The organism is Sphingobium lactosutens DS20, from assembly GCF_000445105.1.
GTDB lineage: Bacteria > Pseudomonadota > Alphaproteobacteria > Sphingomonadales > Sphingomonadaceae > Sphingobium > Sphingobium lactosutens.
Genome location: NZ_ATDP01000034.1, coordinates 1 through 56,712, shown reverse-complemented (window position 1 = coordinate 56,712; position 56,712 = coordinate 1). Strand labels below are relative to the sequence as shown.

Below are 56,712 nucleotides of genomic sequence, written 5' to 3'. Positions count from 1 at the left end.
GAGTGTCGAGCGGCTCGACAAGCTCCTGCCGAAAGCTGACGTCTATCAGCGCATGCTGGGTGCGCGCCCGTTGATCCCCGACACGGTGGCCGATGCACTGGCGCGCGGTGGCGCGCTTGCGCCCATGCTCGAACGGCTCGGCACCGCGACCGCGCTCGACCACTCGATCGTGGAGCAGCTTGCCGGAGTCGAGGAGCTCATTGCCGGCACGAATGCCGGGCGCCTTTCTCGCACCGCGCTTTCGGCGCAGTTCCCGGACCTCGTGCCTGAGCTGCGCTTCCCCACTGCGGCCGAGATCGCCGCAGTGGACCTTGCTGGCGTCGCGGGGGTCGGTGATGCGGCAGGGGAGTGGGCGCGGGCGACCGCCACCCAGATGGCGGGCATCGAAACCCCGTGGGTTCGTGATGACCGCCCCGAGCTTTCAATCGAGGGTTATGCCGCTTTCAAGGGCATGACCGAGATTGTGGCGCGCACCAGTCCTGCCGCCCCTCGAGCCACCCAGCTGGTGCGCGCCGAGCTTGGCGATTACCGGCGCGAGGATGAGGCCGACGAGGCGGTCGACGACGCGATGCTGGCGTCAGGCCTGCGCATCGCGCGGGGCTTCGACATGCGCCTGGCGAGCCTACCGATGGCGCTGGTGGGGCATATCTTCGTGCCCTTCGGCATGGTTCCGGAAGCGCCGCCCGAAGCCGATCCTGACGAACTCGACGCGGTCATTTCCTTGATGTTTCGCCAGCTCGAGCGCCGGCTGCGCGCCTTTATTGATCGGTCCATGAAGGCCGGGGTGGGGGAGAAGTGGATTCGCCAGCGCGTCCACAAGAATATTCGAGAGGAGTGGGAACGGCGGCGCCAGGCCGATGTGGACGCCCAGCGTGCGCCTGGAGAGCTTTTCGACTATGCCGATTTCGGCGATTATCGCGGCATCATCGAGCATGGCGAAAATTGGCGCGACGTGTTTCAGCCGATCTTCAAGGTCAAAACGGCCATCGCCGAAACGCTGAGCCGGCTGAGCGTCATCCGTAATCCGGTTGCACATGTGCGGCCGCTGACGGTCGAGGATCTGCTCACACTGCGCGTCGAGGGGCGCCGGCTGTATGTCTGGATGGGCGAGCCGGTGCCATGACGCGGGCGCCACGGGCATGAACGACAGCATTACCTTATTGGATGGCGGCCGGGGCCTCGCCGCGGACGACCTTGTGGTGCGCGAGGTCCGCAGCCTTGCCGGGCCTTGCGCGACAATCAATGATGACATGATTTCCGCGGCTATCCGGGGCTGGTCCGCGAACACGCGGCGCGCCTTTCGCGCCGACCTTGCCGTCTGGTCGCGCTGGTGCCGCCAGCATCGGGTGAGGGCAGGGGAGGCGGACGGGGCACTGGTGGCATCCTGGATCCGCGCGCTCGCCGGCATTGACGCCTCGACTGAGCCGCCGCGGGCTGTCGCCACGATCGAGCGATACCTTGTCAGCGTTGGCTGGGCCTATCGCATGGCAGGGCTTGATGATCCAACCGCAGCGCCGCTTGTCCGTCTTGAAAAGAAGGCGGCCCGAAAGGCGCTTGGGGTGCGGCAGCGGCAGGCGCGCGCGATCCGCTTCAAAGGAGACATTTCTGATCTGGACAGTCCGCCGGCCGGCGTCTGTCTTGCCCATCTGGTGAAGGCATGCCGGCGCGACGAACTGGGGCTTCGCGATGAGGCGTTTCTGCGCGTCGCCTATGATACCGGTATGCGACGCTCCGAGCTGGTTGCGATCGATTGTTCTCACGTGGAGGGTCCGGACGGCGACGGCGCCGGCACGCTCTTCATACCGTCGTCCAAAACCGACCAGGCAGGGGAGGGGGCCTATGCCTATCTTTCCGCGCTTACAATGGTAGCGATCGCGCGGTGGCGCGAAAAGGGCCGGATCCGCACCGGGCCGCTCTTTCGGAGGGTCGAGACCCATTTCGACGGGTCGGTGGCAGCGATCGGCCAGCGGCGTCTGCACCCCAACAGCGTGACGCTGATTTACCGCCGGCTGATCCGCGCCGCCTGGGAGCGCAAGCTCTTGGGATCCATGTCGGAAGCGGAATTGGAACGCTGGGTATCCGCAGTCTCGTCGCACTCGATCCGAGTGGGCGTGGCGCAGGACAACTTCGCGGCCGGCGAAAGCTTGCCAGCGATCATGCAGGCTTACCGCTGGCGCGACCCCAAGACCGTCATGCGCTACGGTGCCAAACTGGCTGCGAAAAGCGGAGCGAGCGCGCGCATGGCTGCCCGGCTGACCAAGCCCTAGCCGATCAAGCCGCCGCGGCGACTTCCCGCTTCCATTTTGTAAGGGCACGCACGGGCTTCTCCGAGCGCGGGGTGAAATCGGCAAGCATGAGCGCTTCGGCCTCGCCCCGATTGCCATTGACCGCCTGCTGGAGAACGGCGCCGGCGGACTGATGGAATTCGGCGTGAAGGCGGCGCACGACCTGGTACGGTAGGCCTGCGCGTGTGGCGAGCGTAATCTGGTCGCTGTAGAGCCATTTGCCGAAGGTGCACTGGTCGTCGCAACCCGCGACGTGGGCGTCACCTCAAGGTTTGTGCGCCAGACAACGATTTGGCAGACATAATGCGAACATCGGCTAATTAGCGAGCTTGAGGCGCGACATGGGATCGTTGAGCTGGCGGAATTCACCGCCAGGCGGACGCTCCGCCTGCCCTCAAAGGCAGCCGCCGGGCAGGCTACGCCGCGGGGTACGATGCTACTGACATGGCCAAGCCTTCGCTAACGAGCGTTCAGCTCCGGCCACCATATGAACACTCATAAAATAGCTATTCTGCTCCGCCCAGCGTAAATATGCCGCGCGCAGCGCCGATCGGTCATAGCGTGGAGCGCGGCATTCCGCTTTTCGCGCGACGATCATCATGTCGAGCACGCCTTGGAGGTAAGCGCCGCATCGCGGCTCATTCGCTTGACAGCTTACGAACAACGCCGAGCCCGTCGCCGACGCGGGTTCGGTTTGGCCGATCGCACTATCAGGCAGGGCGGCCAAAGCGGCGCATAACAATATCCATCGCCTTGGCCGCATTTTCGTCTCCTATTCCGCAGTATCATTTCGGAAGGGGCGCACGGCCCTCGACGGCCGGCGCCCCGTGCTGATCCATCATTCGCGGCCGAGCACCTGGCCTTCGGGCGTGACGAACAGTTCGATCGTCTTTCCGTCGCTGTTCTTGCCCTTGATTTCATAGAGCGTGCTTCCGTCCGCCTTTCGGGTGACTTGCTCCGCTTTGCTTATTGACGCGAGTTGCGCGCGTGCCGCGTTCATCGCGGCCTCGGGCACCTGAGCAAGCGGGATGTCTCGTTCGCTGTGCTTGCCGATTATCCGGTTTTCGTTCGCCTCGTGGTTTTGCGCGATCGCCACGCCCGCGATCGCCAGCGCGGCCGCGCCCACGCCTGCGACAACAGTGAGAGTTCGTTTGCTAGCCATGTTCCATTCCACTTCCTGCATAAGGGCCGTGGGGTCGGGCGGGCGGCGGTTACGGCCCAATGAGCCGTCGTCCGAGTTCAACTCCTCTGATTGTTCATCCTGTCGAGCGCCGCGCGCAGCCCACGGGCGAGCTTGGCTGCGTCGTCGTTGGCCCAGAAGTGCATGAAGAACAGCCGCGGCTCGTCGTTTAGCATATGATTATGCAGCGCCGTGACCTCGATCCCGTTCGTCCGCAGCACGCGCAGGACCGGATCGACCTCGTTTGCGACAAGTACGAAATCGCCGGTGATGGCGGCTCGGCCGTCCCCGGTTGGCTGAAAGTTGATCGCGGTCGCCGTGCCCATCGTCGGCGGAGTCTCCATATCGCCGTCCATCAGCCGCTCGGCGCGCGGAAAGCTGTATTGGAGGATGCCACCGGCCGTCTTGCCCTCACCGCCCATCAACCGGTTGAGCGCGGCCACATCGAGGTCGAGCCGCGATGCGGCTGCGCTGGCCGAAGGCGATTGCGGCGCGGCGAGCGGGGTCCGACTGGCTGATAGCGCTTGCCGGAGCGCGGCCGCGAGCTTCACCGGGTCGCCGTGGCCGGCAATGTGCATGTACATGGTCGCAGGCGAAGAGCGGAGCAGGTGATTGTGGAGCGCGGTGATCGTAAAACCGCTTGCGAGCAGGCGGCTCAAAACGGGGTTCACCTCGTCGTGGGTCAGCACGAGATCGCCCATCACCATCGCCTCGTCGCCCATCGGCTGAAACGCCGCCCAAGAGCCGAGCGCGAGGGAGGGCTTGATCGTCACCCCATCCAGCGTGACGCTCAGGTCCGAACGCGGGAAGCTGTAGCGGTGAACGCCCCCCGGCTGTTCGGCCCCCGCTCGTCCTATCGCCCGGTCGACAGCCGACCAGTCCGGCGCTGCCCATGCCGGGCTTGCCAGCAGGAGGCTGGCGAATCCCAAGGCGATGGTCTTTTTCAGCATAATTGATCCTTCATCAGCGCACTCGACACGGAAAGCCTCACGTCATGCGAGCGCGCCGCCGGCGAGCCGCGACATTGCGCTCCGGTTTCTTTCTTCGGGATAAGCAGTCCTATGCTCATGAGGCTTGTGATGCAACCCTTACACTTGTAGGCTAGTGACGATACAACTATGACAAACACACAAGCTTCCCCTTGGTTGCTCCTGATCCCGCAGCTTCCGGCTAAGCCTGCCTATTTGCGGGTGAAGGTCTGGCGGCGTTTGCAGGCGATCGGGGCCGCGCCGCTCAAGAACGCCGTCCATGCGCTCCCCAATCGCGAGGACACGCGCGCGCTGTTCGAAGAACTGCATCGCGAGATCACCGAAAATGGCGGCGAGGCGCTGATCCTCGAAGCGCGCCTTGTCGGCGGCATGGGCGATGCGGAGCTGCGCGGAGTGTTCGACGCTGCGCGTGACGCCGACTATGAGGAGTTGGCACGCGAGGCGCGCGCGCTGTGTGAGGGCGAGTATGTCGCGGCGGCGGATGTGGGCCGCCTGCGCAAACGCCTGAACGAGGTCGCCGCGATCGACTTTTTCGGTGCGCATGGTCGGCAGGCGGCACAGGCCGCCATCACCGAGGCGGACCGCCGCTCTCACCAACATCCCGATGTGAGCGGCCCCGGTGCGCCCGAGCTGACCCCGGCGGAGCTAAAGCGCCGCGTTTGGGTGACGCGCCGCCATGTCCATGTCGATCGCATCGCGTCCGCCTGGCTCATTCGCCGCTTCATCGACCCCGAGGCGAGCTTCAAGTTCGTCGAGGGCAAAGGATATGTGCCGGAGCCTGACGAACTGAGGTTCGACATGGCGGACGCTGAGTTCACCCACGAAGGCGACCGCTGCTCCTTCGAGACCTTGGTGTTCCTCACCGGTCTCGAGACCGACCCCGCGCTGCGGGCGCTCGGCGAAATTGTTCACGACCTTGATATTGCCGATGCTCGGTTCGAGCGCCCGGAAACTCCGGGAGTGAGCGCGCTTATCGCCGGCATCTGTGCCGGCACCGACGACGACGAGGAGCGGATCGCGCGCGGATCGACCGCGCTCGACGGATTCTATGCTCACTTCACCCGGCGAAAAGAGGACTAAAGATGGAGGCCAGCGCACGCGCTGAAATCGCAGTCGAGACGCTGCACGAGCACGGCATCAGCTTTGGCGAGGCGGTGCGCGTCTGGATCAGGGTCGCGCTGCTCAGCTTCGGCGGACCGGCGGGCCAGATAGCGGTGATGCATCGCATCCTGGTCGAGGAGAAGCGCTGGATCGGCGAGGAGCGGTTCCTCCACGCGCTCAACTATTGCATGCTGCTGCCCGGCCCTGAAGCGCAACAGCTAGCTGTCTATATTGGCTGGTTGCTCCATAAGACCAAGGGCGGCCTGGTCGCGGGCGCGCTATTCGTGCTGCCCGGCTTCCTCGCGATTTTAGGGCTCAGCTATGTCTATGTGCTGCTCGGCGAAGTGGCGCTGGTCGAGGGATTGTTCTTCGGATTGAAGGCCGCCGTGCTGGCGGTGGTGCTACAGGCGGTGGTCCGGGTGGGTTCGCGTGCCTTGAAGAACAACGTCATGCGCGGTTTTGCCGCGCTGGCGTTCGTCGCGATCTTCGTGCTCGACGTGCCCTTCCCGCTGATCGTGCTTGCCGCCGCGCTGATCGGCTTCTTCGGTGGCCGCGCTGGTTACGCCGCATTCAAGGGCGGCGGCGGACATGGTCCCGCCGGCGCTGAGATAATCCACGACCGCGACACCGCTCTTGGCGAGGGCCTTCCCGACCATGCCCGGCCGAACCTCTCTTGGTCGCTGCGCATCTCCGGCGTCCTGCTGCTGCTCTGGCTCGGGCCGGTCGCAGCGCTGCTGTTCGCGTTCGGCCCCGACGACGTGTTCAGCCGCATCGCCACCTTCTTCAGCCAGATGGCGGTGGTGACCTTCGGCGGCGCCTATGCGGTGCTCGCCTATGTCGCGCAGGAGGCAGTCGAGACCTATGGCTGGCTCCAGCCCGGCGAGATGCTCGACGGGCTCGGCATGGCCGAGACCACGCCCGGGCCGCTGATCATGGTGACGCAGTTCGTCGGCTTCCTCGCGGCCTTCCGCGAAGCGACCGGGCTGCCGCCGCTCGTCGCCGCGACCTTCGGCGCAATCCTCACCACCTGGGTTACCTTCCTGCCATGCTTCCTGTGGATCTTCGCCGGCGCGCCATTCATCGAGCGGCTGCGCGGCAACCGCGCATTGTCGGCCGCGCTTTCGGCGATCACCGCCGCAGTGGTCGGCGTGATCCTCAATCTGGCGGTCTGGTTTGGTATCCACACTCTGTTCGAGCAAGTCCGCGAAGTGCCGTTCGCAGCCGGCACCATCGATCTCCCAGTCCTAACGTCCGTCAACTGGCCGGCGCTGGCGCTCGCGGTGGGTGCGATACTCGCCATGTTCCGGTTCAAGGCCGGCATGCTGCCGGTGCTCGGCGTCTGCTCGGTCCTCGGGGCCGCATATGTAATGATCATCTGAAGGAGTGACGCGTGACGATCGACCATCTTTCCCGACGCAGTGCAATCGCAACTCTTGGCATCGGAGCCGCCGCCATGACTATCAACGAAGCCTCTGCGCAGACGCCGGCCGCAGCGCCGGCGGCTGTCCCCGCCTTTGCCGGAAATCATCAGGTCAAGCCGCTCAGGTTCAATCCCGCCAGGCTTCACGGCCTCTCCGAAAGGCTGATCACATCGCACCACGAGAACAATTATGCGGGCTCGGTCAAGGCCCTGAATATGATCGAGACACGACTTGCCGCCGCGCTCGCTGACACGGACCTGCCGCCGGTGGTCTATGGCGGATTGAAGCGCGAGGAGCTGCACCGCACCGGCTCGGTCGTGCTCCATGAGGTCTATTTCGACGGGCTCGGCGGCAACGGCCAGGCAGCCGGTTCCATCCGCGACGCGCTGGGCGCGGCGTTCGGCTCGTTCGACCGCTGGGAAGCCGACTTCCGCCGTACCGGGATGAGCCTTGCCGGCGGATCGGGCTGGTGCGTGCTCGTCTACAATCTCCACACGCGCTCGCTGCACAACCATTGGGCGTGGGATCATATGCACGGTGCGATTGCCGGCGTGCCGCTGCTCGCGCTCGATATGTACGAGCACAGTTTCCACATGGATTACGGCACCGCCGCCGCCAAATATGTCGACGCCTTCTTCCGCAACATCGACTGGGAAGTGGTCGACCGGCGCTATGCCGCGGCTTTGCGCGGCGGCGGCTGAACCCGACCGCCGTGGCTTAACACCCACTGCTGCGCGACACCTGAGTTCGCGACCACAAAGGGGACAGGTCCGATGGGGAGATGCAACAATGACATCCGGCCCGAACATCGCTCTTCTTTGGCGTGGGCAAGCAGCCGAGTGGACGCATCGCTTTCATGAAGCCCGGCAGTGGCCGATAATGCAGGCCTTGCGGGCGCTCGGGGCGACCGCAAGGCCTGTACTGTACAGGGACGAGGCGGTTCGCGAGATTCGGGACGAGCTGCTGTCGTGCGACGCAGTGCTGGTCTGGGTGAATCCGTTGGACATTTCAGGCGACCGCTCGCAGCTCGATCCAATGCTGCGCGAAGTCGCGGGGTGCGGCGTTGTCGTCAGCGCGCATCCTGACGTGATCGCCAAAATCGGCGTCAAGGAAGTGCTCTACACAACGCGATCCATGGAATGGGGCAGCGATGTCGATCGATACGTGGACGCTGAAGGCCTTCGCGCTCGTTTCCCCGAACATCTTGCCGCAGGCCCGCGCGTGCTGAAGCCGAACTACGGCAACGGCGGCAGGAATGTATGGCGTGTCCAACTAGACGAAGCGGGAAACGCTCCGGCTTTGAAAACGTCGGTGAAAGTTCAAGAGGCCCGCCAAGGAAGCAAATCGGAGCGCATCAGCCTAGCCGAGTGCTTGGAAAGGTGGGTGCCGTTTCTAAACGACGGCGGCGTGCTGATCGATCAGGCTTATCAGCCGCAGTCGTCCGAGGGCATGGTCCGCTGCTACGTGTGCGGGCACCGAGTGGTTGGCTTTGGGCACAACCTGATCACTGCGCTGATGACGCCAACGGCCATTGATACAACGTCGTCAACCCCACAGCCGATGGGCCGCGCCATGTTCGGACCGGAGGTGACGCGCTTCGCAGCCTTACGGAAAGCGATGGAGGATCGCTGGATTCCAGAGATGCAAAGGTTGCTGTCGATCGTCGACCACGATCTTCCGCTTCTTTGGGACGCCGACTTCCTATTTCGCCCTGGTGAAGCCATCAGCGATGGCTCCTATGCGCTTTGCGAGATCAATGCTAGTTCGGTTGCACCATTTCCGCCAAGCGCCGTCCAGCCAGTCGCCGCAGCGGCAATCGGTCGCGCTCTTGCCATTCGTTTGACGAAGGAGACCTCCAATCCTCATTGATATGATTCAAGCAATTCAAGAGACGTGACATTGGTCGTATCAATCAGACAAGCCTAAGGGTGAGCGAGGCTGGGTGAAACCGGCTCAGGTGGCAGCGCGGAGATACTGGTAGAGGGTTTCGCGACTGATCCCCAGGTCACGGGCGATGACGGCCTTGCGCTCGCCGTCATCAACACGGCGGTGCAGCTCGGCGACCATTTCGTCGGAGAGGGAACGTTTCCGCCCGCGATAAGCACCGCGTTGTCTGGCGACCGCAATGCCTTCGCGCTGCCGCTCCCGGATCAGGGCGCGCTCGAATTCGGCGAACGCACCCATGACCGAGAGCATCAGGTTGGCCATCGGGGAATCCTCGCCCGAGAAGGCCAGGCTTTCCTTCACGAACTCGATCCGGACGCCTCTTTTGGTGAGGGACTGAACCAGTTTGCGCAGATCGTCGAGATTACGCGCCAATCGATCCATGCTGTGGACCACGACGGTGTCACCCTCGCGGGCGAAGGCGAGCATGGCATCGAGTTCGGGGCGGTTGATGTCCTTGCCCGATGCCTTGTCGGTGAAAATCCGGTCGAGCGACTGCCCGTCCAACTGGCGATCGACATTCTGATCGAATGTGCTCACCCGGACGTAACCGATCCTCTGGCCTTTCATCGCCGCCTCCGGTCAAAATGTCAGGTTGAATTCTATGACACGGCGGAACATGCGTCAATAAATGCTTGCCATAACCCTATCCTGACAGAAACCGCCGCTGCATCCTGACGTCCGGTTAGGCTATACTCCAGATTGACGCTAGCCTGTCGCTCTCGACTCGGGATGGAGGCAGGATGGCGCGGCGGCGATTATTGACCGGAGAAGAAAGGCGTCGCCTGTTCGATATCCCCCATGACGAAACCGCGATCGTCGGCCACTATACCCTTGCCGCCGAGGATCTCGAACTGGTCGGTCGCCGCTATCGCCCTGCCAACCGCCTCGGTCTGGCAACGCAGATCGCGCTTATGCGGCATCCCGGCTTCGGTTTGCAGCCCGACGTCGACGTCCCCGATGCGGTCCTTCACTATCTCGCCGCCCAGCTCTTCGTCGATGTTGATGCGTTCGCCGACTATGGCCAGCGCGCGCAAACACGTAACGATCATGCCGACATTGCGGCACGGCATCTGGGGCTACACCCTTTTCGGCGAGGGGATATACCGCTCGCGCTCGATCTCGCCGCAAGAGCTGCGGAGCGGACCGATCGGGGCGAACCTATTGTCCGCGCATTGATGGAGGGGCTGAAGCAGGAACGCTTCATTCTTCCATCGGCAGACACGCTCGAACGTGCGGGCCTCGCCGGCAGGGCACGCGCCCGCAAAGCCGCGGCGGCGCTCATTGTCGAAAGCCTGGGTCATGCCGAACTGGCGCGGATCGATGATCTGATCGTCAACAACAGCGACTTCGGCATGACGCCGCTGGCCTGGCTGCGCAATTTCGAGGAAGCGCCCACCACGGCGAACATCAACGGGCTGCTGGAACGGCTACGCTATGTGCGCGGAATCGGCATCGACCCGGCGATCGGCGCGAAAATCCCCGACTTCCGGTTCGCGCAGTTCATGCGCGAAGGTGGCGTTGCGCCGGCGTTCCTGCTCTCCGATTATAGCCTTAACAGGCGCCGCGCGACGCTGATCGCGGCGGTCATCGACCTCGATGCCAGGCTCGCCGATGGTGCGATCCAGATGTTCGACAGGCTTGTCGGAAGCCTGTTCACACGGGCGCGGCGCGGGCGGGAAAGGCGCTATCAGGACAGCATCCGCTCGGTCGGCGAACTTATGCGGCTGTTCGGCGCGACGATCGCCGCGCTGGGAGAGGCGGTCGAACATGGCGGTAATCCGCTCGAACTGATCGACGAAGCGGTAGGCTGGCACAGACTGGTCGCAGCCAAATCGCAGGTCGATGCGCTGGCCGAGCTGGCGGGCGAAGATGCGCTTGTCGCGGCGACTGGTCGCTATGCGACGCTGCGGCGGTTCAGCCCGGCTTTCCTCGATACATTCACGTTCAAGGCATCGGGGAGCGGATCGCAACTGATCAAGGCCATCGAGGTCATCCGCGATACCAATGCCCGCAAGGCCCGCAGCCTGCCCGAGGGCGTTCCGCTCCCATTCGCCAACCGGCAGTGGAAGCGCCTCATCACCGAAGGTGGCCAGGTCGATCGCCGGCGATACGAGACGGCCATCATGGCCACGCTGCGCGATCGGTTGCGCGCCGGCGACATATGGGTCGAAGGAACCCGCAATTATCGCCGCTTCGACACCTATTTGCTGAGTCGACGCGATGCCGATAAGGTGGCCGACAGCCTGCCATTCCAGACCGATGCGGCCGCCTATCTGGAGGAGCGGGCAAGGACGCTCGACTGGCGGCTGCGCCGTTTCGCCAAGCAACTCAAGGCGAACAGGCTCGCGGGCGTGGCGCTCGAACGCGACCGGCTCAAGCTGCAACCCATGCCGGCGATCACTCCACCCGAGGCGGAGGCTCTCGATCGCAGGCTCGACGCCTTGCTTCCGCGCGTGCGGATCACCGAACTCCTGGTCGAGGTGGCCGAGCGCACCGGGTTCCTGAGCGCATTTCGCGATCTTCGGTCCGGCAAGGAGCATGACAACCCGCACGCGATCCTCGCCGCCATTCTCGCTGATGGATCGAATCTGGGTCTAGAGCGCATGGCCAACGCCAGCGACGGGGTGAGCTACGCCCAGCTTGCCTGGACCCACAACTGGTATTTGTCGCCCGAAAACTATCAGGCCGCGTTGGGGATGATCGTTGCCGCGCACCATGATCTTCCTTTCACGCGCCATTGGGGAGCCGGCACTAGTTCATCCTCCGATGGGCAGTTCTTCCGCTCGGGCCGCAACCGATCGGCGGCGGCCGACATCAATGCGAAATATGGCAGCGAGCCGGGCCTGAAGATCTACTCCCACCTGTCCGATCATTTTGCCTCGTTCGGATCGCGGATCATGTCGGCCACCGCCGGCGAGGCCCCCTACGTGCTGGATGGCCTGATGCTCGGCGCCGGCGCGCTACCGCTGCATGAGCATTACACTGATACCGGCGGCGCGACGGACCATGTCTTTGCCCTTTGCCATCTTCTCGGCTTCCGGTTCGTGCCCCGTCTGCGCGACATCGCCGACCGGAAACTCGGCTCGATCGCCGCGCCTTCGACCTACAAAGGCATCGAAAGCCTCATGGGCCGCACGATCAAGACGGCGGCGATCGAAGCCGATTGGGATGACATCGTCAGGATCGTCGCCTCCATTAAGGAAGGAGCCGTTGCGCCCTCCGCGATCCTGCGCAAGCTGGCCGCCTACAAGCGCCAGAACAGGCTGGATTTTGCGCTGGCCGAACTCGGCCGCATCGAGCGGACGCTATTTGCGCTCGACTGGCTTGAACAGCCCGACTTGCGTCGCGCCTGCCAGGCCGGCCTCAATAAAGGCGAAGCACGTCATACCCTTGCCGCCGCGATCTACACCAACCGACAGGGGCGGTTCACCGATCGCTCGATCGAGAATCAGGAATATCGGGCATCGGGCCTCAATCTGCTGATCGCGGCGATTTCTTACTGGAACACCGTCTATATGGACAGGGCCGCCCAGCATCTCCAATCATCCGGCGGCACCTTCGATGATGCGCTGCTTGCCCATCTCTCGCCGATGGGCTGGGTGCATATCAGTTTGACCGGCGACTATCTGTGGCAAAGGGCAAACCGGCTCTCCCCTGGCGAGTTCCGCACCCTCAACGATCCCATGGCCCGCCTCAAACTCGTGGCATAGCCAGTGTTCTCATTATGTCCGCCAAATCGTTGTCTGGCGCACAAACCTTGAGGTGACGCCACGTGCGGGGTGATCTCGGACTTGCCGACCGCGGCATCGCCCTGCCGGGCAATCCAGGGGCTGACCTCCTCGGATGTCCTGCTGTCGAGCCGAGTGACCGTGCAGCCCTGCTCGGCGAGCAATCGGTGCGCCGCCTCGCCCATCGCTGCGCCTGACCGGCTCAGCGCATTGATCACGAGCAATGCGCGCGTTGGACGAGACGCCAAGACCATTCCTTTCGAGATGAGCGGCGCCTGCATGCGGACGAGGCAAGGCCAGGAAAAAGGCGCCGGCGGGAAGGCAGGGGGGGACGTCCCCGCCGGCAAGGTTGTTCAGGCCGGGTGCGCGGCCTGGTCCCTCGTCTTCCATAGCGACCAGCCGATGCCGGCCGCCAGGATCGCGAAGGTGACCGAAAGCGAAGCCACGGGCGGGATCTTCGCCAGGCCCAGCGCGTCGGCGACGAAGATCTTCGAGCCAATGAACACAAGCAGGATCGCCAGCGCGTATTTGAGATAGTGGAACCGGTCGACCATCGCGGCGAGCGCGAAATAGAGCGCCCTGAGGCCGAGAATGGCGAAGATGTTCGAGGTGTAGACGATGAACGGATCGGTCGTGATGGCGAAGATCGCCGGGACGCTGTCGACGGCAAAGACCACGTCGACGATTTCGACCATCAGCAGGGCCAGCATGAGCGGGGTCATGAACCAGGCCTGCTTGCCGGTGGCGGGGTCTGCCTGCTTCACCCAGAAATGCTCACCATGCAGGCGGTCGGTCACGCGGAAATGCCGGCGCACGAACTTGAGCACGGGATTGGCCGCGACGTCATATTCCTTGTCGGCGAAGAGCCACATCTTGACGCCGGTGAAGATCAAGAAGGCCGCGAAGACATAGAGCACCCAGCTGAACTGCTCAACCAGCGTTGCTCCGACACCGATCATGATCGCGCGCAGGACGATGACGCCGAGGATGCCCCAGAACAGTACGCGATGCTGGTAGAGGCGCGGCACGGCGAAATAGGTGAAGATCATGGCGATGACGAAGACGTTGTCCATCGCCAGGCTTTTCTCGACCACGAAGCCGGTCAGATAGTTCATGCCCGCGGTTGCGCCCATGTACCACCAGACCCAGCCGCCGAAGGCGAGGCCGAGCAGGATGTAGGCCGCGGACGTCACCAGGCTTTCGGTGACGCCGATTTCCTTCGACTTGCGGTGCACGATGCCGAGATCGACCGCGAGCATGACGATGACGATTCCCAGGAAGCTCAGCCAGAGCCACAGCGGCTTGCCGAGCCAATCAACAAACAGGAAATCCATGTGTCTCTCCTTTCACGGCCGGCAAGCGGCCGCGTTTGTCCCTCCGACATCGCAGACGGTCAGTCTGCCAGCGGGGCCCGGCGGGAAGAGTGACGGCGGCCGCGCGGTGCGGCGCGCCGCCGATCAGTCGAAGAGCTCTTCGAGAAAGCTCTTTCGGCGCTTCTGATAAGGCGGGTGGTAACCGCCTTGATGGGGCGGACCGCTCCAGCCGGGCGACGTCTGGGCAGCCGCGGCTGGTGGGGCGGGCGGGGCCGCACTGCGCTCGATGATCTTGTCGAGCTCGCCGCGGTCGAGCCACACGCCCCGGCAGGAGGGGCAATAGTCGATTTCGATGCCTGAGCGCTCCGACATCTGGAGCGCGGTTCTGCACGAAGGGCAAAGCATGATCAGTTCTCCTGGCGCTGGCCGAAGAAGGTCAGCAGCAGTTGGAAAAGGTTGACGAGATTAAGGTAGAGCGAGAGCGCGCTCATCACGGCGAGCTTCTCGGCGGCTTGCGTGCCGCCATAGGCGAGATAGTCGGACTTGGCCCGCTGGGTGTCGAACGCGGTGAGCGCGGTGAACACGATCACCCCGACGATGCTGAGCACGAGCTGCAAGATGCTCGAGGCGAGGAAGAGGTTGACCAGGCTCGCGATGACGACGCCGACCAGACCCATCAGCAGGAAAGTCGACCATTTCGAAAGGTCCCGGCCGGTCGTGTAGCCCCATAGGCTCATCGCGAGGAACATCGAAGCGGCGATGAAGAAGGTCGTCGCGATGCTCTGCCCGGTGAAAACCAGGAAGATGCTCGCCATGGAGATGCCCATGACCGCGGCGAACGCAAAGAACGCCGTTCGAGCCGAAGCCGTGCTCATGCGCTCGATGCGGAAGGAGAAGAAGAGGACAAAGGCCAGCGGCGCGAACATCGCCGCCCATTTGAGCGGCGTATTGAAGATCGGCTCATAGATGGCCGGGCTCGAGGCGACGCCGAGTGCGACCGCGCCGGTGATGGCGAGGCCGAGGCCCATGTTGCGGTAGATGCCCAGCATGTGCCGGCGCAGGCCGGCATCAAAGGTTGTCGTCGCCGCGCTCGCGGCATGCGCGTTCGCAGATGGGTAGGATCTGTACCGCTCCATCTTCACACTCTCCTCGGTGTTCGCGCGAGGGCAGCGAGCCGATCCTTCAGGGCCAGCTTGAGCTTCTTCAGGCGCATGATTTCGAAAGGGTTGGGGACCGTATGGCGCTGCTCGGCGCGAAGCGCTTCATCGATCCGCTTGTGCATCTCGTGCAGACGGAAGGCACGCCAGTTCATTGTATATCTCCTCTAGTCACAAACCATGGGTTCGATCGGAGAGCTGACGGCATTTCGGCGATGATAGGGCCCGCTTGCATGCCATCGGAACGTCCGATGTGGTCCGACATCGCACGACAGGACTTCTCGCCGCTGCCGTGCCAGAGGGGCCCGGGCCACGTCTTGTATCTAGCGAAGGGGCGGTGTTCTCGCCAATCGATCTCTCCCCCTCTCGGCGATAGGATCAGCCTATCGGCTTACGCGCCTACGATTGCCAGCGCCTCGCATCGCACGCATTCCGCGATACTGGCATAGGCGTCGGCAAAGGCGGCGCCGTGCCGCCAGGCCGCGGCGATGCTGCGGGTCGGTTCCCAGTCCTTGACCTCCAGCACTTTGACTCCGGCGCTGCCGCCCACTTCCGAGCGAATATAGAGATCCGGAAGAATGGTGAGCGCGAGGCCCGTCGCCGCCATTTGCCGCAGGCTGTCAAGGCTGGTGCCCTCGTAATCGCGCAGCAGCTCCATTTCGAGTTCCATGCAGAAGCCAGCGACCTGCCGATGGAGATGGTGCGCTGAATGAAGGCTCAGCACTTGCGCGCCCTTGAGGTCGCTTCTGCGAAGGACCGGCCGCTGCGCAAGGGGGTGGTCGGGCGCGGCCACAAGCCGGAGCCGTTCGCGAAAGAGCGGCTCGACTATCGCCCCTTCGCCGGCGATCGGCAGCGGACCGAGCAACATGTCGAGCTGACCGCGCGCCAGCTCGAGCGCCTGTTCATCCGGAATGCCCTCGCGGATATAGAGCCGCAAGCCCGGCTGTTGGCGGTGCAGCGCCAGGATCACGTTCGACATGAGATAGGGCCCTAAGGTGGGCGTGACGCCGAAGCGGATCGTGCCGGCGTTACCTTCCTGCGCGCGCCTGGCGAGCTCGCGCATGTCTTCCACGGCCACCAGCACGCATCGCGCGCGTTCGGCAAGCTCGCGGCCGATGGGCGTGAGTTCGACACTGCCCTGATTGCGTTCGACAAGAACGGTTCCGAGGCGCTGCTCGAGCGCGCGCAGCTGCTGGCTGAGCGAGGGCTGAGAGACGTGACTGGCCTGCGCGGCTCGACCGAAGTGGCGCAGGTCCGCGAGGGCGACGAGATATTCGAGCTGGCGGAGTGTCGGCATGACAGGACGATAGAGTGAAACTATCGCCTGGCTCAATCCTGATTGGCGCTGTCTCTTCTCGTCAGCTAGGTCCCCGCTTCCAGTTCCACTGGAACTTCTCGGGCTGCTTCGCCGCGCGACACGGTGAGCTTGACGACATTGCCGACCTTGCGGTCGTCGAGCTTCGCCAGGAGCGCGCCGAGGCTGTCGACATCTTCTCCGTCGATCGCGGTTATGCGGTCTCCCGGCACGATGCCGCCTGGTGTCGCCGTAATGCCGACAAGGCCTGCGCGGGCCGCGGGCGATCCGGGGCGAACGCTTAGGACGTAGACCCCCTCCAGTCCGGTGATCGCTTGCAGGCGTTCGTTCACCTGCTCGTCCGCTTCGATGCCGAGAGCCGGCCGAACATAGCGGCCGCTTTTGATAAGTTGCGGGACAACGCGCATGACGGTGGCGACCGGGACCGCGAAACCGATGCCTGCCGACGCGCCTGACGGGCTGAAAATCGCCGTGTTGATCCCGATCAGGCGTCCGCTCGAGTCGAGCAGTGGGCCGCCCGAGTTGCCGGGGTTGATGGCGGCGTCGGTCTGGATGAGATGTTCGATGCTGGGTCCGCCGCGCTCGCTTGGCAGCGATCGGTCGAGCGCAGAAATGATGCCGGTGGTGAGCGTCCAGTCGAGCCCGAACGGATTGCCGATGGCAAAGACCTTCTGTCCGACCTTCAGATCCTCGCTGGTACCGATGGGAACGGGTGCCGGGCGGCGCAGCGCAACGCCGATCTTGAGCAGCGCAAGATCGTGGCTCGGGCTGGCGCCTACCAGCGAGGCGCGGAACTTGCGACCGTCGGCAAGTTGGACCGTCGCCTCCGAGGCGCCCTGGATCACGTGGAAGTTGGTGACGACGTGCCCGGCGCCGTCCCAGATGAAGCCGGACCCTGTGCCGCGCGGGACGGAGAATACATTGCGCGACCAGGCGTCCTCCACCAGCTGGGATGTCGAGATATAGACGACCGATCCGCGGGCCTTTTCGAACAGGGCTATGGTCGCCTTTTCATCGCCGGCAAGGTCGCCCCGCGCCGTTACAAGCCGGGATGCGGGATCCGCTGGAGCCATCGGCTGGAGGACGCGCCACAACAGGATCAGCGCGGCGGCGCAGGCAGTGACGAGAAGGCAGTGGCCGATAAAGCCGAGTTTCGCTGTTTTAGGGCTCATTCCTGAAGACACGTTGCGGCTGTGGGAGTTGCGTCAAGTATCTCAGATCCCGATTGTTGCAGGCGAGCTGCCGCGAGGCTCGCGACTTGCGGATGGTGGCGGGGTGGGTGGCATGCTCCTGCTATGAGCGCACGTTCCGCGCCGCTCGGACGATCGACGTCCATGATACGCTTGATCGTCGTAACGTCTGTGCCGTGACCTTGACCCCATGGTGAAGCAGCGTTCGCTATCGGCCCACTGCCGCGTACTTGTGAAATCGTGAGGTGTGGGTCAGAGGATCTGCGACGTAGATCTCGGCTTCGGAGACAGGAGAAAGGACGATCATGATCGGCAAGTTTCTGGGTGCGATTGCGGGCGAACGAGCGGCCAAGCACGTGCGGGGGCTCGGGGGCCCCGGCGGAGCGCTCCTTGGCGCTGGCGCAGCCGCGCTGATACGGCGTCTGGGTCCGCTCGGCCTCGTTGCGGTCGCTGTCGGCGGATATGCGCTGAAACGGCACCTCGACGCCAAAAGCGCCGAACAGCCGGCAGAGGGCAGGACAACGAGATGCCTGCCGATGAAGCCGGTCAGCCCGGTCAACCGTAAACTCTATATCGCGCCTCTGGCGGCCCAGAGATCAGGCGCAGCCAGTGACTCCTGTTCCCGGTCCGCGAGAGCGATAACTTTCGTAAAAGCCTCATGCTGAGACAGCCAGACCTTGCCTGAGAGGCCGTCGAGCAGATGCGAGCGCTCGAGCGCGTCCATGACCGGGCCTTTGACTTCCGACAGGTGCAGGCGAACACCGGCATCGGCAAGACGCCGATTGATCATCTCGAGGCTCTCGAGTGCGGAGGCATCGATGGCGTTGACCGCCGAGCACATCAAGATGAGGTGTCGCACTTCACGTTTTTCGGCGATTTGTTCGAGAATAAACTGCTCCAGCCACCGAGCGTTGAGATAGGTCAGGCTCTCATCGATGCGGATCGTGAGCACCCGGGGGTCTGTGAAAACCCTATGGCGCGCGACATTGCGAAAATGCTCGGTTTCAGGAACGCGGCCGACGATAGCGGCGTGCGGTCGTGATGCCCGCCAGAGATAGAGCGCCAGGCTGAGACCGACGCCGGCGATGATCCCCGCCTCGACCCCGATGGCCAGCGTCAGAAGGATCGTCGCCAGCATCGCTGCGAAATCGGGTTTGGAATAGCGCCAGATCTCGACCGGTTTCCTGAGGTCCACCAGACTGAGAACGGCGACGATGATCGTCGCGGCGAGCGTGGCAATCGGAAGCGCGGCGAGGAGCGGCGTCAGGAAGAGGGCCGCGATGAGAATGCCGGCGGCAGTGTAAACGCCGGCGGCCGGCGTTTGCGCTCCGGCGTCGAAATTGACGACCGAGCGTGCGAAGCCGCCCGTCACCGGATAGCCGCCGGTGAACGCGGCCGCGACATTGGCGGCGCCCAGGCCGATCAGTTCCTGGTCCGGATCGATCTTCTGGCGCCGCTTGGCGGCGAGTGTCTGGGATACCGATACGCTCTCGACGAAGCCGATCACCGAGAGAAGAAGCGCGGGAACCGCGAGCTGCCGCCAGAGCTGCGCGTCGAACAAGGGCAGCGTGAGGGGCGGAAGGCTCTGGGGAATCTGGCCGACCACCCGGACGCCGTTGTCCTCGAGTTCCAGCGCGAGGACGGCGAGCGTTGAAGCCGCGACAGCCGCGATCGGACCGGTCTTGGCGAGAAGATCGGCGACGCGAGGCGCGATGCCGAGGCGGATCAGCAGAGGCTTTGCTCCGCTGCGCACCCAGAACAGGAAAGCGCAGGCGCTGACGCCGATTGCGAGCGTGGGCGGATGGATCGAGGCGAGATCGCTAGCAAGCCCGGCAATAAGCTCGGGCAAGGTGGCGCCCCCGCCGTCGACGCCGAGCAGCGACTTCATCTGACTTGCTGCAATGAGAATGCCGCTCGCGGTGATGAAGCCCGAGACGACTGGATGCGAGAGAAGGCTGGCGAGGAACCCCAGTCTGAGAAGGCCCATCGCCAGCAAGATCAGTCCGGATAGCAGCGCAAGTATGAGCGCGGCTGCGATGAAGCGCTGGCTTCCCGGCGCTGCGATCGCGCTGGCGGCGGTCAGCGTCATCAAGGAGATTACGGCGACCGGCCCCACCGCCAGAGTTCGGCTCGTGCCGAAGGCGGCATAGGCGAGGAGGGGCGCGACCGAGGCGTAAAGCCCGATTTCGGGTGGGAGCCCCGCGAGCATTGCATAGGCGAGGCTCTGGGGGATGAGCATGATCGTGACGATCGCCGCCGCGGTCATGTCGCTTGCGAGCGTGGCCCGGTCATAGCCGCGTGCCCAGGCGAGCGCCGGCAGGTAATGCGCAAGCTTCGCCATCACGCGCCGATCGGCTGCGGCCTGACCATCCATTCCCGGCCTTTGAGCATCCCATGCCAGTAGACCGGGGGCAGGATCGTGTCCTTGAGGAGCCAGGAGAGCCGCGAGGGGCGGGTGCCGTCGATCAGCCATCCTGGGAAGCTCGGCAGGAGCTTGCCTCCATAGCCGAACTCGGCGAGCACGATTTTGCCGGCCTCGACCGTCAGGGGGCAGCTGCCATAGCCATTATAGGCCGCGGCCGGCGGCCGGCCGTCGAGCGCTGCGAGGGCGTTGACGGCGACGACCGGCGCCTGGGCCCGGGCGGCCGCTGCGGTCTTCGCGTTCGACGCCGAGCAGGCGTCCCCGAGGGCAAAGATGTTCGAGTAGTGCGGGTGACGCAGCGTCGTCTCGTCGACTTCGACAAAGCCCGACGCCGCGGCGAGCGGGCTTTCGCGGATGAAGTCGGGCGCGACCTGCGGTGGGACGACATGGATCATGTCGAAGCGCTCGGCCGCGCGCTGCGTGCCTTTGCCGTCGGCTCGTTCAAATACCGCCGTCTGTCGGGGTCCGTCGATCTCGACCAGCCTCGAGCCGAAATGCAGATTTATGCCGTAGCGCTCGACATAGTCCATGAGCGCTGGGACATAATCGGGCACTCCGAACAGGACGCCGCCTGCTGTGTGGAAATGCACGTCGGCGGCGCCGAGCACGCCGGCTTTTTCCCAGCGATGGCAGGAGAGGTACATAGCCTTTTGCGGGGCGCCGGCGCATTTGATCGGCATCACAGGCTGAGTGAACAGCGCCCTGCCGCCCTTGAAAGCTTTGACGAGACGGTGCGTATAGGGTGCCAGGTCGTAGCGGTAGTTCGAAGTGACGCCATTACGGCCGAGCGTTGCGGCAAGACCGGGGATGGCGTCCCAGTCGAGCTTGATGCCGGGACAGACGATCAGGACCTTGTAGCTGAGCCGCCGGCCGTCCTGCAGCATCACCTGATTGGCATCGGGCTGAAAGCTGCGCGCCGCTGCCTTGACCCAGTGCGCGCCTTTTGGAATCAGCCGCGCTTCCTCGCGCCGGGTGACCGCGGCGTCGAACACGCCGGCCCCGACCATTGTCCAGCCAGGCTGATAATAATGGTCTTCATTGGGCTCGACGACCGCGAGGTGCAGATGGTCCCGCCGCTTCAGGATGCTGGCGGCAGCAGCTATTCCCGCGCTACCTCCGCCAACCACCACGATGTCGTAGTCCTCTTCCGCCGCTCGCTGCCCGGCCCGCCCCGCCATTTCCGCGAGCTTTTCCGACCGTGCTCCCGAGCGGCAGTAGGCGAGGACGGGCGCCGGAAGCCTGTCGAGCGCCTTGGCCATGGCCTCGGCATCCGCCTCGGTCAGCGCGCCGGCGACGGCGGGAACATGGACGAAGGCCAAGCCGGCGCTTGCCGCGGCCTGCTCGATACTGCGCGCGGGCGGCTGGCCGGGTGCTTCACCGTCCGGGCGATTGCAGATGATCGAGCGGAACCCCGCTGCGGCTATGTCGGCGATATCCGCCGGAGTGAGCTGCGGGGCGACGCTGAGCGTCGGAGAAAGCTGCTTGATGGTCATGCGGACGTTTCCCAAAAGGCGTGCTTACCGCGATGTCAGGCGATGCAGCGCCATGCCCGCGAGCATGGCGAGCAGGAACGGCGCGGCTGCTGCCGGCGCGAGCGCGAGATTGGCCACGGCGGGGCCCGGGCACAGGCCGGCGATACCCCAGCCCACACCGAAGAGAATGGAGCCGATCGCCAGCCGGCGATCGATGCGGCCAGTATCGGGGAGGTTGAAGGTTGTTGCCGCGAAGGGCCGGGCCATGCGGCTCTGGACCCTCCAGGCGACGGCCATCGGCACGATGGCGCCGGCCATGACGAAGGCAAGCGTCGGGTCCCAGGGGCCGAGCAGGTCGAGAAATGCCCGCACGCGCATCGGGTCGGTCATACCCGAGACAGCCAGGCCCGCGCCGAACAGCGTGCCGCAGAGGAGGGCGATGAGCGCGCGCATCAGAGCGTTCCTGTCAGGCGCATCGCCGCCACGGTCGCGAAGCCGCTAGCCATGAAAAGCGCCGTGGCGACGAGCGAGCGGCGCGAGAGCCGGGAGAGGCCGCATACGCCATGGCCGCTGGTGCAGCCTGAGCCGAGCCGCGTGCCATATCCGACGATCAAGCCGGCGACCAGCAAGAGGGGTGTTGTAGGGAAATGCGCCGGAGCCACTTCCGCGGTCGCTGCGAGAAGCCACGCGCCAAGGGGAAGGCCGAGGACAAAGGCGGTCGCCTCGGCCCAAGGCGGCCCGGCGTCGGACAGCTTCAGAGCGCGGGCCGCGAGGCCGCTTACGCCCGCGATCCGACCCAGCGCCAGCAGCATGACGGCTGCGGCCAAGCCGATCATCAGGCCGCCGACAAATCCCGCCAGCGGCTGCGCATGGGAGAAGGCCGGAATCATAGCTGATTCACCGGGAGCTTGAGATAGCTGACGCCATTCCCCTCGGGGGGCGGCAGATGCCCCGCGCGCATGTTCACCTGCACGGAGGGAAGGATCAGCCGAGGCACGGGGAGCGTACGGTCGCGGCTCTCGCGCATTGCGACAAATTCGTCTTCGGTAATCCCGTCATGCGCGTGAATGTTCGCGCGCCGCTGCTCGGCGACGGTCGTTTCCCAGACATAGTGCCCGCGGTCCTCGGGCAGGTAGTCATGGCACATGAAAAGGCGGGTCTGCGGCGGCAGCTCGAGCAGGCGCCGAAGCGAGCGGAACAGGGTGCGCGCGTCACCCCCCGGAAAGTCCGCCCGAGCCGTCCCATAGTCGGGCATGAACATCGTGTCGCCGACGAACACGGCGTCGCCGATCACATAAGCGACGCAGGCTGGTGTGTGGCCCGGGACATGGAGAACCGTCACCGAGAGCTCGCCGATCAAGAAGGTGTCACCGTCTTTCCACAGCTGGTCGAAATCGGACCCGTCCCGCTGGAAGTCGCTGCCGGCGTTGAAGAGCTTTCCGAAAGTCTCCTGCACCGTGCAGATGTGCGCGCCGATCGCGATTTTGCCGCCGAGCTTCTGTTGGAGATAGGGGGCCGCCGAGAGATGGTCAGCATGGGCGTGGGTCTCCAGGTGCCAGTCCACGTGCAGCCCGGCCTCTTGCACATGCGCGATTACCCGGTCGGCTGCTTCATGCGACGTGCGTCCCGACGCGGAATCGAAGGTCAGCACGCTGTCGATCACGGCGGCGCGAAGCGTCGCCGGATCATGGACGACGTAAGTGACCGTGAAGGTCGGCTCGTCGAAGAACGCCGCGATGACGGGAACGCCCGCTTGCGCAGCGGTGATCTGCGTTGCGGCATGGGCAAGAGCGGGGTCGGTCATGCGACTCTCCTTGATTTCAAAGTTACAATAATCATGTATGTAACCGATCATAGATCGTCAACGGCTTGCTTCGTCGGGCGGGCATCTGCAGGAGGACCTCATGATTGAAGCAGCTGCCAGCATGCCGTCGGCGATCCGGATCGGGGATGCCGCGCCGGATTTTCAGGCGCGCTCGACAAGGGGCGAATTCCAGCTTTCCAAGCTCCGCGGCCATTGGGTGCTGCTGTTTTCGCATCCGGCCGATTTCACGCCGGTCTGCAGCACCGAATTCGTGGCGCTGGCGCGCCGGCAAGCCGAGTTCGAGGCGCTGGGATGCAAGCTTGTCGGCGTGTCGGTCGATAGTCTCTACGCGCATATCGCCTGGGTGCGGGCGTTGAAGGACCTCTTCGAGGTCGAGATCGGTTTCCCGATCATCGAGGATCCCAGCATGGCGGTGGGCCGCGCCTACGGCATGATCGGCGAGAACGCGGCCGACAGCATGGCGATGCGCTCGACCTTCTTCATCGATCCTCAGGGGGTGGTCCGTGCCACAACCGCGTATCCGCATAATGTCGGCCGCTCCGTCGACGAACTCCTGCGGCTCTTGCGCGCTCTCAAGTGCGTCGATGAGAAGGACGTGCTTACGCCCGAGGGCTGGACAGAGGGTGAGGCCGCGCTCCTGCCGGTCGACGATCAGACGAGCGGCGCGCGCGACTGGTTCTGCCGTTTCGAGCCGCAGCCATGACTCCACTCTTCGAAAACAAGGATGCTGCATCGGCCGCAGCCGAAAAGCTCAAGGTCTTCGCCCAGCCGCAACGGCTCATGATCCTCTCCTGTTTGCTTCTCGGTGAGCGGAATGTGGGCGAGATTGCTCAGGCGACGGGGATCGGGCAGCCGGCGCTGAGCCAGCAGCTGGCCGAATTGCGCCGGGCAGAGCTGGTGAAGGCGCGCAAGGCGGCAAAGCAGGTGTGGTACATGCTTGCCGATGAAAGCGTCGAGCAGTGCGTCAGCAATATCGAAGCCATGCTCGGCGGCGCCGCGCCGACAATCCGGTCCGGTCAACAGCAAGGCAACAGCGCTGCTCCCCACGGCGTGGCGAGCTTCGCTCGAATCCTTTAGCGAGCTGCCAGGTGATCCAACCTCGCAAGTGCTGAGGAAAGACCAGACATCGTTCCGCCAGGAGCTGTTTATCCTACAGGCCCGGCATTCAAGAGCCAAGGCGATGAACTTTCTTGCGCGGACCTCCATATTCTCTGACACCCATATTCACGGCTAAAGTGTCGGTCGCCAAGATATAGCTCACGGCATTGCTTCTGAACATGAAGTTCCTGCAGACAGATATTGGACCGCTACGGGCAACCTACTGCCACTCGTCTTCGGCATGCACTTACGCAGATATATTCTCTTTCTTCCTTATCTGCTACGCGGCAAGGGCGCGCTCATGCGAGGCTGGGCTGCAGCAATTGTTCTTGTCGAATGAAGGGGAAGTCGGCTGATGGTGCGATCGGATTTGCTCAGGTGCTTGGGTCAGGAAATTCCGAGCTTGCTGCTGCCGATATCGAGCGTCTTGTCGACCTGTTTTTCGACGCAATCGCGCGGCAGATGGCTGCCGGGGGGCGTGTCGAGCTGCGCGGGTTCGGCGTCTTCGAAGCGCGGTGGCGCCGCGCGCGTGCGGGCCGAAACCCGAAAAACGGGTCGATCGTCGCGGTGCCTGCCAAGCGTGTCCCCTTCTTCAAGGCGGGTAAGACGCTCCGCGCGCGCTTGAACGGTGATGCACATGCTGACTGAGCGACGAAGCGCATTTAGGATCGGTTGTCAGCCGATTGTCGCTTGATCGCCATGGCAAAACAGTGACAACGGGCACCGTTTCTGAGGAAGGCACGCCCCTGCTGCGAGTCCGGAAAACAGAAACACCAGGTGGGGACTGGCCCGACCTGGTGCTCGATATTCCGTGTCGAGGGCGCTTGGCGATGCCAGTGGGGCCGATTCGACTGCTGCTATGGTCTTGCGCGTGAATGGCTGAAAGTCAAGTTCCTTATCCCTATCTCCCGGCGCAAGTGGACGCTATTCGCGCCTCGCTGTCGGAACCCAGGTTCGGCGCCTACCTGTCCAAAAGTGGCAATGACACCGGCTACGCGCTGGCGCTCTACCTCTACAATGCCCGGCTCGCCAAGGCGTTCCTCTATCCGCTGCACGTGGTCGAAGTAACGCTGCGGAACGCGATCGATGGTCTTCTCGTGGGTCGCTACGGCCAGACCTGGCCGCATGAGGCGGCGCTGCGCGACGGGCTCCTGACAGATGCCGGCCGAGCGACGCTTGACAAGGCGATCGGTCGCGCGGGCGCCGGCGCGTCGCGGGGGCAGATTGTCGCGGAACTCACCTTCGACTTCTGGTCGCATTTGCTGCGACCCGAATACCACGCCCTCTGGCGCACGGCGCTCAACATCGTCTTCCCGCATGCGCGGCCGCCGGTCGGCCGGCACGAGGTCCAGGGCCTGGCAAGGTCGATCAACCGGTTTCGCAACAGGGTCGCGCATCATGAGCCGATCCTCGATCAGAATGTGGGCGACCTGCAGGCCAAGATCGTCGAGCTGATCGCCTTGCGCTGCCCGGAAACGGCGGCCTGGACCCGCCACCATACGACCATCGGACAGGTGCTCCGGACGCGGCCGCGAAACGGCCGCGGACACGGCGAGCTTCTGTCGTCGAAGCTCGCGCCCGACTTTGTCCCAACGACGCTCGCCTCGAGCCTCGAGGACGTGATGCGCGCGCTCGATCGCGGCCGTCCGGTGGCGATCTGCCTCGACGATGACGGGCGTCCCGTCGCGGCTTTTTCGGCCCTCGACATCACCCGCTACATCCTGGCCGATGCGGACCGGAATGCCGGCCTGTTTGCGCCGGCCGAGCGGACCGTCGCGGATATGCTCGCCGAAATCGACGCGCCGGCGCGCACCGCAGTCATGCAGGAGGACGAGCCCCTTGCGCTGGCGGTCGATACGCTGCGGCGTCCGCGCGTCGACATCCTGGTCGGGGTTGGGGCTGGCGATGGGCGCCCGACGGGAACGATCATGCGCGCGCATCGGCGCTATTAGCCCATTCGGGCGCCGTGCGGGCAACCGCGGTCAGCCTTTATCCTCATCCGAGGCAGCGCTGCGGCCGATCGCGTCACAATTGCTTGAAGCTCATGCGGCCGATCTGCATGCTGGTGACAAAGCGGCATTTGCAAGCAAGGAGGCATGCGTCATGCACAGGGTGATCGAGGCTGGCGAAGATGTCATCGCGCTCGAGGTTTCCGGAAAGATCACGGGCGCCGATCTCGACGCCATGATGGACCGGCTCGACCAAGCGATGGCCCATCACGAGAAGGTCCATATATTTGTCGAGACGCGCGGCATCGACGGCATCGAGCTCAGCGGCCTTCCGGGCTATGTGGCGCGCGCCATGCCCCTTTTCGGCAAGCTGACACGGTTCGGCCGCGTGGCGGTCGTTGCCGACCAGACATGGGTGCGGATCGGCACCCGGGTCGAGAGCGCGGTTCTGCCCTTTATCAGCTACAAGACTTTCGAGCCGGCGCAGCGCGAAGAAGCACTCGCCTGGGTCAAGGGCGCGCCTTCCGCAGCCTAGCAGGATGGCTGATCGCGCTCCAGGCAGCGCCGGGCATTCAACGCGCGGCTGTGGGTCGGCGCCTCGCGGCGGTCTCGCAACGGGTCGGAGCGCTTGAGATGCACTGCTATCCGTACAACTCCTAATGATGCACGAAAGATGATTCTTTTATCCGGCGGCTCGACGATCACGTCGCGTTGGAGCTGGTACGGTGCCCGATCTGGAGTTGAACGAAGAAGGTCTCGGCGAGCTCGTCGATGCTTTCTACGCCCGCGTGCGGAAGGATCCGGAACTCGGTCCCATATTCAATGACGCCATCGGCGACTGGCCCGAGCACCTGACGCGGCTGCGTGCCTTCTGGTCCTCGGTCATGACGGGCAGCGGGCGGTACAAGGGCCAACCGGTGCCGGCTCATCTCCAGCATCGCGACCGGCTGTCGCCCGCCTTGTTCGAGCGGTGGCTCGGGCTCTGGGCGCAGACCAGCAACGAGCTGATGAGCCGCGAAGCCGCGGCCGCGCTGCAGGCCAAGGCTGCGCGCATCGCCGAGAGCCTTCAGCTCGCCATGTTCTTCCGGCTGGTGCGCCAGCCGGACCACCATTCCGCCTGAGCCGGCGGTTGCAAACAGGATTGAACCAATGACCGAGATTCCCCTCTTCGACCTCAACGTCCATCATGCGCCGCGCGACCTGCGCGATCGCGTCGCTCTGGGCTTTACGAAGATGCTTCGCTTCTGCGCCGACACGTTCTTCGCCAAGCGTTATGGCCATCGGGCCATCGTTCTCGAGACGGTGGCGGCCGTGCCCGGCATGGTGGGGGCGACGGTCAATCACCTCAAGTGCCTGCGCCGGATGTGCGACGACAAGGGGTGGATCCGGACGCTCATGGAAGAAGCCGAGAACGAGCGCATGCATCTGATGACCTTCATCGAGGTTGCCAAGCCGACGCTTTTCGAGCGACTGGTGATCCTGGCCGTGCAGTGGGTGTTCTACCTTGCCTTCTTTGCGCTTTATCTGGTGAGCGCCCGGACCGCGCACCGGGTGGTCGGCTATTTCGAGGAAGAGGCGGTGATCAGCTACACCCTCTATCTCAAGGAGATCGACGAGGGGCGTAGCGCCAATGTGGCAGCGCCTGCGATCGCGCGGCACTATTGGAAGCTGCCCGAGGGCGCGACACTGCGCGATGTCGTGCTGGTCGTGCGGGCCGATGAGGCACATCACCGCGACGTCAACCATGGGTTCGCGAACGAGCTCGCGGGCCTGGCGCCGGCGGAGACGGTCGCGCCCTATCCTGAGCACGCCGAGCAAATCCGGCTGGCCGCCTGAGATGAGCGCTCCGACGCCCTATCGCTCGACCCCGGTCTTCGATCAGGACACGCTACCGGCCGCGCTCCGCGCCCGCCATACCACCAAGGCGGGCGTCTGGGGCGTGATCCGGGTGCTGGAAGGTGAGCTTCGGCTCACCATCCTCGAGCCGCCGTCGGAAGTCGTCATCACGCCCGGCAATCCGGCCGTGATCCTGCCGCAGCAGCCGCATCTGGTGACGCCGCTCGGGCCGATGCGGATGCAGGTGGACTTTTACGACGAAGCGCCGAACTGAGCGCTCCCATTCTTTCGCTGAGTAGTGCGGCCGTCAGCGCCTGCCTTAGCGGGTGCATGGCTGGGGTATTCTGGTTAAAGACGTCGCAAGTGCCTTGAAGCGCGCCTTCTAACCGCAAGGGGATGAAATCCAAGGCTCAATCCCGGTTGCGAGCTAGGCAATCGCTTCCAATTGGAAGATGAGGATTCGCCGACACTCCAAGGCTGGAGGAGCTGGCATGATACCACCTGATCGTGGGCACTCGCGTTCAAACAGAAACACGTTTCAAGATGTCGAAGTAGAGGTGGCGGGTCAGACCCGTGGTGTCGCATGTCCGCTAGGAGCAACTTGATGGAACAATTATATGTATCGAGAAGGCCGATGCTGATGACTAAGGCACGGGCAAGGGCGGTCGCTCGACGGGTGTCTGGTAAATACCTAGCGGGGCACGGCGCCGGCATGTTGTGCTGACGACGCTTCGGCCGACGATCTGGTCTGGAGAGGCGCTGTTTCACTGACCCTACGGACTATCACGGATGGCCCGAGAGTGCCCGCGCGTGGAAACGGTCCTCATGAACCTGTCTTTGGAACTTGCGGTCGCCACTGCCTTGGTGGTGCTGACCATCTTCATCCATCTTGGCGGGATCGCGCTTCTCCTCGCGCTGCTCCGCCGTCATCGCGGAAGGCGAACCGTTCGCACGCTCTGGCATGAAGGATTGGGGATCCTGGGCGCGGCCGGCGGCCTGTTCGTTCTCCATGCCCTTGAAATCTGGCTCTATGCAGGCTTCTACATCGCCGTCGAGGCGCTCAGGAGCTTCGAGGCGGCGCTCTACTTTTCAACTTCTTCCTACACGACGGTGGGATATGGGGATGTCGTCCTCGACGAGCGCTGGCGTCTGCTCGGCGCGATCGAGGGAGCGAACGGCCTCATCCTTCTGGGATGGTCGACCGCGTTCTTTGTCGCCATCGTCGGCCGGATCCGCGGGCTTGAGAACGAGGTTCAGGCGCTGCCATGAAGGTAAAAACGCGCTGGCTTGCAACCGCCCTGCGCCTTTGCTCATGAAGGAAGGCGCGGGTTTCACAATCAGACCCTTGCAGCTCGGCCCGCCGCTCGGGGCGGGAATGCATTGGCTCAAGATCAATCAAGAGGGATACAGGTGACCCATCAGCTCACGATGAAGTTCCACGGTGCGGCAGGCACTGTCACCGGCTCATGCATGGAGCTCGCGCTGGGCGCCCGCTCGATCCTGGTCGATTGCGGTCTGTTCCAAGGCTCGCGCAGTCTCGAGGCGCTCAACCTCGGCAGCTTCGGGTTCGATCCGCGGAGGATCGACGCGGTGATCCTGACCCACGCGCATATCGATCATTGCGGCCTTCTCCCCAAGCTTGCGGCCCAGGGCTATGAGGGTGCGATCTGGTGCACACAGGCCACGAGCGACCTTCTCGAATTCATGCTGGCGGATGCCGGCAGGATCCAGGAATATGAGGCGGAGCGCCGGAACCGACGGCGCGACCGCGCCGGCGACGCGCTGTTCGAACCTCTCTACACCGAAGAAGATGCGATCAGCGCCTGGCGGCTTTCTCGTCCGGTCGCGCTCGGCAACTGGTTCGAACCCGCCCCCGGGTTCAAGGCCAGGCTCTGGAACGCGGGCCATATTCTCGGCTCAGCCTCGGTGGAGCTCTATGCCGGCGGGGCACATATCCTCTTGTCGGGCGATCTCGGGCCCGACAACAAGGCGTTCCACGCCGATCCCGCCGCGCCCAAGGGCCTCGATCACGTCGTCTGCGAATCCACATACGGCAATCGCGCGCGCGAGAAGCTCACGATCGACGAGCGCCGCGCGCAGCTCGAAGGGGTGGTCAAGGAAGCCATCGCGCGCGGCGGCAACCTCGTCATCCCGAGTTTCGCGCTCGAGCGGACACAGGAGCTGCTCCTCGATCTTGCGCGGCTATCGGACGCCAACCGCATCCCGAACGTGCCGATCTTTGTCGACTCGCCGTTGGCGAGCCGGGCAACCAAGGTCTTCTCGAGCCATATCGACGAGATGGAGGATGTCGACGGTCGCGACATCTTCCGCCATCCGAGCATCCGTTACGTCGAGGACAGCCTGGAATCGATGCGCCTCAACACCGTTTCGGGGGCGATCATCCTGGCCGCGTCCGGCATGTGCGAGGCCGGGCGCATCCGCCATCACCTCAAGCACAATCTGTTCAGGCGAGAGTCGACGGTCCTCTTCGTCGGCTTCCAGGCCGAAGGCACGCTTGGCCGCGTCATCCTGGACGGCGCGCAACGCGTACGGATCTCCGGCGAGGACGTGAATGTGCGCGCGCAAATCCGCCGCATCGACAGCTATTCCGCGCATGCGGACCGCGACGAGCTGCACGACTGGATCCGCGACAGAGGCAAGCTCGGTGGCAGCCTGTTCCTTTCGCATGGCGAGGGCCAGGCGGTAGAAGGGCTCCGCGCGCTCGTCCAGGGCGACGACCCGGCCGCCAGCGTTATCGCGCCGCAGATGGGCGAGCGATTCGCGCTTCCGCCAGGCGCGCCAGCCAAGCGGCTCGAGACCGGCCGCGTCGATCTCAACCAGCTGGCGGGCGAGGATTGGCAGAACGACTATGCCGACTTCATCACCAACCTGAAGCGCAATCTCTATTCGATTAAGAGCGCGCGGGCGCGCCGCGAGGCGCTCGACGACATGCGCCGCGTCCTCGACAGCTACAATGCGCTACGCGAGGAACGTAAGGCGCGCCCGTCCGCCGGCGCGAAGCCGTCGGGAAGACAAGAACGCTAGAACACGTAAAGCAGGTTGCGAGCTTTCAGCGCGTCCGCGAGCAGCGGCGCGAGATGCACCTGATTGGTGCGGTGAGGAATGCTGTCGCTGCTCGCCAGGCGTTCGATCCCGCTTGCCGTCAGTCGCGCAAGGTCCTGGTCCGATGCGAGACAATGAGTGACGATCGCCTCGACGCGGGCGGCACCCGCCGAGAGCAGCAGCCTCGCGGTCTCGACCAGTGTGTGACCGCTCGAGACAAGGTCGTCGACGATGATGACCCGGCGCCCTCGGAAGCGGTCCACGCCGTCGAGCGCGAGCGATACGGATCGGTCGCCATGCCGCTGCTTCGTCCCGACCAGCATGTCGAGGCCGAGCGGCTCGGCAATCGTCCGGGTCCATTGCACCGATTCGCTGTCGGGGCCGACGATTAGCGGATTGTCGTCACGACCAACGAGCCCCGCCAGGAGCGGCGCGGCCGAAAGAACAACGGCGGGTATGCCCGGCACCGCGTCGCTCAGGCTCGAAATACGGTGCAGATGCGGATCGACCGTGAGCAGAGCGTCGAAATGGCTGGCGAGGAGCCGGCCGATAACCGTCTGGCTCACCGCCTCGCCGGCGCGGAAAGCCTGGTCCTGCCGCATATAGGCGAGATATGGCGCAACCAGGACGACGCGCCGGGCGCCAAGCTCGCGGGCGGCCGAAGCGGCGAGGAGCAATTCGACGAGCTTGGAGTCGGGATCGTCGAGCGAACGGTGAAGGATGACCACGGGGGCGGCCGCCGGCACGCGCACAAGGGCTTCGTGATCAGGGAAGCGGCGCACTTCAACGGCCGCCGCTTTAATGCCGAGCGCGTGGGCAAGTCGTTCGGCTGCTTCCAGGCTTTCGGAGAACCCGAGCACGAGCGCGTTCATCGCACGATCTCGTAGCCGGCGTCTTCCCGCGCCAGGTCATGGGCGAAGCCAAGCCCGGTCGCCGACTGGGCGTGGATCCGATAAAGAGCCTGGCCTTTGCGCACTTCGGCGCCGACTTTGCAGACGAGGTCGATGCCGGCGCCCTTGTCCATGGGCGCTCCGGCAAGCCGGGCGATGCGCGCGATCCGATGGCAGTCGATCGCGATGACACGGCCGTCGCGGGGGGCACAGATTTCCTGGATGTGCGCGCCTGGCTTGAACTCCGCGGGCTGTCGGCCCTGGGCGGCGATCAGCCGTTCCATGGCCTCCAGTGCCGCCCCCGAGGCGAGCAGCTCGAGCGCACGGGCGAACCCCCGCCCCCCTTTGAGCGCCGGATCGAAATCGAGGACACGCCCGGCCAGCATCAAGGCATGATCGCGCAAATCTTCCGGCGCATCGGCGTCGTTGCGAAGCACGGCCATTACGTCGCGGGCTTCGAGCACGGGTCCAATGCCCCGGCCGATGGGCTGCGAGCCGTCGGTCAGCACGATGTCGATGACGAGCCCCAGCTTGTCGGCGACGTGCTCGAACAGCTTGCGCAGCCGTACCGCTTCACTTTGCGAGCGGACCTTGGCGGTAGGACCAACGGGGATGTCGAGCACGAGATGGGTGGACCCCGCGGCGAGCTTCTTCGACAAGATCGAGGCGACCATCTGTTCGAACGTGTCGATGCGCAAGGGCCGTTCGACCGAGATCAGCACATCGTCCGCGGGAGAGAGGTTCACGCGCCCGCCCCAGGCGAGCACGGCCTTCTCGCGCGAGACGATCGCGCGCAGCTCGTCTTCGCGCAGATCGACATTGGCGAGCACTTCCATCGTGTCCGCCGTGCCGGAAGGGGATGTGATCGCGCGCGAGGAGGTCTTGGGGATGATGAGGCCATGAGCGGCGACGATCGGCACGACGATCATCGACGTGCGGTTCCCGGGAATGCCGCCGATGCAATGCTTGTCGACGACGAGCGGCGCGTGCCAGTCGAGCCGGTTGCCGACAGCCGCCATCGCGCGGGTCATGGCGAGCGTTTCCTCGGTGCTCATGAAGCCGGCGCAGGCAACCAGAAAGGCCCCGATCTCCATCGGTGAATAGCGGTGGCCGGCGACATCACGAATGATGGCGGCGATCTCGCTTTCATCGAGCGTGTCGCCGTCGATCTTGCGCCGGACCGATTCGAGGCTCGCGGGAACGGGCGCCTGCTCGATCGAGACCGCAGCCCCCTCAGGCAATCCAAGGCGGCGAAAGGCCTGCTCGCCGAGGCCGATTTCACCAGCCTCGACAAGGGCAGGCTCGTCGACCAGAGCCAGGGTCGCCAATATCTCGGCGCTCTCGCCCGTGATGCGGATCTTGCGCAGCGCCTGAAATTGTTCGGCCGAGTAGCCATTACCCTGCCGCGGCAGAAAAGCGGTATTCTCAGGATGGGTGTCTATCGCCAGGCGTCGGATCTTCAGCATGGCCGGCCTCAAACCCTTTCGGGCCGCATGCGATCAAAGTCCTGCGGCGTGATCTGCCGCTTCGCGGGTACCGTCTGCAAGGGGCAGCGACCTTGCGCGTCGGGTGTGGCAGCGCCCCGATCGCGGCGATAGATGTCGGGAAAGTAGCGCACGCCGCCAAGGCTATCGGGTTCGGCGGTAAAATAGGCGATATAGACCGGCAGAGCAGCGGGCAGCATCGCGCTATGCGTGCGGCCGGAGCCCACGACCGTGTCGACCCTGGCGCGGTCCCATCCAGGGCCGAGCAGGGTTCCAGCGAGCCCGAGGGCATCGCCCACGCGCACGCAGCCATGGCTATAGGCCCTGACCTCCTGTTCGAACAGCGCCTGGGCAGGGGTGTCATGAAGATAGACGTTGAACCTGTTGGGCATGACGAGCTTCATGCGCCCCAAGGCGTTCTGAGGCCCGGGGCGCTGGCGGTAGCGCCCGTTCTCGCGCACATAACCGCGTCGCGCCGCCTCGGCGGGATTGCGAGCAACAAGACGGGCGATCCCCTCGGCGGCGATGCTCGGGGGGATTTCCCACCAGGGATTGAAGATGACGCCGGTGACGCTGGCTTGGAACACAGGTGTCGGCGACCCCGTCTTGCCGACAACGACCCGCCACCGGCCGGCCAGCTTGCCGTCCTCCCACAGGCTTGCCTCGAAAGCGGCGGTGTTCACCAGCAGGTAGCGCGCCCCGAGTTGCCGCGGCATCCACCGCCATCGGTCGAGATTGGCGGCAAGGATGGCCCGGCGGTTGGCGTCCCTCTCTTGCGCATAGGCCTGCGACAGCGCGTGGTAAAAGGGATGGGAAGGCCGTGTCGTACGGAAGAGATCGTCGAGCCGATCCTGGGCGAGCGCTGTGGACACGCTGGCGCGAGGATCGGGCCAGGCGGACGGCTCGGCTATGTGCCAATTCGTGCGCAGCGCGGCATTGCAGCAGCCATTGCGGTGCGCTTGCAGAAGCCGGACGGCGGAGGCAGTCGCGAGTTCATCGCGGCGGGCGTCGTCGCCACGGTTGACCGCGGCTTGCAGCGCCGGAAGGCCGACCGCCGCGGCTCCGAGGCCTTCGGCGTCCGCCGCTTTCATCCAATGGATCAGGCGCTCCGTCTGCGCCTCCGTCCACCGCGGCTCGGAAGCTGCGAAAGCGAAGCTAGGTGCAAATATCAGGAGGAGGAGGAGTACGGAGAAAGTGCGCTTCATGCGTCCGCCATGTGCGAAACCGGGTGAAGGAGACCATGCGGAAAGTTACGAGGGTGAGCAATGGCTGAGTAACGCGGGGCTCGCCGGGAAGTCGCGAAACCAGGGCCCACCGCCGTGCGCCAATATTTCAGCGAGGCGTGCAGGGCCGACGGCGCGAGCTAGCGGCTTTGTGCCTGCGCCCAGCGCGCCGCGTTAGCGTCGGCGCAGATGCGGTCCGCCGTTTGCCGGACCTTTTCGAGTTCCATCGCGCCGCGATCGGCGGACATGCCGTCCACGATATTGTCGAGGGCAAGTCTGTAGGCGCGCTCCGCGCCAAGAACGTCCGAAAGATATCGGTCGAACAGCGTATGCATGGCGCTTTCTACTCCCTTCTCGGCCAGCCAGGCGCTGCTTGTCGAGGAAGTCGAGATCTGTACGAGCCGCGTGCCGTTCAGGGGACGCTCGTGGGGCTCGTCCCCAACATAGCGCGCGGCGTTGCCGAGCACCCGCTCGAGATAACCCTTGAGCATGGCCGGCATGGAGCCGAACCACATCGGATAGACGAGTACGAGGACGTCGGTTCGAGCGAGCCGGTCGCACTCGGCAAGGATCTCGGGGGGCGGGGCATAATCAGGCTTGCCCGGCCGTTCGTTCGCCTTGAGGATCGGGTCGAAGCCTTCCGCATAGAGGTCGAGCACCGTGCCGGTCTGATGATGCTTCTGCGCACGTTCCAGCCAGCACCGCGCCACGCTGGCGCAAAAGCTGTCCTGATCCGGATGGGCCAGAACGATTGTGTGGTGGACGGCGGGTGGGGCCATTGTCACGCTCCTTGCTGAAATTCACATCCTGTTGCCACGGCATTGCGCGCGGCTGTCCTTGCCATCGCGTGGATCAATCCCTAGACGACGCGTGCAGGACTATCGGTCCGCAAGCGTTCGAACTGAAGATCGATCCTTCCTCCGCAATCGGCGAGCGCAAAAACGATTACTCGCTACCCGCTCAAACCTGCCAGGGGCTGTTGAGTTTCCAGAACGATCGCCAAGAAGACCGGATCGCAGCCGGTTCGTCAGGCCGATAGTGAGGTGAGTTCACCGGTCAACTTCGCAGGACCGGCCCGCTCTATCGTTGCCTGCGGCAAAATGTCCGCAAGGCTGTATCTCTCCAGCGTGCGGCGGAAGGCCCGTCCGGCCTCGTCGAGCACGGCAGGAAGACCGCAGCGCCGGCGGAGCCGGCAACCCGAACATTCGACAAGCGCGCATTGCGGCTCGGTCGTGCGGAGAACTTCGCTAAGATTGATGAGGGCGGGCTCGCGCGCGAGGCGGACCCCGCCGCCGCGGCCGCGCGTCGCTTCGACGATCCCTGCTCGCGCGAGCCGATTGACGACCTTCATCAGATGCGTGCGCGAGATCGCCTGAGCCTGCGCCACCTGCGCGATCTGCGTGCGCTCGTCACCCCGGCCGGCGAGATCGATCAGCAGGCGAAAGGCATAGTCGGTGTGGCGGGTCAGTTGCATGCGAAATGGCCGTTGAGGACCGCATCGTTATGCCATCTTATCCGCGTCGCTGTTTTGATTCTGATCAAATTCATCTTTGCGAGTCGGGTCTAAGCGGAATTTCACATTCCACTTATCGAGAGGTATCCGATGTATTGCGTTCAGTGCGAACAGTCGAACAAGGGTGGCTGCGCGGTCAAGGTCGGGTCCTGCGGCAAGACCGCCACTGTCGCCGATCTCCAGGACGTGCTGCTGCGCGTGATGCAGGGCGTGTCCGCGGTCGCCGCCCGCGCGGCGGACAGGGGCGTCCGCGACGCCGAAGTCGATGCCTTCACGCCCCATGCCTGGTTCACCACGCTCACCAACGTCAATTTCGACGAAGCGCGTTTCCTGAAGCTGATCGCGACGGCGCTGCGCATGCGCGAAAAAATCCATGCGGCGGCGATGGCTGCCGGCGCTGACCTCTCAGACCTGCCTGAGCCCGCGACGTGGGAGCCTGGCGCGACACTGGCCGAGCTTTCGGCGGCGGCACCGATGGCCAGCATCCAGCGTTTCGTCGACCGCGACGGGCCCTCGATCGTCGGCCTGCGCGATCTGATCCTCTACGGGCTCAAGGGCACGGCGGCATACAGCGAACATGCGCGCGTTCTCGGCACTGAAGAAGCCGAGGTGGTTGCCGAATTCCACCGCATCTCCGCCTTTCTCGCCACCGATCCAACGGACATCGACGCGCTGCTGCGCGAGGCCCTGGCGATCGGCGCGCTCAACCTCAAGGTCATGGAGCTTCTCGACGCGGCCAATACCGGCCGCTTCGGGCATCCGGAGATCTCGAGCGTGCGCATGACCCCGAAAGCCGGCAAGGCGCTTCTGGTGTCGGGGCACGACCTCGGCGACCTCGAGATGATCCTGCAGCAGACCGAGGGCAAGGGCGTCAACGTCTACACGCACGGCGAGATGCTGCCAGCGAACGCCTATCCCGGGCTCAAGCGCTATCCGCACCTGGCAGGGAACTACGGCGGGGCATGGCAGGATCAGCAGAAGGACTTCGCGGCCTTCCCTGGCGCCATCGTCATGACGTCGAACTGCCTCATCAATCCGGAGATTCGCGGCTATGCCGATCGGCTGTTCACCGCGGGGCCGGTGGGCTGGGCCGGCGTGCGCCACATTGTCGATCATGACTTCTCGCCGGCGGTCGCACGGGCGCTGGAACTGCCGGGCTTTGCCGAAGATGCGCCGGAAGAAGTGATCACTGCGGGTTTCGCGCGCAACACCGTCATGGGCGTAGCCGACACGCTGCTTGGAATGATCGGGCGGGGTGAGGTGAAGAATCTCTTCCTGATCGGCGGATGCGACGGGGCGCGTCCGGGCCGCAACTATTTCCACGACCTTGCCATGGCGACGCCGCAGGACAGCCTTATCCTGACGCTCGGCTGCGGGAAGTTCCGCTTCAACCGCGAAGAGCTGGGCAACATCGCCGGCGTGCCGCGTGTGCTCGACATGGGTCAGTGCAACGATGCCTATTCGGCGATCCAGGTGGCCGTAGCGGTCGCCAATGCGCTTGGCTGCGGGGTCAACGACCTGCCGCTCCACTACGCCATCAGCTGGTTCGAGCAGAAGGCGACCGCCGTCCTGCTGACGATGCTGCACCTCGGGATCAGAAAGATCCATCTCGGCCCCACCTTGCCGCAGTTCCTGACGCCGGAGGTTCTCGAAGTGCTGGTGGAGAAGTTCGACATCCGGCCGACCGGCGAAGTGGCGAGCGACCTCGACCGCATGCTGAAGGCAGCCTGAGCAATGCTGTCGCCCCCGCATCGCCGACAATACGGGGGCGACATCCTAGCGGAGATGTTCAATTCTCGTCGGCGTTCAACGCATCGATGAAGCCTTCAAACAGGCTGATGACCTTCTGTGAGGACAGTATGTCCTCGAAGTCGCTGGGATGGACGAACTGGTCCCGGAACCACGGGTAGAGCTCACCGGAAAAGCATTGCTGCAGCCAGGCGAGCGCCAGCCTCACTTCCGGAACGGCTTCGCGCGCTGGATTGATGACGCATAGGATCTCGCGGCGCAGCTGCAGGTTGATGTCGAGCGGCTTCACTCTGCGGCTTACGGCGCGAGCATAGGTCGGCAATATGCCGATGCCGCCGCCGCTGGCGATAGCGCGGAAATGGGCGGAGCTGCTGTTGGTCCTTATGCCGATAAGCCCGTCTATGTCGGTGGTGCCGAGAAAATAGGGTAGCAGGTGCGAGGCGACCTGGTCGGCCTCCTGCCAGACAAGTCTGTGACGCGGCCAGTCATCGACGGAACGGGGCATGCCGGCGTCGCTAAGATAGCGCTCCGATGCGAAAGGCATGAGGTGCAGGCAGCCGAGCCGGCGGCAGATCGTCGTATGTCCCTCGCTGGGGTGCTCGAGCTGAATGGCGATATCGCACTCCCCGCCGGCCACGTCGCTGCGCTGCATGTCGCAGTGGAGAACGACATCGATTTCGGGGTTTGCATTCTGGAAGTCGACTAGCCTCGGCATCAACCAGTATGTGCCAAGACCTTCGGTTACCGCGATACGCACGCAGTCCCGGGTGCCGGTGCCCGTTTGTTCCTGCTCCAGAAACTGACGGGAGCGGCGCATCTCGCGAGCTACCTTCAGGAGCCGATCGCCCAATGAGGTGAGCTGCAATCCGGCGGGATCGCGATGCGCGATGATATCGCCGAGCTTGTCCTCGATGCGCGCGAGCCTCCGCCGGATCGTGCCGACGGCGTGGCCGGTCTTCGCCGCTCCGGCGCGCAGGCTGCCGGCTTCCGCGATGTCGAGGAACAGCTCCAGGTCCTGCCAGTCGATGCGGCGCAGCCTGTCCTGAAAGCTTGTCGCGCTGCGCCGCGCGGCTGAGCGAACCGGCGGTGCGGCGGGATTGGCGGAAAGGGCTCTTGTCCGGGATGCAGCGTCGATCGGCTTCTTGCGTGACGTCATCAATCGCCTACCCCGCCTCCGCTCCAATTATTCGATTGTCCTATCTCATTCCATTTGTCGCTGGCGGCAACAACTTAATCGCTTCGAAACGGATGTTTGTGCGCTCAGGCTTCCAGCCGTCGCTCGCGGGGTGTGTTCATAATGCTCCCGCCCGAGCGCGCGATGGGATCGCCACGAGCCGAAGCGCCTCCCGTATCTGGGAAACCCTTCAGACGCGGAAGGGAACACCATGTATCACGAGACGATCGGAGTAGAAGCTGTCGAGGGCTATGGTCCCATGGCCTTTACGGCGCGCACTATGAAGGCGGTTGCCGGAACAGGCGAACTCCCCACCAGCCGGGCCGCAGGGCTCGAGGAGGCGTTGCGCGCCTTGGCGATAGCCCGCGAACATGTCGATGGCCTGGTCCCCGACGAGATCGTCGCGCGCGCGCTGGCCCACAACCGCGAGATCATCCAGTTCGTAGAGGCTCCGGGTGCGCGACCCGACTGCCAGGCGTTTCTGGCTTTCCTGCCGCTCACAGCTCAGGGCGCCAAAGCGCTTGTGGAAGGGCGGTTCAATGCCAGCGATCCCGACCTGTCGCTGGTCTGCCGGCCGGGCGAACAGCCGAGCGCCATCTACATCTGGCTCATCTTCGCGCCGCACGCGCTCGTTCCAGTGCTCTGCGCGCTCGCTCCCCTGCTGGGCCGGCTGGCTCCGCAGGGCTGCCCGCTCTTCACGCGGGCGGCGACAGGTCACACTACCCGGCTGTTTCCGCGGATGGGTTTCGCCCCGGCGCGCAGCTACTACGAGGCGGCCGGCGCCGACCTGCTCGTGCTGCCGCCGCGCTCGGGCTGCCCCGCCTTCGAGGTGGCACCGGCCGACAAGGCGCCGGGACAGATTGCGGTGCGGGTCGCGCGCACCATGGAGGACATGATGAAGTGCTTCTCGGTCCGGGCGGCAACCTACATGTCGGAGCAGGAGTGTCCGTTCGACGAGGAATTCGACGGCAATGACTTTTGCGCCACCCATTTCATCGGAGAGATCGACGGCGAGCCGGCCGGTTGTCTCCGGGTGCGCTACTTCGCCGACTTCGTCAAATTGGAGCGCCTTGCCGTACGGCAGGAATTTCGCACGTCGCGGCTGTCGTTCCGGCTGGTGCGCGACGCAGTGACCTATTGCCGGCGCAAGGGGTATAGCCGCGCCTATGGTCACTCGCGCAGCGACCTGACGCGTTTCTGGGGGCTCTTCGGGTTCAAGGCTATTCCGGGCCGACCGAGCTTTGTTTTCTCCGACGTCGAATATGTCGAATTGGAGGCGGCGCTTGCGCCGCAGGATGCGCGATTGGACATCGGCGAAGATCCTTATGTGCTGATCCGCCCCGAAGGCGAGTGGGACCGGCCCGGACCGCTCGACCGCTCGAGGTGCCGCGCGCCATCGCGTCAACCCGGCTCTCGGCCGAACCGACGCCGTGAGGAGAGCGATCATCCTCAATTGCAGTCTGGAGGAGCAACCGCATGAGCGAGCAGGCCTCCGAACATCATGGGAGAGACAGGTTCGTTGGTGACGACGGCGGCGACAGTCGGGCTGATCCGGCCCTGGAGCCGCAGTCGGAGGCCTTCACGGCACTAAGCCAGACGCCGGGGACGCCTCCGCCCGGCGCCGAACTGGCCGCCTGGCTGTTCATGGCGCGCCGCTTGCGCGAAGAGGTGCTTGGCGCGCACCTCTTCTCCGATCCCGCTTGGGACATCCTGCTCGACGTCTATGCGGCCGATGCGCGGGGAGAGAAGATCCAGATCAGCAGCCTGTCGCCGATGAGCAATGTCCCGTCCAGCACCGCGCGGCGGTGGGCGCACAAGCTGATCGAGCTGGGTCTGCTCGAGCGCGAACGTGACGAACGGGACCACAGGCTAACCTATATTCGGCTGAGCGGTGAGGGGCGCCGTCGCATCATGACCTTCATCGGTCGCCTGATGGCGAAAGGGCCGCCGCCGCCGATTGTGCGCTAGCTCTCCTGCGCCCCGCCTGTCCGTTACATTAGCCGAGTTCGGCCGCGAAGCGCTGTAACCGACCTGGCGCGAAGCGGCGTTCGGGGCGACGGGGAGGGAAGGGGCGCAGCGATCGAGCCGGATCGCAGCTCACGTTTCGCGCGCTGAACGGCGCGCTCGATATAGGCAGCGCCGTTGCTGTCGCCGTGATCCATCTGGTCGAGCAGGCGTAGCGCTTCCTCGAGACGCCGGACGACGGCGATCATTTGTCTATGCGTGGTTGAGCCTGCCTTCATGCCCTGCCTGTCACCAATCTCCGCGTTCGGCGGAATGCCCCGATGCCCCCGCGTGGGACGCGGGAGCCGGGGCTGGTAACATGACAAGAGACATGCGCCTGCGCTTTTAGCCGCAAGCGACCTGGACATATGCACAGGCACCCCGGCGGATAGCTCCACCGAGGACATCGCTCTTGTCGGGATTACCAGTCCCGGCGCTGCACTTTGCAGCGCGAGGCGGGTACTAGCACAGGCACGGGGGGCGGCCAAGCGACGGGGCATAGCGCATCGAAGTTCGCGACCGGGGGCGGCGGTTCACGGTTCAAGCTGCGCGCTGTGAAACTCTCCGGCTTGTTGCTCGCATTGTCACGAACGTGCAGACTGGCACCCGCAAGGAACGGCCGAGCGAGCTCCTCGGACTCGCGGGCCTCAGGAGGCTTCGACCATGCATGGCTGCGCGCTCGTGAAGAAACTGTCGTTCGGCCTGGCGACAGCGTTGGCCTGCGCGGCGCCGGCATGGGCGGTGCCGTTGGACGGGCTCAAGGGACAAGGCCTGAACGCGATCTACGGAAGCTATGCGCCGCGCGGCGACTGCACCGCCGAGCCGCGGCTTTCCATCGACGATAGCGGGTTCACATTTCGCGCCAACGGCCGTGTCGTAAAGTCGGCCCGGGTCGAGCAAGCGCTGAGCTACCTGGGGCCCGATTATCGCGGCATCAGCCTTGTCTTCTTTCCCTTTCCGGTGAGCGATGATGATTTCGGCCCGGTCGTGATGATGGTCAATGATGGCGAAAGACGAGGGGTCATTCGTCTGGAGGCGGACTTTGCGCCCGGCCGGCGTGCCGATCCGTTCCAAGTGGCACTGACCCGGTCCTCGCCCTACTCCCGGTGCGCGGCCGCCAAGCGCTAGCCTATCAACCCGCAGTCTACCACCAGCGGGCGCGGCGGCCGCCCGACTTTCCGTTGTCTACCAACGACCTGCATTGCTTGGTCTTTCCGCATATGACCTCGCCGACTATCAGGCTGCTTGAAAAAACGAGCAAAACCGGCTGTCGGCGAACCTCAGTCGATCGCGCATGTCCACCTTGGTTCATCCCGGCACACGCGCTATGAGACGCATGGGCCGGGGCCAGGTGAATCGCGCGAACCGTACGGATCTTGCAGCTTACGCCAGCGACTCGGTCGCGTGATGGGGTGAGCTTCGGGGTGGAATGGCTAGCGAGATACAAAAGCACCTCTGGGCGGATCTGGCGAATGCGCCAGATGGGCCAGGCGTTTATGCGTGGTACTATAGCCCGGAGATCACCGACTTCGACCTCGACCGCACCATCGAGGCTGCTCGATCCGCATCCGATAGGGTTGAGGCTGAGCGCGTGATCAGAGCGATGCTCGACGGACGCCTCTTTCACTATTTCAGGGAAGAGCCCTACACGGCAGCCGTAAGCGGTCCGCTAAAACCGACCTATGTCGGGTCACTCGAACACGATACGGCTGCGTCAAGTAGCTTGGTCAGCCGACTGGCGGCTGAACCCGATCGCTTGCGCACCATTCGCGATGTCCTCGCGCTCTCGGCGCCGATGTTCGCGAGCCCGCTTTATATCGGCATGGCAACGGTACTCAGGGGGCGCCTCGCCCGCCACAAAGAGCTGATCGAACGCTTTCGCTCGGTCGTGCCGCGGGACGGTCAAGTGAGCCGAAACTCCGACGCCGGCTTTGCCTGGCAGGTCGCGAAGCGTAAGATCCCGCCCGAGCGCTTGTTCGTATTCACCTGCTCGACCACGAGCGACGACGGCACGGCCGTCGACATAGAAAACATCTTAAACCGCATTTGCTATCCGATCCTGGGAAGAAACTGACATGAGTCTTGGCCTAAGCGTATCTTCTGCTCTCAACCTCACTTTGTCAGGTTCTGTCGGCACTTTCAGTGTGGGCACCGGCCAAGGCGATCAGAAGACGGTGGAAGTGAAATACTTCCTGACCCATGTCGGCTTGAATTTCGGCAGCGGGGCGAACGAAGAGGTTTTGAAGCATCTCGCACCGGTGCGCGAGATTTTTCCTACCGCCGACCTGGAATTCGATGAGATCATGCAGCGCGATATCGACGATGCGCGCGTCTCGTCCGAGCTGGTGCCCTACCTCCTCGATCATCGCTCTCGCGACCTGGTGAAGCTGTTTCCGCCGATCATCGTTGTGGTCATGCCAGTGCAGGAGCTCGATAATCGGCCGGCCGACTACTATCCCAAGGTCGAAGCCGAAACGCGGCAGATGTCCGATCACGTGCTGGAGATCACTCGTTCCGGTCCGGTCGGACAAGAGCTGTTCGAGTTTCAGCAGCCTCGTCAAGGCGATGTGCTGTTCGAGCATGACCTGGTAAAATTGAGGCTCAATACCAACCGCTCGAAGCTAGTGATCGTGGACGGGCAGCACCGCGCAATGGCGTTGCTCGCGATCTATCGAAACCTGAAGCAAGACTGGTCGGACTCGATGCGAGCCTCGTACAAGGACTACTATGAGGAATGGACGCCGAACTACATTCGTCAGTTCGCGCTCAACAATATCAGCCTGCCGGTGATGTTCTGCACCTTCCCTGCGCTCGATGAGACCTATGGCGGCGGCTACAATGTCAAGATGGCGGCACGTTCGATCTTCTTGACGCTCAACAAGACGGCCCGTCAGGTTTCCGCATCGCGTAACCGCCTGCTCGATGATAATGACCTGATCGCACTCGTGTTGCGCGACACCCTTTCGACAATCAAGAAGAAGGACTCGCGCTCCAGCGCCTCGCTTCGGATCACGAACGTGGAACTCGACCAGGCGCATGACCGGGTGAAGATCGACAGCCCGATCGCCATGACCGGGGTCAACCACATCTACTATTTCATAGAGCATATCCTGCTCAACAAGCGGGATGAGGACATCAACGGTGCGAAACCCCGTTCAGGCAAGTTCTACAAGCGGACCGAGCTGCAGAGTGCTGGTGCGCTTGAGCGGCTTGATGGACGCAACGTGCTTGGCGCGGATGTGGCCGACGCGACCACCCGCGACTTCTACACGCCGGAAGCCGGGGAAAAGCTCACCGAGCAATTTCGCGAGCGTTTCGGCAAGCATATCGTCGCCGTTTTCGAGAAGTTTCAGCCTTTCGAGGCGCACGCCAGCGCGGTGCTTTGGCTCGAGCAGCAGCTACTTGCCCAGTCGAACACCAAGCTGCGGCCTATCCTGTTCGAGGGTCAGGGTATCGGCCGGACATTTTCCGCCCATCAGGAAAACCTAGCCGACAAGCTGCGGTCGGGGGAATTTGGATCGGAAGCGACCAAGATCCAGGAGATTGCGGATCGGCTTAAGGCGACGCAGAAACTCGTGCAGGATTTCGTCCAGAAATTGCGCCACCAGCGGGCCGAACGTTTCCTGGCGAATGTCTCCGATAAGCGTGCGCTACGCCTCGAGGACAACAGCTATCAACCTAAGGTGCTCGATTTCGTCAACGACCTCTACGACAACGTTCTCACGACCGTCGCTTTCCAGTCCGCTCTGATCGCGGGCTTCTTCGGGGAGATCGAACGGTGCAATCTCAAGCGCGCCAAGGATAATGCGCCAGCCATCGATCTGCAGGCAGCGTTCGATGGCTACCTAGCGGAATTGAACGCATTCTTCTCGCCCGCGAAGTCGGCCGATGTTCGCCGGCTCATCGAGCTGTTCGTCGGCACGCCAGAAGGCGAGATACGCGAGTGGAAGGTCGCACCGTCCGCGTCGACGTTCCGCCGCGTGGTCTACCGTGGCGAAATGCAGCCCGACCAGTGGCCTAAGTATAAGTACCTCCTCCTGGAAATCTGGCGCGCTGAGGGTACCGATCTTGAGGACTCATTGCGGCAGGAGCGGGATAAGTGCCGCACCCAGATCTTCAACTCCTTGTTGGAGGAATATCGGAAGGAATTCTTAGAGCGAAACCTCAAACGCGAGGAGAATTTGACCGCGCAAGATCGCACTGAGATCACTAACAGTGCTTATGATGCCTTCCGCAATTTCCTGAAGAACGTGGGGTGGCGCTACCAAGACGTGCCCACCAAGACGGCGCTGATGGAATCGACGAAGGTGGAGGACGCCACCGAGGCGCCGCCGGCTGAAGAGACTTGGGAGTCGGTTGAGACCGCCGAAGAGGCGGAATGACCCGTCAGCCGATCTATCTGGACGGCTTCTCCACGACGCCCCTGGCGCCCGAGGCACTCGCAGCCATGCAGGCTGCCTGGGCTGGGCCCGGGAACGCGTCATCGCCTCATGCAGCGGGACAGCGGGCGCTGGCTATCCTCGATCGCGGCCGCAAGCAGGTGGCCGACCTTATTGGTTGCTCGGCCGGTGAAGTGATCTTCACCTCCGGCGCGACAGAAGCGAACAACCTTGCGCTTCGAGGAATAGCGGAATGGGGTCGCCGCGGCGGGTCTGAGCGGCGGCGGGTGGTGGTCAGCGCGATCGAGCACAAGGCCGTGCTTGAGGCAGCCAAGCGCCTCGTTCTGGATGAATTTGAGGTTGTCGTCGCCCCTGTTGACCGAGCAGGCGTCATCGACCTTGCACGCTTGGAAGCCCTTGTTGACGACGAAACATTGCTTGTCTCCGTCATGCTCGTGAACAACGAGACTGGCGTCGTACAGCCCATTCGCGAGGTTGCGCAAATCTGCCAGAGCCGCGGTGTGCTGCTGCACAGCGACGGCGCCCAAGGTGTGGGCAAGCAGCCGGTGAACGTCTTTGACTTGGGTGTCGACTACCTCAGCATTTCGGCACACAAGCTGTATGGTCCGATGGGTGTCGGTGCGCTCTACGTCGCTTCAGACGCGCCCAAGCCGGTTGCGCAGGTTTTCGGAGGAGGCCACGAGCGGGGCATGCGCGCCGGCACCGAGCCTGTGCCTCTTGTTGCGGGCTTTGGTGCGGCTGCTGAGGTAGCGCGGTTCTGCCTGGAGGCGGACAGCGAGAGATCAGCTATGTTGAAAGATGCGTTCGTCCAGGCGCTGAGCGCTGCCGGCGTATCCTACAACTTTATCACTGAGCGAGCGCCCGTGATAGACGGCGGCCTTGCACTTTCCTTCCCTTCAACAATTGGAGATGACCTGGCTGGTCGAGTCGCCAAAAAACTATGCATATCAACTGGATCGGCCTGTAATTCTGGCCAAGTCACTTTCTCTCACGTCTTGCGGGCTATGGGAATAGATGGTGACCTAGCTCAATCTGTTGTTCGCTTCTTCTTTGGAAGAATGAATACGATCGAGGAAGTACGTTCTGCCGCGCTGATCATCGCGGAAGCGGTGAATGAATTGCGAACCCCACTGGACGAGAGCGCCAGTGAGCGCTACGGTGTGGGTCATGAAGCATGCGCTTACCGACCCTGAGACCCGCGGCCAATTTGCCGGTCATGAGACATTCCCGCTGCGCCTGCTGTGGCTGAAGAAGGCCTACAATGAGGTGGCGAAGGGCGCCCCATCTGGAACATTCCACGAACAGTCCGCGATTGCAAGGTTCGGCGTTGGCCGGAATATGGCCGTTGCGATGCGGTATTGGGCTCTGGCGACCGGTTTCGCCCAAGAACGCGATCGCATTATCGAGCCTACGGTCCTTGGTCATGCGATTTTGGCTGACGACGGTTTCGATCCCTTCATGGAGCGGTCCGCAACGGTTTGGCTAGCTCACTGGGGCGTTGCCGCGACGCCTGAATGGACGAGCACCGCCTACTTTGCTTTCAATGGCTTGGCTTCCATCGAATTTGATGCGGCCAATTTGGTGGACGAGCTCATGCAGTTGGTGCGTGAACGCGGCTGGCGCGCGACCCAGAATACATTGAAGCGGGACGTTGAAGTCTTCCTGCGAAGCTATGTGCGGCGCGAGGGTGTGTCGACCGACGACGCGGCAGAGCCTCTGCTTGCCGAGCTCGGGCTGATCCGGGAAGCGCGGATGGGGGGCTGGTTCGAATTCGTGCGCGGACCCAAACCGAGCTTGCCTGATGGAGTCTTCGCGTACGCGCTGCACGACTTCTGGCAACGCTCAGGCGCGGCGGCGGCAATCACTGCAGAGCAGGTTTGCTATGCGCCAGGCTCCCCCGGTCGGGTCTTCAAGCTCGACGAAGATAGTGTGATCACGCGGTTGATGCGGATGGAGGCTGTGACGCACGGCGCATGGCGTTGGACCGACACAGCCGGGCTTCGCCAGCTGCAGAGTGTCAATACCCCCGAGCCCGCTGCTCTTATTGCTGCAGGCTATGGACATCGCGATGCATTGCGGAGGGCAGCATGAGCCCGCTTGCTGGCACGGTCACCATCAACAGGCGCTTCGCGCGATCGGCACGCCTCGACGCCGATCTACAGGGCACGCCCCCGCTCGTCGGCTATGTCTTGCAGGCGAGCGTTGCCAAGTCCCTTGCCACGATGGCGTCAAGCCATCTTGAAGCGGGGCAGGGCGCGTTCACTTGGACGGGTCCATATGGTGGAGGAAAGTCGAGCGCAGCGCTGCTCGTCGCCAATCTGATCGCCGGTGAGCCCGCCAACCGCAAGATTGCACGCAAGATTGCTGGACGCGAGTTGACAGGCATTTACGACCGCGCGTTCCCGACAAGCAGGGGCGAGTGGGCTGTCGTAGCTGTCACCGGAAGCCGCGCTGAGCTGCGGCAGTCCATCGTCGATGCTGCCGCGACCAAGCTCAGATGGACCAAACCCGTCGTTACGCGTGCCGCAGCCAGTAACGAGGGTCTTATTGACGCTCTTTCGGCGTCCGCCATCTCCAAGTTCGGTGGCGTGGTCTTGATCCTCGACGAGCTGGGCAAGCTACTAGAATATGAGGCGTCGAGCGGCGGCGATATACACCTGCTGCAAGACCTTGCCGAACGCAGTTCCCGCAGCGATGGACGCCTCGTCGTCATCGGCATCTTGCACCAAGCTTTCGAGCAGTATGCCGCGCGGGTCTCGCGCGACGCGCGTCAGGAATGGGCGAAGGTGCAAGGCCGCTTTCAAGACGTGCCGTTCCTCGCCGGGGCCGACGAGTCGGTCGCCCTGCTCGCTCAGGCAATCACCGCAGAACGACGCCCTGGATCAGCTGACGATCTTGCGATGCAAGTTGCCGAGGCGGTGTCGCGCCGGAAGCCGACGAACACGGATCTTCTGGCCAAAACCCTGGCCGACACATGGCCGCTCAACCCGGTCACATCGCTATTGTTGGGCCCTGTATCACGGCAGCGGTTTGCCCAGAATGAACGCTCAGTATTCGGCTTCCTAAGCTCTGCTGAGCCCGCTGGCTTTCAGGAGTTCCTGGCCTCGACCGAAGGCGATGCGACGTATGGGCCCGACCGGCTCTGGGATTATCTCGTCGCAAATTTTGGAATGGCGCTCACTGCCGGTTCTGACGGCAACCGCTTCAGTCTTGCCTTCGAAGCTGTCGAACGGGCGGCGGCGAAGGGATCGCCTGCCCATGTACGGCTCACGAAGGCTGCGGCGACGGTCGAGTTCTTCCGCAACGGCTCAGGGCTCGCCGTTGCCGACGATTTCCTGCGGGCGTCGGTGCCCGACGTGGCGACTGAAATCGTCGATAGGGCAGTCGCCGATCTCGTCGATTGGGCAGTCCTGATCAGGCAGCCGCGGCTCGGTGGCTATGCCCTGTTTGCTGGCAGCGACTTCGACCTAGAAGACGCTATCGGACGTGCTGTCGCGCCGTTGTCCAGCGAGCAAATGGAGATCTTGCCGCAGCGCGCAGGGCTGGGCTTCGCTGCGGCGAAACGCCATTACTTCCGCACTGGCGCGCTGCGCACATTCGAAATCATTCTTCAGCAGCTCGGCGACGGCGACGCCCCTGAGGCGATCGCATCCCGACTAGCAGCCCGGCGGATCAAAGGCGCTGGCATGCTTGTCCTGATGATCAGCGACGGAACCCTTAGCGGAGCCGATGTAGACAGCCGCTGCAAGAGCGTCGCCAAGGTGCTGAAAAAAAAGGGCGTCGTCGCGGCCGTCGGTGGAGCCGGAGACAGCTTCGCTCTTCGCACAAGTGCCGCGGAGGTGTTTGCCGTCGAGCGGGTCTTCCGGGATCATCCCCAGCTTGAGGGCGACAGAATTGCGCGGAGGGAACTGGCGGCACGGCAAGCCGCCACAACGGACACTTTGCACCGGGAGCTTGAGGGAGCCCTGAACAATGCGCGCTGGAGTATCGCGCCGGGTCCGACGCTGACTCTCAAGGAGCCAGTCTCGATCGTGGCCAGCGCGCTCGCTGACGCGGCGTATCCCCATGCGCCGCTTCTCCGGAGCGAGTTGCTCCAGCGTGATCGTCCTTCATCGAGTGCGATGGCCGCAGTTCGAGAACTTTGCCATGCCATGGTCGCGCGAGGAGATCAGGAGAATCTCGGCTTTGTCGGCTATCCGGCAGAGATGGGTCTCTACCTGACAGTGCTTGCCCCGTTCGGACTACATCGGGTCGGTTCGGACGGATCGTTTGGCTTCCATGCGCCCGATGACAGTGAGGACGGATCAAGCCTTGCCCCTGTTTGGTCGGTCCTGGGCGACGCAACCGAGGCGCAGCTTGATAAGGTTTACGAAAGGTGGGCCGAGCCTCCTTACGGCCTGAAAGCGGGGGTCATGCCGGTTTTGGCGTTGGCAGCGCTGCTCGCGATGCGCGACGATCTTGCCGTGTACCTAGACGGCGTGTTCCAGACCTCGCTGGATGACGTCTTCGTCGACAAGTTGCTGCAGCGCCCGGGAGAGATCAGGATTCGGCGCATTGATCGTAGTGTGCGGGAAGCCGCGTTTCTCGATGAGCTTGCGCGCCGGTTCCAACTTGGATCTGTCGCTAGCTCGCTCCCTGTCGCCCAAGCCTTGTTCCAACGGTACGAGAACCTGACCACTTACGCTCAGCGGACAGACCGGATTGACCCAATGGCCAAGGAAGTGCGCCGGGTTGTTCTGCGCGCGCGCGATCCCGAGCTGCTGCTTTTCCAAGACCTGCCTGCGGCGCTTGGCGAGGAACTGAACGCGCAGCGCGTAATCGATGCACTCGACGAGGTCGAGCGCGCCTATCCTGCGCTGTTGAATGAGCTGAGACAAGCACTCGCACGGGCGCTTGCCGTAGACCCGGAGACCTTCGCGGGACTTCGGGAACGAGCTGCGGCGGTCAAGGACCTGACCAATGACTTCGCTTTCGAAGGCTTCGCAATGCGAGCCGCAGTGTTCGAAGATGGAGACGGCGATATCGAGGGTGTGGCGAGCGTCCTCGTTCACAAGCCGGCGCGCAGTTGGTCTGACAGAGACCGGGAGCAGGCTTTGGTTCAGATGGCCCGCTATGGGCAGCAGTTCCGTGAACTCGAGGCACTGGCGGTGGTCCGCGACCGCCGCACCAACACCGAGGCCCTCGCGCTTGTTGTAGGCGTGGATCCGAACACGCCGCCTTTGCATCGCTCGTTTATCCTCACTGAAGAGGAACGCCGGGCAGCTGCCAGCTTGGCCGACCGACTGCTCGGAACATTGCGCCGCAACGATTGCCTCGACCGTGTGCAACTCGCCGCCTTGGCGAGAGCCGTAGCAACGGTGGCTGCAGAACAAGAGCGGGAAATCGCATGAAGGCCGAGCGTCATATCCTCGGAATTTCGGGGGGTCGCGACAGCGCAGCCCTTGCAGTGCATATGCGGGCGACGCGCCCCGAACTGCCGATTGAGTATTTCTTCACCGACACGGGCAAGGAGCTGCCGGAGGTCTATATCTTCCTCGATCGGCTTGAAGGTTTCCTGGGCAAGCCGATCCGGCGCCTCAACCCCGATCGCGACTTCGACTTCTGGTTGGCCGAGTATGGCAACTTCCTGCCTTCGCCGCGAACCCGGTGGTGCACGCGCCAGCTCAAGCTGCGGCCGCTAGAACATTGGATTCGTCCGGATTTGGAAGCCGGAACGATCATCCACTCTTACGTGGCCATTCGCGCCGATGAGCCGACGCGGGAGGGCTATCAGGCTACGCACGAGAATATGCGTGTCCACCTCCCCTTGAGAGATGCGGGGATCGACAAAGCCGGCGTGATAGACGTGCTGCGCCAGGCTGACGTTGGAGAGCCTGGCTACTATGATTGGCGCTCGAGATCGGGATGCACGTTTTGCTTTTTCCAGCAGAAGATTGAGTGGGTCCGACTAGCGGAAAGACATCCCGATGCGTTCGCCGAGGCTGTCCGGTACGAAAAAACGGCGCTTAAGGACGGAAGCCCCTTCACCTGGAGCCAGGGTGAAAGCCTCACTGAGCTCGTTCAACCTGAGCGGGTAGAGGCTATCCAGGCAGATTACGCTAGGCGCTTAGAGCGCTTGCGGGCGCGGCGGCCGCGTAATCCTCTGTCGGCTCGCGTGCCTGAGACGGATGATGACGTCTATGGTGTTGACGAAGCCGAGGGCGGCTGCGTCATCTGCCACAAGTAGGGCCTGTCGTCAGCCGCTGCGCTAGCCCCTCGGCCAATGCGGCAGCCAGCCAGCCTGCGCTTGTGGGATTTGCGGTTCCTAGAGGTCGAGCATGCTTCGGATCGTGCTTCCCCACCGGTTCTGTTCGAGGTCGGTTACTTTCAGCGTTGCGACCGGTGCGATCTGAAGCAGGGCCGGGCGTGCAGCCGCCTTGGCGGCAAGCTGCGCCTCGTCCGATGAGCCGACGGCTTCGACGATCAACTGCTTGCACTCGCCGGTGGACCGGCTGCGCAGTTCGATCAGGAAGTCGGGCCGGCACGATCCCATGTGTCAAACGGCGTTCAAAAGGGACCCCCTATCGGCGTCGAAGAGGGACCCCCTTTTCGGATATGATGCCGGTTAGTTGAAGGTCGCCTTGCGCTGCGTGCGGCGGAGGGCGGGCGTAGCCCGACCGGAGGCGCGCGCAGCGCAAGATAGATTTTTGAAGGGGCCGAAGGTGGCGGTCAGCTGCGGTTTTTGAAGCGCCAGCTGTCGTTGCCCGTCTCGATGATATCGCAGTGGTGGGTGACGCGGTCGAGCAGCGCCGTGGTCATCTTGGGATCACCGAAGACGGTAGGCCACTCGCCGAAGGCGAGGTTGGTGGTGATGATGACGCTGGTGCGCTCATAAAGGCCCAGTCGGCCCCAAGCTGCGATTTTGGCCAAGTCGGAGAACGTTTTGGGAACGTGGCATTCGGTATTGACGATGGAAATCATAGAAGAGGACAGTTCGCTCCATCATAGGGAGTGGGTTGATGGATCGGAGTATTCCGGGCGGGGATTTGATCGGACGATGGAGCCTGAGCTTTGCCGATATTGATTTTGTAAATTCGAAGCCGGCCCTGACGCGCCTTGGCCTCGCCGCACAGCTGAAATTCTTCGCTTCCCTGGGGTTTTTCGCGATCGATCCCGGCTCAATCCCTACCGATGGCCTCTCGTATCTGGCCGAGCAACTCGGTGTCGAGGCTGGCGAGATAGCCGGTTATGACTTTTCCAGTCGGACAGCACGACGGCATTGTGCGGAGATCCTGATCCATCTTGGATATCACCGCATGAAGCGGGTGGATCGCGCGCAATTGACGGAATGGATTGCTGGCGAGCTGTGCCCGGGCGGCCAGTCGATCAATGCCATGCTTGAGCATGTTTTCCTGTGGTGCCGGGACCGGCGTATTTATGGGCCGTCGCGCAAGGAGCTTGAACGTGTCGTTCGCTCACAACGGCAAGATTATCTGGACACCTGGCTGATCGGAGCCAGTGATCGGCTTTCGTCAGATGCGGTGGCGTTATTGGAAGCCTCGCTTGCCGATCCGGACAGCTCGACCGGATTCAACAGGATGAAGGGTGACGCCGGACAGGCAACGCTCGACAACATTCTCGACGTGACCGAGAAACTCGCCTTTATCCAGAGACTTGATCTTCCCCATGATCTCCTGACGGCTACGGGCAAGCCATGGGTCGATCAGATTGTTCGCCGCGTTGCCGGTGAAAAGGCCTCGGAGATGCGCCGGCATGCGCCGGCGCGACAGCTCGGCCTTTATGCGATTTATCTAATGTCGCGGGAGGCGCAACTCACTGACGCGATGATCGACCTGCTGATCGAAACCGTTCACAAGATCGGAACGCGCTCGAAACGCAAGGTGGTGGGCGATATCGCGAAAGACATCGAGCGGGTCTATGGAAAGGAGCGCCTGCTGGTCGAGATCGCCAGCGCCTCGATCAATGAACCATCGGGGCGCATCTGCGATGTCATTTTCCCGATCGCCGGTAAGGCCAAGCTGGCGGCGATCGTCAAGGAGAGCCATGCGAAGGGCGCTCTGGACCGGCGCATCTACAAGGTGATGCGTGGTTCCTGGGCCAATCATTACCGGCGCATGCTGCCAAGCCTGCTTTCCGTACTTGAGTTCCGGTCGAACAACGCGGTGTGGCGGCCGGTCCTGGCGGCCCTCGACTGGATCAGGAGCAAGGTGGATGGCGGATGCCGCTTCGTGCCATTGCAGGATGTTCCGATCGATGAGGTGATTCCAGCGCGATGGCGCAGTTCCGTCATTGATGACGATGGGCGGGTAAACCGGATCAGCTATGAGCTTTGCGTCCTGACGCAACTGCGCGACCGCATCCGCTCCAAAGAAATCTGGGTGGTCGGGGCGGATCGCTATCGCAATCCCGATGACGATCTTCCCAAGGACTTCGAGATCAGGCGAGATGCGTACTATTCCGGCCTCAGCCTGACGCCAGATGCGCAGGCGTTTTGCGCCTCGATCCGGGAGGAGCTTGAACGGGAACTGTTGCTCCTCAATGCCAATATTCCACAAAACGACAAGGTCCGGCTCCTGTGGCGCGGCGACAACCGGATATCGATTACACCGTTCAAGCCCTTGCCCGAACCGAAGGGTCTCGCTTCGATCAAAAGCGAGATCGGTCAGCGCTGGCCGATGACCGGACTGCTGGACGTGTTGAAAGAGGCTGCTCTGGACACGGGATTGATGGATGCTTTCGAAACGTCGGCCTCGCGGGTTACCCTGTCGAAAGCAGCCTTGGCTCAGCGTCTTTTGCTGTGTCTCTATGGCTTGGGCACGAACGCCGGGCTCAAGCGGGTCGCTGGCGCAACACCCGATGTCAGTTACGAGGAATTGCTGCATGTCCATCGCCGTTTCATCCACGCGCCAGCGCTGAGGGAGGCGTGCGCGCGGGTAGCAAACGCGACACTGGCAATCCGCAATGCCGCAGTATGGGGAGATGCGGGCACGGCATGCGCGTCCGATTCAACGAAGTTCGGCGCGTGGGACCGCAACCTGATGACGGAATGGCACGCCCGCTATGGCGGCCGTGGCGTCATGATCTACTGGCATGTGGAGAAGCGCGCGACCTGCGTTTATTCCCAGCTCAAGCGGTGCTCTTCCTCGGAGGTCGCCTCCATGATCGAAGGCGTGCTACGCCATTGCACCGACATGGAAATCCAGCGCCAGTACGTCGATAGCCACGGCCAGAGCGCAGTCGGCTTTGCGTTCTGCCGACTCCTTGGATTTGAGCTTGCCCCGCGGCTGAAAGCAGTGGCACGCCAGAAACTGGCCCTTCCCCAAGCCGGCATGCGCACGCGGCTTTCCAATTTACTGCCGATCCTCTCCAGCCCGATCGACTGGGACGAGATCGAGCAACAATATGACGAAATGGTCAAATATGCCGCTGCCATGCAATCGCGCACCGCCGATCCGGAAGCGATCCTGCTCCGGTTTGCCAGAGCCGAAGTGATGCACCCGACCTACAAGGCGCTGAGTGAACTCGGCCGCGCGGTCAAAACAATCTTCCTATGCCGGTATTTGCGTCAGGAGGCATTCCGCCGCGAGATCCACGAAGGGCTGAATGTGGTTGAGAACTGGAACGGCGCTAATGGTTTCGTGTTCTTCGGCAAGGGCGGCGAGATCGCCACCAACCGCATCCATGAGCAGGAAATCTCCGTTCTGGCGCTACACCTCCTGCAAGCGTCGCTGGTGTATGTGAACACCCGCATGCTTCAGACCGTACTGGTTGAGCCGAAGTGGGCGGGGCGGATGACGCCGGAAGATTATCGTGGTCTCACGCCGTTGATCTACAGTCATGTGAACCCTTATGGCCGCTTCGACCTCGACCTGAACGACCGGATTGATTTTGGACGGCTTGCAGCGTGAGGCGGCTGATCGGCCTATAACATTTGGGTACACCCCAGAGTGATAGGGCCGAGTGACACCATTCGTCTGTCACAAAAGGGTGGGTTTGCGCTCAATGTGACGATACACTGCAAGAGCCACCCTAATGTGACGGATTTTGCACTTGGCTCGTATCGGATATGCCCGCGTCAGCACCACGGACCAGGATCTGGATATCCAGATTGGCCGCCTCAAGAATGCAGGTTGCGAAATTATCCGTTCCGAGACCGGATCGGGGGCCTCGCGGAGCGGGCGCACGGAACTGGAAACGATCATGCAGTTTATGCACACCGGCGACGAGCTGGTCGTGCTGCGGCTCGACCGGCTCGGCCGCTCCACGCGCGATGTCCTGAACCTGGTGCATGAGCTTGATGAAAAGGGAGCTTCGCTGCGCATCCTTGAGCCAGAGGTGACGACGGCGGGCGACATGGGGCGAATGGTCATCACCATACTCGGCATGGTCGCCGATATGGAGCTGAAGTTCATCAAGGATCGTCAGCGCGCCGGGATCGAAGCGGCGCGCGCCGAAGGCGTTTACAAAGGCCGGAAGAAGAACGTCGATGACGATGAAATCCGCCGTCGCCTTGCCGCCGGCGCCAGCAAGGCCCGCGTTGCCCGCGACCTGAAGGTCTCACGAATGACCGTCTATCGGGCGCTCGACATTATTCCGTCACAGACCAAACTGCCGGAAAAGCCGCCCACTGCCAGCATCGCCCTGCATCTGATTATCGAGAACTTCAACAAGCGTGGAAGAGGTAGAAAACCCGCTCGGGAGCGGATTGAGGCGATGCTGGAACGCGACTACGCCATGGTAAAAAACGGCAATTGTGATTACAAACTGACCGTCGCCTATGACCCCGATCCGGATGGCATTTCCCTTGATGAGGAAATCCAAAGCCTCCTCTCCGAGATGTTCAACATCGCAGAGAGCTACAATTGCTCCATGGAAGCCGATATCTACGAGGTCGGTGGTCAGCAACGGTCCTGGTAGAATCAATCAAGCGTTCAGTGTTCGTTCTTCAACCTGGCCAAAATCGCAGCTTCGGGCCGACTGGGCC

General features: G+C 63.4%; 51 protein-coding genes and 2 pseudogenes (1 of these 53 only partly in view). 29 read left to right on the top strand and 24 right to left on the bottom strand.

What is annotated here, in order from left to right; translation table 11 throughout:
• Nucleotides 1-1,123, top strand: partial view of a Swt1 family HEPN domain-containing protein gene (locus tag RLDS_RS29860; RefSeq protein ID WP_021224332.1) — the 3' portion only. 332 nt of this gene lie to the left of the window's left edge; only the last 1,123 of its 1,455 coding nucleotides appear in the window; the start codon falls outside the window, past its left edge; the stop codon is at nt 1,121-1,123.
• Between the two features lie 16 nt (nt 1,124-1,139).
• Nucleotides 1,140-2,267 (top strand): tyrosine-type recombinase/integrase, encoded by a 1,128-nt coding sequence (locus tag RLDS_RS29855; RefSeq protein WP_021224331.1) that lies wholly within the window; start codon nt 1,140-1,142, stop codon nt 2,265-2,267.
• Nucleotides 2,268-2,271: 4 nt separating this feature from the next.
• On the opposite strand, the pseudogene RLDS_RS54905 reads toward RLDS_RS29855, so the two are convergent.
• The 4 genes and pseudogenes from RLDS_RS54905 to RLDS_RS29840 all read right to left on the bottom strand — a co-directional run.
• A pseudogene (locus RLDS_RS54905) lies at nt 2,272-2,514 on the bottom strand (CZB domain-containing protein); the annotation flags it as partial.
• A gap of 207 nt (nt 2,515-2,721) precedes the next feature.
• Nucleotides 2,722-3,048, bottom strand: coding sequence for a Rap1a/Tai family immunity protein (locus RLDS_RS57340; protein WP_223178489.1), 327 nt, complete (start codon nt 3,046-3,048; stop codon nt 2,722-2,724).
• A gap of 75 nt (nt 3,049-3,123) precedes the next feature.
• Nucleotides 3,124-3,528 (bottom strand): PepSY domain-containing protein, encoded by a 405-nt coding sequence (locus RLDS_RS29845; protein ID WP_228165648.1) that lies wholly within the window; start codon nt 3,526-3,528, stop codon nt 3,124-3,126.
• Nucleotides 3,525-4,415 (bottom strand): DUF1259 domain-containing protein, encoded by an 891-nt coding sequence (locus RLDS_RS29840; RefSeq protein WP_008603797.1) that lies wholly within the window; start codon nt 4,413-4,415, stop codon nt 3,525-3,527. The genes RLDS_RS29845 and RLDS_RS29840 overlap by 4 nt, the downstream gene beginning before the upstream one ends.
• A 168-nt stretch (nt 4,416-4,583) precedes the next feature.
• Here RLDS_RS29840 and RLDS_RS29835 point away from each other — a divergent pair, with 168 nt between their 5' ends.
• From RLDS_RS29835 to RLDS_RS29820, 4 genes are all read left to right on the top strand, one after another.
• Nucleotides 4,584-5,534 carry a chromate resistance protein ChrB domain-containing protein gene (locus RLDS_RS29835; protein WP_025160483.1) on the top strand — a complete coding sequence of 317 codons (951 nt, stop codon included), beginning with the start codon at nt 4,584-4,586 and terminating at the stop codon, nt 5,532-5,534.
• A 2-nt stretch (nt 5,535-5,536) separates the two neighbouring features.
• Complete coding sequence (gene chrA, locus RLDS_RS29830) at nt 5,537-6,934, top strand: chromate efflux transporter (protein WP_008603799.1); 1,398 nt, start codon at nt 5,537-5,539, stop codon at nt 6,932-6,934.
• Nucleotides 6,935-6,945: 11 nt separating this feature from the next.
• Entirely contained in the window at nt 6,946-7,677 is a 732-nt protein-coding gene (locus RLDS_RS29825; protein ID WP_008603800.1) for a superoxide dismutase, read from the top strand.
• An 88-nt stretch (nt 7,678-7,765) separates the two neighbouring features.
• Entirely contained in the window at nt 7,766-8,845 is a 1,080-nt protein-coding gene (locus tag RLDS_RS29820; RefSeq protein ID WP_157838154.1) for a Cj0069 family protein, read from the top strand.
• 84 nt (nt 8,846-8,929) lie between these two features.
• Here RLDS_RS29820 and RLDS_RS29815 read toward each other — a convergent pair whose 3' ends face one another.
• Nucleotides 8,930-9,490, bottom strand: a complete 561-nt coding sequence (locus RLDS_RS29815; protein ID WP_017184234.1) for a recombinase family protein — start codon at nt 9,488-9,490, stop codon at nt 8,930-8,932.
• 173 nt (nt 9,491-9,663) lie between these two features.
• Between RLDS_RS29815 and RLDS_RS29810 the strand changes: the two genes are divergently transcribed.
• Nucleotides 9,664-12,633, top strand: coding sequence for a Tn3 family transposase (locus RLDS_RS29810; RefSeq protein ID WP_021224328.1), 2,970 nt, complete (start codon nt 9,664-9,666; stop codon nt 12,631-12,633).
• A 371-nt stretch (nt 12,634-13,004) separates the two neighbouring features.
• Here the strand turns inward: RLDS_RS29810 and RLDS_RS29805 are convergent, their stop codons facing one another.
• From RLDS_RS29805 to RLDS_RS29760, 11 genes are all read right to left on the bottom strand, one after another.
• A complete protein-coding gene (locus RLDS_RS29805; RefSeq protein ID WP_021224327.1) occupies nt 13,005-13,985 on the bottom strand; it encodes a TerC family protein in 981 nt (326 codons plus the stop codon).
• 123 nt (nt 13,986-14,108) lie between these two features.
• Nucleotides 14,109-14,369, bottom strand: a complete 261-nt coding sequence (locus tag RLDS_RS29800) for a TFIIB-type zinc ribbon-containing protein (RefSeq protein WP_031297227.1) — start codon at nt 14,367-14,369, stop codon at nt 14,109-14,111.
• Between the two features lie 2 nt (nt 14,370-14,371).
• Nucleotides 14,372-15,100 (bottom strand): Bax inhibitor-1/YccA family protein, encoded by a 729-nt coding sequence (locus tag RLDS_RS29795; protein ID WP_021224325.1) that lies wholly within the window; start codon nt 15,098-15,100, stop codon nt 14,372-14,374.
• A gap of 2 nt (nt 15,101-15,102) precedes the next feature.
• Nucleotides 15,103-15,276 carry a DUF465 domain-containing protein gene (locus RLDS_RS54895; RefSeq protein ID WP_021224324.1) on the bottom strand — a complete coding sequence of 58 codons (174 nt, stop codon included), beginning with the start codon at nt 15,274-15,276 and terminating at the stop codon, nt 15,103-15,105.
• A 236-nt stretch (nt 15,277-15,512) separates the two neighbouring features.
• Nucleotides 15,513-16,418 (bottom strand): LysR substrate-binding domain-containing protein, encoded by a 906-nt coding sequence (locus tag RLDS_RS29790; RefSeq protein ID WP_021224323.1) that lies wholly within the window; start codon nt 16,416-16,418, stop codon nt 15,513-15,515.
• A 65-nt stretch (nt 16,419-16,483) separates the two neighbouring features.
• The gene (locus tag RLDS_RS29785; RefSeq protein ID WP_021224322.1) at nt 16,484-17,608 is read right to left on the bottom strand and encodes a S1C family serine protease; all 1,125 of its coding nucleotides are present in this window, start codon (nt 17,606-17,608) and stop codon (nt 16,484-16,486) included.
• 586 nt (nt 17,609-18,194) lie between these two features.
• Nucleotides 18,195-19,967: a SulP family inorganic anion transporter gene (locus RLDS_RS29780; protein WP_040603450.1), complete on the bottom strand. Its 1,773-nt coding sequence runs from the start codon at nt 19,965-19,967 to the stop codon at nt 18,195-18,197.
• A complete protein-coding gene (locus RLDS_RS29775) occupies nt 19,967-21,541 on the bottom strand; it encodes a TIGR01244 family sulfur transferase (protein WP_021224320.1) in 1,575 nt (524 codons plus the stop codon). Before RLDS_RS29775 ends, RLDS_RS29780 begins: the two co-directional genes overlap by 1 nt.
• 24 nt (nt 21,542-21,565) lie before the next feature.
• Nucleotides 21,566-21,973 carry a DUF6691 family protein gene (locus RLDS_RS29770; protein ID WP_021224319.1) on the bottom strand — a complete coding sequence of 136 codons (408 nt, stop codon included), beginning with the start codon at nt 21,971-21,973 and terminating at the stop codon, nt 21,566-21,568.
• Entirely contained in the window at nt 21,973-22,410 is a 438-nt protein-coding gene (locus RLDS_RS29765; RefSeq protein ID WP_021224318.1) for a YeeE/YedE family protein, read from the bottom strand. The genes RLDS_RS29770 and RLDS_RS29765 overlap by 1 nt, the downstream gene beginning before the upstream one ends.
• Entirely contained in the window at nt 22,407-23,324 is a 918-nt protein-coding gene (locus RLDS_RS29760) for an MBL fold metallo-hydrolase (protein WP_021224317.1), read from the bottom strand. Before RLDS_RS29760 ends, RLDS_RS29765 begins: the two co-directional genes overlap by 4 nt.
• A gap of 121 nt (nt 23,325-23,445) precedes the next feature.
• Between RLDS_RS29760 and RLDS_RS29755 the strand changes: the two genes are divergently transcribed.
• From RLDS_RS29755 to RLDS_RS29710, 10 genes are all read left to right on the top strand, one after another.
• Nucleotides 23,446-24,048, top strand: coding sequence for a peroxiredoxin (locus RLDS_RS29755; protein WP_236616771.1), 603 nt, complete (start codon nt 23,446-23,448; stop codon nt 24,046-24,048).
• Nucleotides 24,045-24,422 (top strand): ArsR/SmtB family transcription factor, encoded by a 378-nt coding sequence (locus RLDS_RS29750; protein ID WP_021224315.1) that lies wholly within the window; start codon nt 24,045-24,047, stop codon nt 24,420-24,422. The genes RLDS_RS29755 and RLDS_RS29750 overlap by 4 nt, the downstream gene beginning before the upstream one ends.
• A 357-nt stretch (nt 24,423-24,779) precedes the next feature.
• Entirely contained in the window at nt 24,780-25,091 is a 312-nt protein-coding gene (locus tag RLDS_RS29745) for an HU family DNA-binding protein (protein WP_236616770.1), read from the top strand.
• Between the two features lie 269 nt (nt 25,092-25,360).
• A complete protein-coding gene (locus tag RLDS_RS29740) occupies nt 25,361-26,395 on the top strand; it encodes a hypothetical protein (protein ID WP_236616769.1) in 1,035 nt (344 codons plus the stop codon).
• Nucleotides 26,396-26,546: 151 nt separating this feature from the next.
• Nucleotides 26,547-26,927 (top strand): SpoIIAA family protein, encoded by a 381-nt coding sequence (locus RLDS_RS29735; RefSeq protein WP_021224313.1) that lies wholly within the window; start codon nt 26,547-26,549, stop codon nt 26,925-26,927.
• Between the two features lie 190 nt (nt 26,928-27,117).
• Nucleotides 27,118-27,513, top strand: a complete 396-nt coding sequence (locus tag RLDS_RS29730) for a group III truncated hemoglobin (RefSeq protein ID WP_021224312.1) — start codon at nt 27,118-27,120, stop codon at nt 27,511-27,513.
• Between the two features lie 28 nt (nt 27,514-27,541).
• On the top strand, nt 27,542-28,228 hold the full coding sequence (locus tag RLDS_RS29725; protein WP_021224311.1) for an alternative oxidase: 687 nt from the start codon (nt 27,542-27,544) through the stop codon (nt 28,226-28,228).
• A gap of 1 nt (nt 28,229) precedes the next feature.
• Nucleotides 28,230-28,502: a DUF1971 domain-containing protein gene (locus RLDS_RS29720; protein WP_021224310.1), complete on the top strand. Its 273-nt coding sequence runs from the start codon at nt 28,230-28,232 to the stop codon at nt 28,500-28,502.
• A gap of 551 nt (nt 28,503-29,053) precedes the next feature.
• Nucleotides 29,054-29,497, top strand: a complete 444-nt coding sequence (locus RLDS_RS29715; protein WP_021224309.1) for an ion channel — start codon at nt 29,054-29,056, stop codon at nt 29,495-29,497.
• A 201-nt stretch (nt 29,498-29,698) separates the two neighbouring features.
• Nucleotides 29,699-31,273: an MBL fold metallo-hydrolase gene (locus RLDS_RS29710; protein WP_021224308.1), complete on the top strand. Its 1,575-nt coding sequence runs from the start codon at nt 29,699-29,701 to the stop codon at nt 31,271-31,273.
• Here RLDS_RS29710 and RLDS_RS29705 read toward each other — a convergent pair.
• From RLDS_RS29705 to RLDS_RS29690, 5 genes are all read right to left on the bottom strand, one after another.
• On the bottom strand, nt 31,270-32,163 hold the full coding sequence (locus RLDS_RS29705; RefSeq protein ID WP_021224307.1) for a ribose-phosphate diphosphokinase: 894 nt from the start codon (nt 32,161-32,163) through the stop codon (nt 31,270-31,272). The genes RLDS_RS29710 and RLDS_RS29705 overlap by 4 nt on opposite strands.
• A complete protein-coding gene (locus tag RLDS_RS29700) occupies nt 32,160-33,647 on the bottom strand; it encodes a thymidine phosphorylase family protein (RefSeq protein ID WP_021224306.1) in 1,488 nt (495 codons plus the stop codon). Before RLDS_RS29700 ends, RLDS_RS29705 begins: the two co-directional genes overlap by 4 nt.
• 8 nt (nt 33,648-33,655) lie before the next feature.
• Entirely contained in the window at nt 33,656-34,870 is a 1,215-nt protein-coding gene (locus RLDS_RS29695; protein ID WP_021224305.1) for a L,D-transpeptidase family protein, read from the bottom strand.
• A 158-nt stretch (nt 34,871-35,028) separates the two neighbouring features.
• Entirely contained in the window at nt 35,029-35,667 is a 639-nt protein-coding gene (locus RLDS_RS0127435) for an NAD(P)H-dependent oxidoreductase (RefSeq protein WP_021224304.1), read from the bottom strand.
• 248 nt (nt 35,668-35,915) lie between these two features.
• Nucleotides 35,916-36,362, bottom strand: coding sequence for an RrF2 family transcriptional regulator (locus tag RLDS_RS29690; protein WP_021224303.1), 447 nt, complete (start codon nt 36,360-36,362; stop codon nt 35,916-35,918).
• Between the two features lie 129 nt (nt 36,363-36,491).
• Between RLDS_RS29690 and hcp the strand changes: the two genes are divergently transcribed.
• Nucleotides 36,492-38,132 (top strand): hydroxylamine reductase, encoded by a 1,641-nt coding sequence (hcp, locus tag RLDS_RS29685; protein ID WP_021224302.1) that lies wholly within the window; start codon nt 36,492-36,494, stop codon nt 38,130-38,132.
• Between the two features lie 58 nt (nt 38,133-38,190).
• On the opposite strand, the gene RLDS_RS29680 is transcribed toward hcp, so the two are convergent.
• The gene (locus RLDS_RS29680) at nt 38,191-39,306 is read right to left on the bottom strand and encodes a LysR family transcriptional regulator (RefSeq protein ID WP_021224301.1); all 1,116 of its coding nucleotides are present in this window, start codon (nt 39,304-39,306) and stop codon (nt 38,191-38,193) included.
• A gap of 298 nt (nt 39,307-39,604) precedes the next feature.
• Between RLDS_RS29680 and RLDS_RS56605 the strand changes: the two genes are divergently transcribed.
• The 9 genes from RLDS_RS56605 (at nt 39,605) to RLDS_RS29635 (ending at nt 51,954) form a co-directional block, all read left to right on the top strand.
• The gene (locus RLDS_RS56605; RefSeq protein ID WP_236616768.1) at nt 39,605-40,804 is read left to right on the top strand and encodes a GNAT family N-acetyltransferase; all 1,200 of its coding nucleotides are present in this window, start codon (nt 39,605-39,607) and stop codon (nt 40,802-40,804) included.
• Nucleotides 40,801-41,292, top strand: coding sequence for a MarR family transcriptional regulator (locus tag RLDS_RS0127430; RefSeq protein ID WP_021224299.1), 492 nt, complete (start codon nt 40,801-40,803; stop codon nt 41,290-41,292). Before RLDS_RS56605 ends, RLDS_RS0127430 begins: the two co-directional genes overlap by 4 nt.
• A 717-nt stretch (nt 41,293-42,009) precedes the next feature.
• A complete protein-coding gene (locus RLDS_RS29665) occupies nt 42,010-42,456 on the top strand; it encodes a hypothetical protein (protein WP_152527983.1) in 447 nt (148 codons plus the stop codon).
• A gap of 301 nt (nt 42,457-42,757) precedes the next feature.
• Complete coding sequence (locus tag RLDS_RS29660; RefSeq protein ID WP_021224296.1) at nt 42,758-43,402, top strand: hypothetical protein; 645 nt, start codon at nt 42,758-42,760, stop codon at nt 43,400-43,402.
• A 1-nt stretch (nt 43,403) separates the two neighbouring features.
• Nucleotides 43,404-45,710, top strand: coding sequence for a ParB N-terminal domain-containing protein (locus RLDS_RS29655; RefSeq protein ID WP_031297219.1), 2,307 nt, complete (start codon nt 43,404-43,406; stop codon nt 45,708-45,710).
• Nucleotides 45,707-46,921, top strand: a complete 1,215-nt coding sequence (locus RLDS_RS29650; RefSeq protein ID WP_021224294.1) for a cysteine desulfurase family protein — start codon at nt 45,707-45,709, stop codon at nt 46,919-46,921. Before RLDS_RS29655 ends, RLDS_RS29650 begins: the two co-directional genes overlap by 4 nt.
• A complete protein-coding gene (locus RLDS_RS29645) occupies nt 46,896-47,819 on the top strand; it encodes a DUF4007 family protein (protein ID WP_021224293.1) in 924 nt (307 codons plus the stop codon). The genes RLDS_RS29650 and RLDS_RS29645 overlap by 26 nt, the downstream gene beginning before the upstream one ends.
• Complete coding sequence (locus tag RLDS_RS29640; RefSeq protein ID WP_021224292.1) at nt 47,816-51,118, top strand: hypothetical protein; 3,303 nt, start codon at nt 47,816-47,818, stop codon at nt 51,116-51,118. The genes RLDS_RS29645 and RLDS_RS29640 overlap by 4 nt, the downstream gene beginning before the upstream one ends.
• On the top strand, nt 51,115-51,954 hold the full coding sequence (locus tag RLDS_RS29635) for a phosphoadenosine phosphosulfate reductase family protein (RefSeq protein ID WP_021224291.1): 840 nt from the start codon (nt 51,115-51,117) through the stop codon (nt 51,952-51,954). The genes RLDS_RS29640 and RLDS_RS29635 overlap by 4 nt, the downstream gene beginning before the upstream one ends.
• 78 nt (nt 51,955-52,032) lie before the next feature.
• Here RLDS_RS29635 and RLDS_RS56430 read toward each other — a convergent pair whose 3' ends face one another.
• Both RLDS_RS56430 and RLDS_RS29625 read right to left on the bottom strand, forming a co-directional pair.
• Nucleotides 52,033-52,260: a hypothetical protein gene (locus RLDS_RS56430; RefSeq protein WP_021224290.1), complete on the bottom strand. Its 228-nt coding sequence runs from the start codon at nt 52,258-52,260 to the stop codon at nt 52,033-52,035.
• Between the two features lie 176 nt (nt 52,261-52,436).
• Nucleotides 52,437-52,604, bottom strand: a pseudogene (locus RLDS_RS29625) (ATP-binding protein); the annotation flags it as partial.
• 122 nt (nt 52,605-52,726) lie between these two features.
• Here RLDS_RS29625 and RLDS_RS29620 point away from each other — a divergent pair.
• Entirely contained in the window at nt 52,727-55,636 is a 2,910-nt protein-coding gene (locus tag RLDS_RS29620) for a Tn3 family transposase (protein ID WP_021224283.1), read from the top strand.
• Nucleotides 55,637-55,778: 142 nt separating this feature from the next.
• The gene (locus RLDS_RS29615; protein WP_006953933.1) at nt 55,779-56,645 is read left to right on the top strand and encodes a recombinase family protein; all 867 of its coding nucleotides are present in this window, start codon (nt 55,779-55,781) and stop codon (nt 56,643-56,645) included.
• Nucleotides 56,646-56,712: the final 67 nt, after the last annotated feature.

What these genes read in the sequence shown, in the direction of transcription:
- RLDS_RS29650 (WP_021224294.1), top strand. Translation starts at nt 45,707, where the DNA reads ATGACCCGTCAGCCGATCTATCTGGACGGCTTCTCCACGACGCCCCTG.
- RLDS_RS29790 (WP_021224323.1), bottom strand. Translation starts at nt 16,418, where the DNA reads ATGCCGACACTCCGCCAGCTCGAATATCTCGTCGCCCTCGCGGACCTG.
- RLDS_RS29705 (WP_021224307.1), bottom strand. Translation starts at nt 32,163, where the DNA reads ATGAACGCGCTCGTGCTCGGGTTCTCCGAAAGCCTGGAAGCAGCCGAA.
- RLDS_RS29840 (WP_008603797.1), bottom strand. Translation starts at nt 4,415, where the DNA reads ATGCTGAAAAAGACCATCGCCTTGGGATTCGCCAGCCTCCTGCTGGCA.
- RLDS_RS29635 (WP_021224291.1), top strand. Translation starts at nt 51,115, where the DNA reads ATGAAGGCCGAGCGTCATATCCTCGGAATTTCGGGGGGTCGCGACAGC.
- RLDS_RS29805 (WP_021224327.1), bottom strand. Translation starts at nt 13,985, where the DNA reads ATGGATTTCCTGTTTGTTGATTGGCTCGGCAAGCCGCTGTGGCTCTGG.
- RLDS_RS29715 (WP_021224309.1), top strand. Translation starts at nt 29,054, where the DNA reads ATGAACCTGTCTTTGGAACTTGCGGTCGCCACTGCCTTGGTGGTGCTG.
- RLDS_RS29695 (WP_021224305.1), bottom strand. Translation starts at nt 34,870, where the DNA reads ATGAAGCGCACTTTCTCCGTACTCCTCCTCCTCCTGATATTTGCACCT.
- RLDS_RS56430 (WP_021224290.1), bottom strand. Translation starts at nt 52,260, where the DNA reads ATGGGATCGTGCCGGCCCGACTTCCTGATCGAACTGCGCAGCCGGTCC.
- RLDS_RS29725 (WP_021224311.1), top strand. Translation starts at nt 27,542, where the DNA reads ATGACCGAGATTCCCCTCTTCGACCTCAACGTCCATCATGCGCCGCGC.
- RLDS_RS29745 (WP_236616770.1), top strand. Translation starts at nt 24,780, where the DNA reads ATGAAGGGGAAGTCGGCTGATGGTGCGATCGGATTTGCTCAGGTGCTT.
- RLDS_RS29655 (WP_031297219.1), top strand. Translation starts at nt 43,404, where the DNA reads ATGAGTCTTGGCCTAAGCGTATCTTCTGCTCTCAACCTCACTTTGTCA.
- RLDS_RS29820 (WP_157838154.1), top strand. Translation starts at nt 7,766, where the DNA reads ATGACATCCGGCCCGAACATCGCTCTTCTTTGGCGTGGGCAAGCAGCC.
- RLDS_RS29680 (WP_021224301.1), bottom strand. Translation starts at nt 39,306, where the DNA reads ATGACGTCACGCAAGAAGCCGATCGACGCTGCATCCCGGACAAGAGCC.
- RLDS_RS29835 (WP_025160483.1), top strand. Translation starts at nt 4,584, where the DNA reads ATGACAAACACACAAGCTTCCCCTTGGTTGCTCCTGATCCCGCAGCTT.
- chrA (WP_008603799.1), top strand. Translation starts at nt 5,537, where the DNA reads ATGGAGGCCAGCGCACGCGCTGAAATCGCAGTCGAGACGCTGCACGAG.
- RLDS_RS0127435 (WP_021224304.1), bottom strand. Translation starts at nt 35,667, where the DNA reads ATGGCCCCACCCGCCGTCCACCACACAATCGTTCTGGCCCATCCGGAT.
- RLDS_RS57340 (WP_223178489.1), bottom strand. Translation starts at nt 3,048, where the DNA reads ATGCGGCCAAGGCGATGGATATTGTTATGCGCCGCTTTGGCCGCCCTG.
- RLDS_RS29735 (WP_021224313.1), top strand. Translation starts at nt 26,547, where the DNA reads ATGCACAGGGTGATCGAGGCTGGCGAAGATGTCATCGCGCTCGAGGTT.
- RLDS_RS29755 (WP_236616771.1), top strand. Translation starts at nt 23,446, where the DNA reads ATGCCGTCGGCGATCCGGATCGGGGATGCCGCGCCGGATTTTCAGGCG.
- RLDS_RS29710 (WP_021224308.1), top strand. Translation starts at nt 29,699, where the DNA reads ATGGAGCTCGCGCTGGGCGCCCGCTCGATCCTGGTCGATTGCGGTCTG.
- RLDS_RS29620 (WP_021224283.1), top strand. Translation starts at nt 52,727, where the DNA reads ATGGATCGGAGTATTCCGGGCGGGGATTTGATCGGACGATGGAGCCTG.
- RLDS_RS29765 (WP_021224318.1), bottom strand. Translation starts at nt 22,410, where the DNA reads ATGATTCCGGCCTTCTCCCATGCGCAGCCGCTGGCGGGATTTGTCGGC.
- RLDS_RS29795 (WP_021224325.1), bottom strand. Translation starts at nt 15,100, where the DNA reads ATGGAGCGGTACAGATCCTACCCATCTGCGAACGCGCATGCCGCGAGC.
- RLDS_RS29770 (WP_021224319.1), bottom strand. Translation starts at nt 21,973, where the DNA reads ATGCGCGCGCTCATCGCCCTCCTCTGCGGCACGCTGTTCGGCGCGGGC.
- RLDS_RS29785 (WP_021224322.1), bottom strand. Translation starts at nt 17,608, where the DNA reads ATGAGCCCTAAAACAGCGAAACTCGGCTTTATCGGCCACTGCCTTCTC.
- RLDS_RS29800 (WP_031297227.1), bottom strand. Translation starts at nt 14,369, where the DNA reads ATGCTTTGCCCTTCGTGCAGAACCGCGCTCCAGATGTCGGAGCGCTCA.
- RLDS_RS29720 (WP_021224310.1), top strand. Translation starts at nt 28,230, where the DNA reads ATGAGCGCTCCGACGCCCTATCGCTCGACCCCGGTCTTCGATCAGGAC.
- RLDS_RS29760 (WP_021224317.1), bottom strand. Translation starts at nt 23,324, where the DNA reads ATGACCGACCCCGCTCTTGCCCATGCCGCAACGCAGATCACCGCTGCG.
- RLDS_RS0127430 (WP_021224299.1), top strand. Translation starts at nt 40,801, where the DNA reads ATGAGCGAGCAGGCCTCCGAACATCATGGGAGAGACAGGTTCGTTGGT.
- RLDS_RS54895 (WP_021224324.1), bottom strand. Translation starts at nt 15,276, where the DNA reads ATGAACTGGCGTGCCTTCCGTCTGCACGAGATGCACAAGCGGATCGAT.
- RLDS_RS29750 (WP_021224315.1), top strand. Translation starts at nt 24,045, where the DNA reads ATGACTCCACTCTTCGAAAACAAGGATGCTGCATCGGCCGCAGCCGAA.
- RLDS_RS29810 (WP_021224328.1), top strand. Translation starts at nt 9,664, where the DNA reads ATGGCGCGGCGGCGATTATTGACCGGAGAAGAAAGGCGTCGCCTGTTC.
- RLDS_RS29815 (WP_017184234.1), bottom strand. Translation starts at nt 9,490, where the DNA reads ATGAAAGGCCAGAGGATCGGTTACGTCCGGGTGAGCACATTCGATCAG.
- RLDS_RS29855 (WP_021224331.1), top strand. Translation starts at nt 1,140, where the DNA reads ATGAACGACAGCATTACCTTATTGGATGGCGGCCGGGGCCTCGCCGCG.
- RLDS_RS29700 (WP_021224306.1), bottom strand. Translation starts at nt 33,647, where the DNA reads ATGCTGAAGATCCGACGCCTGGCGATAGACACCCATCCTGAGAATACC.
- hcp (WP_021224302.1), top strand. Translation starts at nt 36,492, where the DNA reads ATGTATTGCGTTCAGTGCGAACAGTCGAACAAGGGTGGCTGCGCGGTC.
- RLDS_RS29690 (WP_021224303.1), bottom strand. Translation starts at nt 36,362, where the DNA reads ATGCAACTGACCCGCCACACCGACTATGCCTTTCGCCTGCTGATCGAT.
- RLDS_RS29640 (WP_021224292.1), top strand. Translation starts at nt 47,816, where the DNA reads ATGAGCCCGCTTGCTGGCACGGTCACCATCAACAGGCGCTTCGCGCGA.
- RLDS_RS29775 (WP_021224320.1), bottom strand. Translation starts at nt 21,541, where the DNA reads ATGACCATCAAGCAGCTTTCTCCGACGCTCAGCGTCGCCCCGCAGCTC.
- RLDS_RS29780 (WP_040603450.1), bottom strand. Translation starts at nt 19,967, where the DNA reads ATGGCGAAGCTTGCGCATTACCTGCCGGCGCTCGCCTGGGCACGCGGC.
- RLDS_RS29660 (WP_021224296.1), top strand. Translation starts at nt 42,758, where the DNA reads ATGGCTAGCGAGATACAAAAGCACCTCTGGGCGGATCTGGCGAATGCG.
- RLDS_RS56605 (WP_236616768.1), top strand. Translation starts at nt 39,605, where the DNA reads ATGAAGGCGGTTGCCGGAACAGGCGAACTCCCCACCAGCCGGGCCGCA.
- RLDS_RS29645 (WP_021224293.1), top strand. Translation starts at nt 46,896, where the DNA reads ATGAAGCATGCGCTTACCGACCCTGAGACCCGCGGCCAATTTGCCGGT.